The 48,124-nt window shown below is 74.5% G+C and carries 35 protein-coding genes; 17 read left to right on the forward strand and 18 right to left on the reverse strand.

What is annotated here, in order from left to right; translation table 11 throughout:
- Positions 1-773: 773 nt before the first annotated feature.
- Genes ACR807_RS20565 through ACR807_RS20585 form a run of 5 tightly spaced genes read left to right on the forward strand, consistent with a single transcriptional unit; the run spans position 774 to position 8,939 of the window.
- Positions 774-1,796 (forward strand): hypothetical protein, encoded by a 1,023-nt coding sequence (locus ACR807_RS20565; RefSeq protein WP_438922983.1) that lies wholly within the window; start codon positions 774-776, stop codon positions 1,794-1,796.
- Between the two features lie 10 nt (positions 1,797-1,806).
- Positions 1,807-2,631: an ACP S-malonyltransferase gene (locus ACR807_RS20570; RefSeq protein ID WP_438922984.1), complete on the forward strand. Its 825-nt coding sequence runs from the start codon at positions 1,807-1,809 to the stop codon at positions 2,629-2,631.
- Positions 2,632-2,644: 13 nt separating this feature from the next.
- A complete protein-coding gene (locus ACR807_RS20575) occupies positions 2,645-6,226 on the forward strand; it encodes a type I polyketide synthase (protein WP_438922985.1) in 3,582 nt (1,193 codons plus the stop codon).
- Entirely contained in the window at positions 6,226-7,557 is a 1,332-nt protein-coding gene (locus ACR807_RS20580) for an MATE family efflux transporter (protein ID WP_438922986.1), read from the forward strand. Before ACR807_RS20575 ends, ACR807_RS20580 begins: the two co-directional genes overlap by 1 nt.
- Entirely contained in the window at positions 7,554-8,939 is a 1,386-nt protein-coding gene (locus ACR807_RS20585) for an amino acid adenylation domain-containing protein (RefSeq protein ID WP_438922987.1), read from the forward strand. Before ACR807_RS20580 ends, ACR807_RS20585 begins: the two co-directional genes overlap by 4 nt.
- A gap of 45 nt (positions 8,940-8,984) precedes the next feature.
- On the opposite strand, the gene ACR807_RS20590 is transcribed toward ACR807_RS20585, so the two are convergent.
- Positions 8,985-9,755, reverse strand: coding sequence for an SDR family NAD(P)-dependent oxidoreductase (locus tag ACR807_RS20590; RefSeq protein ID WP_438922988.1), 771 nt, complete (start codon positions 9,753-9,755; stop codon positions 8,985-8,987).
- Between the two features lie 131 nt (positions 9,756-9,886).
- Positions 9,887-10,837, reverse strand: coding sequence for a helix-turn-helix transcriptional regulator (locus ACR807_RS20595; RefSeq protein WP_438922989.1), 951 nt, complete (start codon positions 10,835-10,837; stop codon positions 9,887-9,889).
- 126 nt (positions 10,838-10,963) lie between these two features.
- Here ACR807_RS20595 and ACR807_RS20600 point away from each other — a divergent pair, with 126 nt between their 5' ends.
- Positions 10,964-11,992: an alpha/beta fold hydrolase gene (locus ACR807_RS20600; RefSeq protein WP_438922990.1), complete on the forward strand. Its 1,029-nt coding sequence runs from the start codon at positions 10,964-10,966 to the stop codon at positions 11,990-11,992.
- On the opposite strand, the gene ACR807_RS20605 is transcribed toward ACR807_RS20600, so the two are convergent.
- From ACR807_RS20605 to ACR807_RS20635, 7 genes are all read right to left on the reverse strand, one after another.
- Entirely contained in the window at positions 11,943-12,812 is an 870-nt protein-coding gene (locus ACR807_RS20605) for a DUF4231 domain-containing protein (RefSeq protein WP_438922991.1), read from the reverse strand. The genes ACR807_RS20600 and ACR807_RS20605 overlap by 50 nt on opposite strands.
- Before the next feature lie 122 nt (positions 12,813-12,934).
- The gene (locus ACR807_RS20610; RefSeq protein ID WP_438922992.1) at positions 12,935-14,848 is read right to left on the reverse strand and encodes a hypothetical protein; all 1,914 of its coding nucleotides are present in this window, start codon (positions 14,846-14,848) and stop codon (positions 12,935-12,937) included.
- The gene (locus ACR807_RS20615; RefSeq protein ID WP_438922993.1) at positions 14,845-15,270 is read right to left on the reverse strand and encodes a hypothetical protein; all 426 of its coding nucleotides are present in this window, start codon (positions 15,268-15,270) and stop codon (positions 14,845-14,847) included. Before ACR807_RS20615 ends, ACR807_RS20610 begins: the two co-directional genes overlap by 4 nt.
- Positions 15,267-17,846, reverse strand: coding sequence for a hypothetical protein (locus ACR807_RS20620; RefSeq protein WP_438922994.1), 2,580 nt, complete (start codon positions 17,844-17,846; stop codon positions 15,267-15,269). Before ACR807_RS20620 ends, ACR807_RS20615 begins: the two co-directional genes overlap by 4 nt.
- A 37-nt stretch (positions 17,847-17,883) precedes the next feature.
- Positions 17,884-18,576 carry a carbon-nitrogen hydrolase family protein gene (locus tag ACR807_RS20625; RefSeq protein ID WP_438922995.1) on the reverse strand — a complete coding sequence of 231 codons (693 nt, stop codon included), beginning with the start codon at positions 18,574-18,576 and terminating at the stop codon, positions 17,884-17,886.
- 21 nt (positions 18,577-18,597) lie between these two features.
- Positions 18,598-19,620 (reverse strand): hypothetical protein, encoded by a 1,023-nt coding sequence (locus tag ACR807_RS20630; RefSeq protein ID WP_438922996.1) that lies wholly within the window; start codon positions 19,618-19,620, stop codon positions 18,598-18,600.
- 98 nt (positions 19,621-19,718) lie between these two features.
- Positions 19,719-21,971: a rhamnogalacturonan lyase gene (locus tag ACR807_RS20635; protein WP_438922997.1), complete on the reverse strand. Its 2,253-nt coding sequence runs from the start codon at positions 21,969-21,971 to the stop codon at positions 19,719-19,721.
- Positions 21,972-22,150: 179 nt separating this feature from the next.
- Between ACR807_RS20635 and ACR807_RS20640 the strand changes: the two genes are divergently transcribed.
- The 7 genes from ACR807_RS20640 to ACR807_RS20670 all read left to right on the forward strand — a co-directional run bounded on the left by ACR807_RS20640 (position 22,151) and on the right by ACR807_RS20670 (position 30,334).
- The gene (locus ACR807_RS20640) at positions 22,151-23,440 is read left to right on the forward strand and encodes an ABC transporter substrate-binding protein (RefSeq protein ID WP_438922998.1); all 1,290 of its coding nucleotides are present in this window, start codon (positions 22,151-22,153) and stop codon (positions 23,438-23,440) included.
- Between the two features lie 3 nt (positions 23,441-23,443).
- Complete coding sequence (locus ACR807_RS20645; RefSeq protein WP_438922999.1) at positions 23,444-24,430, forward strand: carbohydrate ABC transporter permease; 987 nt, start codon at positions 23,444-23,446, stop codon at positions 24,428-24,430.
- A complete protein-coding gene (locus tag ACR807_RS20650) occupies positions 24,427-25,260 on the forward strand; it encodes a carbohydrate ABC transporter permease (protein ID WP_438923000.1) in 834 nt (277 codons plus the stop codon). The genes ACR807_RS20645 and ACR807_RS20650 overlap by 4 nt, the downstream gene beginning before the upstream one ends.
- The gene (locus ACR807_RS20655; RefSeq protein WP_438923001.1) at positions 25,257-25,793 is read left to right on the forward strand and encodes a hypothetical protein; all 537 of its coding nucleotides are present in this window, start codon (positions 25,257-25,259) and stop codon (positions 25,791-25,793) included. The genes ACR807_RS20650 and ACR807_RS20655 overlap by 4 nt, the downstream gene beginning before the upstream one ends.
- On the forward strand, positions 25,790-27,613 hold the full coding sequence (locus ACR807_RS20660; RefSeq protein WP_438923002.1) for a DUF6807 family protein: 1,824 nt from the start codon (positions 25,790-25,792) through the stop codon (positions 27,611-27,613). Before ACR807_RS20655 ends, ACR807_RS20660 begins: the two co-directional genes overlap by 4 nt.
- A 213-nt stretch (positions 27,614-27,826) precedes the next feature.
- A complete protein-coding gene (locus ACR807_RS20665) occupies positions 27,827-30,067 on the forward strand; it encodes a rhamnogalacturonan lyase family protein (protein WP_438923003.1) in 2,241 nt (746 codons plus the stop codon).
- Between the two features lie 129 nt (positions 30,068-30,196).
- Positions 30,197-30,334, forward strand: coding sequence for a hypothetical protein (locus ACR807_RS20670; RefSeq protein WP_438923004.1), 138 nt, complete (start codon positions 30,197-30,199; stop codon positions 30,332-30,334).
- A gap of 10 nt (positions 30,335-30,344) precedes the next feature.
- On the opposite strand, the gene surE is transcribed toward ACR807_RS20670, so the two are convergent.
- The 6 genes from surE to ACR807_RS20700 form a co-directional block, all read right to left on the reverse strand.
- Entirely contained in the window at positions 30,345-31,094 is a 750-nt protein-coding gene (surE, locus tag ACR807_RS20675) for a 5'/3'-nucleotidase SurE (RefSeq protein ID WP_438923005.1), read from the reverse strand.
- A complete protein-coding gene (locus tag ACR807_RS20680; protein ID WP_438923006.1) occupies positions 31,091-32,011 on the reverse strand; it encodes a PfkB family carbohydrate kinase in 921 nt (306 codons plus the stop codon). The genes surE and ACR807_RS20680 overlap by 4 nt, the downstream gene beginning before the upstream one ends.
- A 29-nt stretch (positions 32,012-32,040) precedes the next feature.
- Positions 32,041-33,309, reverse strand: coding sequence for a M1 family metallopeptidase (locus tag ACR807_RS20685; RefSeq protein WP_438923007.1), 1,269 nt, complete (start codon positions 33,307-33,309; stop codon positions 32,041-32,043).
- Positions 33,306-37,103, reverse strand: coding sequence for a Pls/PosA family non-ribosomal peptide synthetase (locus ACR807_RS20690; RefSeq protein ID WP_438923008.1), 3,798 nt, complete (start codon positions 37,101-37,103; stop codon positions 33,306-33,308). Before ACR807_RS20690 ends, ACR807_RS20685 begins: the two co-directional genes overlap by 4 nt.
- 181 nt (positions 37,104-37,284) lie before the next feature.
- On the reverse strand, positions 37,285-37,911 hold the full coding sequence (locus ACR807_RS20695; protein WP_438923009.1) for a hypothetical protein: 627 nt from the start codon (positions 37,909-37,911) through the stop codon (positions 37,285-37,287).
- A gap of 56 nt (positions 37,912-37,967) precedes the next feature.
- On the reverse strand, positions 37,968-39,020 hold the full coding sequence (locus ACR807_RS20700; RefSeq protein ID WP_438923017.1) for an LLM class flavin-dependent oxidoreductase: 1,053 nt from the start codon (positions 39,018-39,020) through the stop codon (positions 37,968-37,970).
- 70 nt (positions 39,021-39,090) lie between these two features.
- On the opposite strand from ACR807_RS20700, the gene ACR807_RS20705 reads away from it, so the two are divergent.
- The 3 genes from ACR807_RS20705 (at position 39,091) to ACR807_RS20715 (ending at position 41,366) form a co-directional block, all read left to right on the forward strand.
- A complete protein-coding gene (locus ACR807_RS20705; RefSeq protein WP_438923010.1) occupies positions 39,091-39,570 on the forward strand; it encodes a MarR family winged helix-turn-helix transcriptional regulator in 480 nt (159 codons plus the stop codon).
- A gap of 376 nt (positions 39,571-39,946) precedes the next feature.
- A complete protein-coding gene (locus ACR807_RS20710) occupies positions 39,947-41,188 on the forward strand; it encodes a cytochrome P450 family protein (protein ID WP_438923011.1) in 1,242 nt (413 codons plus the stop codon).
- A 4-nt stretch (positions 41,189-41,192) separates the two neighbouring features.
- Positions 41,193-41,366: a hypothetical protein gene (locus tag ACR807_RS20715; protein WP_438923012.1), complete on the forward strand. Its 174-nt coding sequence runs from the start codon at positions 41,193-41,195 to the stop codon at positions 41,364-41,366.
- A 31-nt stretch (positions 41,367-41,397) separates the two neighbouring features.
- Here the strand turns inward: ACR807_RS20715 and ACR807_RS20720 are convergent, their stop codons facing one another.
- Positions 41,398-43,704: a helix-turn-helix transcriptional regulator gene (locus ACR807_RS20720; RefSeq protein WP_438923013.1), complete on the reverse strand. Its 2,307-nt coding sequence runs from the start codon at positions 43,702-43,704 to the stop codon at positions 41,398-41,400.
- A gap of 253 nt (positions 43,705-43,957) precedes the next feature.
- Between ACR807_RS20720 and ACR807_RS20725 the strand changes: the two genes are divergently transcribed.
- Positions 43,958-46,114 (forward strand): ATP-binding protein, encoded by a 2,157-nt coding sequence (locus ACR807_RS20725; protein ID WP_438923014.1) that lies wholly within the window; start codon positions 43,958-43,960, stop codon positions 46,112-46,114.
- Positions 46,115-46,123: 9 nt separating this feature from the next.
- On the opposite strand, the gene ACR807_RS20730 is transcribed toward ACR807_RS20725, so the two are convergent.
- Both ACR807_RS20730 and ACR807_RS20735 read right to left on the reverse strand, forming a co-directional pair.
- Positions 46,124-47,218, reverse strand: coding sequence for a winged helix DNA-binding domain-containing protein (locus ACR807_RS20730; protein WP_438923015.1), 1,095 nt, complete (start codon positions 47,216-47,218; stop codon positions 46,124-46,126).
- Between the two features lie 95 nt (positions 47,219-47,313).
- The coding region (locus ACR807_RS20735) for a carbohydrate kinase family protein (RefSeq protein WP_438923016.1) at positions 47,314-48,124 on the reverse strand (811 nt) is incomplete at its 5' end.

The raw sequence follows: 48,124 nt of genomic DNA on the forward strand, positions 1-48,124 counted from the left end.
CCCACCGCCACTCCACCCTCCGCTGCGGCACCCTCCGCACCGGCCCGGACCAGCGGCGTCCCCACCGCACGACCCACCCGCCACGAGCGCACGACTCACCCGTCCCCAACGCATGACTCGCGCGTCACGAGCGCATGACTCGCCGGCGAGCGGTGGGTCGACCCGGGCGAGTCATGCGTCGGCGACCCGAGAGTCCAACGCTCAGGACCCGAGAGTCCGACGCTCGCGACGCGTGAGTCCTGCGTTCAGGACCCCCGAGTTCTGCGTTCGGGAGCCCGGAGGCGGGCGAGGGGCGCGCTACGTGCTCCCGTACCCGCCCCGCAGGTCTGCGGACAAGCGGTACCGGTACGGGACGGCCCCGATTGCGCAGGTGAGGGACTTCCGCTGTTCCGACCGAGCCGGGTGGTTCGGTTCCGGACATGTCTTCGGTCACTGGGCGGACAATTGTCGTGAACACTCCTCGCGATTAGCGTAACGCCGCGTTCGGAAACACGACGATCGACCGAGGAGAACACCGGAACGGGCTGCGGGCCCGTCATCAAAAAGGCGAATGGAGACCCCGGCCCCATAGGTGTGGCCTATCGGTCCGTCGCATCCGAGCAATTACCCATTGACCTCCTGTTAACACATCTGACCAGGTGTCGGCCCCGCACGCGGGGTCGAACCCGGTCCGTCCCCTGCTGCCCGGAACGGGTCGAGGTGCCATGCGCTCCCTATTGCTGTTCGACGGTCTCGGTGGGAACAACGACACTTTGATAACAACCCTGCGAACGTTGCGCGCACGTCCCGAGAACACCGCGTTCTTCACCGCGGTGCAGTACGCGCTGGACGCCGCCGCCGAATACCTCGGACCGGTCGCGCTGCCCGGCGGGCTGCCGCTGGAGAAATGGCTCGACGGCGTCGACCCGCCCGCCCTGGACTCCACGGCGGCCGGCGCGTGCGTCCACGTGCACCAGCTCTGCCACCTCCAGCCGGCCGCGTGGGGCCCGGCGGACGGCGTCGTCGCCGCGCTCGGCCACAGCATCGGCCTGCAGGCCGCCGTCGTCGCGGGACTGCGGCCCACCCGGCTCGACGAGTTCCTGGACCTGGTCGCCGCCTCGGTCAGGCTCGTCGTGGTCAGCCTCGTCCGCGCCCACCAGGTCGCGCCCGACCCCGAGCCGGACCCGGCCCTCGTCGCCGCCTACCGGGGAAGCAGGGGCGCCGCGCCCGGCCCCATGGCGTCGGTCACCGGCATGTCCCGCGAGGAGCTCGACGACCTGCTGACCGGCACAGCCGACACAGCCGACACAGCCGACACAGCCGGCGCACCCGCCACCACCGTCACGCTCGGCCTGCTCAACGCGCCCACCGCGCACGTCCTCAGCGGACCCACCGCCGCGCTGCTCGCCCTGCGCGCGGCCCGCCCCGAGTTCGAACGCCCCGGCGTGACCTGGGCGTTCCTGCCCAACACGATCCCCTTCCACACCCCGGCCCTGGCGCCCGTGGTGGACCGGGTGCGCGCCGACGCCGACTTCACCGGCCCGTGGCCCACCCCCGACCGGCTCGCGATCCCGGTCTACGCCGCCGACGGGCCGCGCAACCTCCAGCACGCCGACGACCTCGTGGACGAGTACCTCCGGCAGGTCTTCGTCCGCCCCATCGACTGGGCACCCGCCGCCGGCCACGCCGTGGCCGACGCCGAGGTGACCCGGATCCTCGACTGCGGGCCCGGCGCGGGCGCCCGCCGCTTCACCCGCGAGTCCCTGCGCACGCGGGTGCGCTTCGAATCGGTCCGACCACCCCGCCGAGTTGGATAGGAGAACCGCCGTGCAGTGCCTTCTCTTCCCGGGCCAGGGCGTGCAGCGCAAGGGGATGGGCGCGGAGCTGTTCTCCCGCCACCCCGAGGCCACCGCCCTCGCCGACGACATCCTCGGGTACTCCATCGAGGAGCTGTGCCTGCGCGACCCCGAGCGCCGGCTGCGCGACACCCGCTACGCCCAGCCCGCGGTGTTCTTCGTCAACGCCCTGCTGGGCGTCGAGCGCACCGCCGAGCACCCCGGCCACGCCTACTTCGCCGGCCACAGCCTCGGCGAGTACAACGCGCTGGTCGCCGCGGGCGTGCTCGACCTCGCCGACGGGTTGCGGCTGGTCAAGCGGCGCGCCGAGCTGATGTCGGGCATCACCGGCGGCGGCATGTCCGCCGTGCAGGGCGTGCCCGCCGCGTTCGTCCGCCGGGCGCTGGTCGAGACCGGCCTGACCAAGGTGTTCGTCGCGAACCTCAACGCCGACACCCAGACCACCATCGCGGGCGACCGCGCCGAGCTGGCCGTCGCGGGCAAGGCCATCGCCGCGCTGCCGGGCTCCCGCGTCGTGCCGATCAACGTCAGCGGCCCGTTCCACACCCCGCTGATGGCGCCCGCCGAGGCCGAGTTCCGGGCCGTGCTCGCCGAGTTCGACTTCCGGCCCGCCACCACCCCGGTCGTCTCCAGCGTCACCGGCGGCCTGTTCGACGGCCCCGACCTGCTCGCCCGCCAGCTGTCCGCGCCCGTCGAGTGGGTGGCCGCCGTCAAGACCCTGCGCGCGGCCGGCGTCACCGACTTCGACGAGGTCCACGGCCAGACGCTCACCTCGCTCGTCAACAAGATCCACTGAGGGGAAAACACCCATGAACCAGGACATCGCGGTGGTCGGCCTCTCGGTGGACGTCCCCGGCGCCACCGACCTCGACTCCTTCTGGCAGCTGATCAGCACCGGCACCAGCACCAGCCGCCCGTTCCCGCCCGACCGCGCGGAGAAGCTCGCCGAGTACATCCGCTACCAGCGCGCCACCAGCATCGACCCGCTCGACGAGCCGGACATCGACTACCACAACGGCTACTTCCTCGACGTCGTCGACCACTTCGACCACGCCGCGTTCGGCATGAACCCCCGCCAGGCCACGCTCACCGACCCGCACCACCGCATGGTGCTGCGCGCCATGTACCTGGCGTTCGAGGACGCGGGCTACTCGCTGGACCGGCTGCGCGGCAGCCGCACCGGCGTGTTCGTCGGCTTCGCCGTCAACCCCGGCTCCACCTACCTCGACTACATCAGCCGCGTCGACCCGTCGGTCGGGCAGCAGGCCATCACCGGCAACATCCCGGTGATGCTGGCCAACCGGCTGTCGCACCACCTGGACCTGCGCGGCCCCAGCATGGTCGTCGACACCGCCTGCTCGGCCACCCTCGTCGCCGTGCACCAGGCCAAGAACGCCCTGCTGGTCGGCGACTGCGACATGGCCGTCGTCGGCGGCGCGCGCATCGTGTTCGCCCCGGTCAAGCACCGCCACTCCAACATCGGCATCGAGTCCTCCGACGGCGTCACCCGCACCTTCGACGAGGCCGCCGACGGCACCGGCTTCGGCGAGGGCTCCGGCGCGGTCGTGCTCAAGCGCCTGGACCAGGCCCTCGCCGACGGCGACCAGGTGTACGCGGTGATCAAGGGCAGCGCCGTCAACCACGACGGCAACACCGAGGGCATCACCAACCCCGACTCCGACTCGCAGGCCGACCTGCTGCTGGCCGCCTGGGACAACGCGGGCGTCGACCCGCGCACCATCGGCTACTTCGAGGCGCACGGCACCGCCACCCGCGTCGGCGACCCCATCGAGCACGAGGGCATGAAGCGGGCGTTCGCCAAGCACACCGCCGACCGCGGTTTCTGCGCCGTCGGCACGGTCAAGGCCAACGTCGGCCACCTGTTCGAGGGCTCCGGCGTGATCGGCCTGATCAAGGCCATCGCCGTGCTGCGCAACAAGGCAATCCCGCCGCAGGCGAACTTCGGCACCCCCAACCCGAAGCTCGACTTCGCCTCCGGCCCGCTCTACGTGCCGACCGAGCTGGCCCCGTGGGAGCCCGACGGGCCGCGCCGCGCCGGCGTGAGCGCCTTCGGCCTGGGCGGCGCCAACGCGCACGTCGTCGTGGAGGAGTTCACCGCCGTCGACGACCGGCCCGCCTCCGCCGGCGAGCACCTGTTCACCCTCAGCGCCGCCACGATCAAGTCCCTGGTCCGCACGGTCGAGCGCCACGTCCGGTTCATCGACGCCGGCGGCCTGGACGGCGTCGACATCGCCGACGTCTGCCACACCTCGCAGGTCTCGCGCGGCAGCCACCGGCACCGCGTCGCCGTCACCACCACCGACGCCGCCGACCTGCGGCACAAGCTGGTCGAACTGCTCGCCGAACGCCCCGCGCCGCTGCCCGACGGGCCGCTGGGCGACCAGGGCCGGGCGTTCCTGCGCGGCGGCGTCGTCGACTGGCGCTCCCTGCTCGGCGACCGGCGACCGCGGATCGTGCGCCTGCCGTCCTACGCCTTCGACGAGACCCTCGCCTGGGTGCAGTTCCCCGACACCTGGCGCGAGAACATGAACATCGCCACCACCGACGAGCGCCACCCCGTGACGCACGACGTGGAGTTCCAGGAGACCACGCCGGCGCCGCCCGCCGCGCGGCCCGCCACCGTGCTGGCCCTGGTCGACCCGGACACCGACGCCGAGGCGGTGCTGACCGCCGCCGGCCTGGGCGACGTGCGCTTCCTGCGGATCGGCGAGGACGTCGACCCCGGCACGCCGTTCGACCCGACCGACCCCGCAGCCCACGAGCAGGTCGCCCGCGTCGTCGGCGACGGCGTCACGCACCTCGTGCACGCCCTGGCCTTCGAGGACGCCCCGGCGACCGACGTCGCCGAGGTGCAGCGGCGCACCGCCAAGAACCTCGACAGCCTGTTCCTGCTCACCAAGGCGCTCATGGCGGCGGGCGTCAAGGTCGACCTCGCGGTGCTGACCAGGGGCGCGGTGTGCGCCGCCGACGGCGACCCGGCCGTGGTGGAGAACGCCGCGCTGGTCGGCTTCGGCAAGGTCGTCGGCCGCGAGTACCCCTACATCAAGGTCAAGCACGTCGACGTCGACCCGGCCGTGCCGCCCGCCGCGCTGCGCGCCGAGGTCCTCACCGAGCAGTACGGCGTGTTCCTGCTGCGCGGCGACAAGCGGCTGCGCGAGGTGTTCGTCGAGGTCCCCGAGGTGACCGGGACCGAGGCCCGCGACTACCTCAAGCCGGACGGCACCTACCTGATCACCGGCGGCACCGGCGCGCTCGGCCTCGCCGTGGCGAAGGACTTCGCCACCGCCCGACCCGGCGTGACGCTCGCCCTGCTCAGCCGCTCCGGCGTGCCGCCGCGCGAGCGGTGGGACGACCTCACCGCCGTGCCCACCGGCTCCGCCGCCGCCAAGCGCGTCGAGGCCGTGCGCGAGCTCGAAGCCCTCGGCGCCACCGTCGTCGTCCTCGCCGCCGACGCGGGCGACCCCGACTCCCTCGCCGGGGCCGTCACCGCCCTGCGCCGCGACCACGGCCGGGTCGACGGCATCGTGCACGCCGCCGGCCTGCCCGGCGGCAGCACCGTGATGTTCCGCCGGACCGAGGACTTCGACCGCGTCGTGCGCGCCAAGCTGCACGCCGCGTTCGTGCTCGACCAGCTCACCGCCGACGACCGGCCGGACTTCATCGCCCACTTCTCCTCGGTGGCCTCCGTCTTCCCCGCGCCCGGCCAGGCCGACTACGCCGCCGCCAACTACTACCTGGACAACCTCGCCCGGCACCGCGCCGGCGGGCCGACGCACGTCATCGCGCTCGACTGGGTCGCCTGGAAGGAGATCGGCATGGCCGTCGACTTCGGCACCAACGGCGACACCATGTTCAAGGCGCTGCCCACCAAGGTCGGCCTGTCCGTGCTCGACGCGGGCCTGCGCTCGGACCGCTCCCGGCTGTTCGCGGGCGAGCTGAACTACCGCGGCGAGCTGATCCACCTGCTGCGCTCCTACGACGTCGCCCTGTCGCCCGACATCGAGGTCAAGGTGGAGAAGGAGATGCAGGCGCTGGAGCAGCGGCTGCTCAAGGCGTCGGAGAAGACCCGCGCCACCGTCGCCGCCGTGTCCGTCGAGCTGGAGGGCCGCCCCGGCGGCGACTACAGCGACACCGAGCGCACCGTCGCCCAGTGCCTCGCGCTGGCGTTCGGCTACGAGACCCTCGACGTGGAGGCCGACTTCTTCGACCTCGGCGGCGACTCCATCATGGCCGCCACGGTCGCCGGCACCATCGCCGTCTGCCACGGCGTGAGCTACGACGTGGCCGACCTGCTCGCCGACCGCACCATCGCCGAGATCGCCTACCACGTCGAGGACCTCGCCGACTTCGCCGCCACGGAAGTCGCCTGATGACCGACCTGACCACCGGGCCGCCGCTGCGCCGCGTCCTCGGCTTCGCGCTGCCCCTCACCGCCGCCAACCTGCTCCAGCAGGGCTACGTGCTGGTCGACAGCATCGTCGTCGGCCACTACGTCGGCGTGGAGGGCCTGGCCGCCGTCGGCGCGGCCGGGCCGCTGTTCTACCTGCTCAACGCCATGTTCATCGGCCTGGGCACGGCGTTCACCATCCGGCTCGCGCACCTGCGCGGCGCGCAGCAGGACGGCGAGCGGCGCGGCGTCGTGCTCTCGCTGGCCCTGCTCACCGCCGTGTGGTCGGTGGGCTGCGTCGTGCTGGCCACCGTCCTCGCCCGGCCCGTGCTCGGGCTCATGGGCATCCACGGCCCGCTCGCCGACGCCTGCGCGGAGTTCATCGGCGTGCTGTCGCTGGGCTTCCCCGGCCTCTTCGGGTCCGCCGCGGTCAGCGCCTACCTGCGCGGCCTGGGCGACTCGCGGGCCGCGATGTGGGTGGCGGGCTTCGGCAGCATCGCCAACGCCGTGCTGGTGATGCTGTTCGTCGCCGGGCTCGGGATGGGCGTCGGCGGCGCGGCCCTGGCCACGGCGATCGCCGCCACCGCCGCGCTCGTCGTCGGCCTGCTGCACGCCCGCCGCGCCTACCCGGTGCCCCGCACGGGGGACCGGCCCGCCGTGGCGCGGGAGCTGCGCGACGCCGTGCGGCTCGGGTTCCCGCTGGCCAGCCAGCACATCATCCTCGCCCTGGGGATCATGGTGCTGGTCTGGATCATCCAGGCGTTCGGGCCGGTCGTGCTCGCCGCGTTCACCGTCGTGTCCCGGATCGAGCAGTTCACCGCGATGCTGTTCCTGGACCTCTCCGGCGCCGTCACCGCGTTCACCGCGCAGAACCTCGGCGCGCACGACCCGGCGCGGGCCCGGCAGGGGCTGCTCCAGACCCTCGGCCTGACCGTCGCGCTCACCGCCGTCGTGTCCGCGGCCGTGCTGCTCGCCCGCGGCCCCATCGCCGCCGTGTTCACCGACGACCCGGCCACCCGCGACCTGACCGAGCGCTACCTGCTGATCATCTTCCCGTTCTTCGCCCTCTACACGGTCATGGTGGTGCTGCACGGGCACCTCAACGGCTCGCGCCGCACCACCGCGCCGCTGGTCTGCACCGTCATCGCGTTCGTCGTCGTGCAGATCCCGTTCGCCTACCTGCTCAACGGCGTGTTCGGCATCGAGGCGGTGATGTGGGCGGTCGTCGCGGGCTGGACGGCCGGCCTGACCTACTCGGTGCTGTGCCTGCGCCGCGTCCTGTTCGACCGGACCCCCGAGGTGGTGCCGACGTGATCACCGAGAGCGCCGCCCGGGTCGAGTTCCACGGCGGCCGGGCCCGCACCGGCCCCGTGACCTGGGGGCAGCAGGGCACCTGGGACGGCATCCACGGGTGGCTGCCCGAGATCAAGCCGTTCTTCTTCCTCACCAAGTGGCTGCCCGTGCCGCTCCTGCTGGAGGTCGGCGACGTGCTCGACGTGCTCGGCGAACTCGTGCTGCGGCACGAGTCGCTGCGCACCCACTTCCGCACCAGCCCCAACGGCGAGGTCACCCAGGAGGTGCTGGGCTCGGGCACGCTGCCGGTGACCGTGCACGACCGGCCCGCCGACGACCCGGTCGAGTTCAGCGACGTCGTGGCCACCTGCTGGCGGCGCGGCAGCGCCACCCCGTTCGACCACGACCGCGAACTGCCGATCAGGCTGTCCGTCGCGCTGCACGAGGGCATCCCGGTGCTGGTCGTGATCGTCTTCTCGCACCTCGCCGCCGACCACACCGCCACCGACCTGCTGGCCGCCGAGCTGACCGCCCTGCTCCAGGCCCGCGTCGACGGCGTCCCGCCACCCCCGCCGCGCCCGGCGCTGCAACCGGTCGACATCGCGCTCGCCGAGCGCTCGCCCGACGGCCAGCTGCTCGGCGTGGACGCGCTGCGGCACCTGCGGGCCGCGCTGGACCGGATGCCGCCCGCCACCCCGGCCCGCGCCGACCCCGGGTCCCCCCGGTACGTGGGCGCCGACCTGGAGTCCGACGTCCTGCCGGTGGCCGTGCGCGCCGCGGCCCGCCGGTACCGCGTCACCACGTCGGTGCTCCTGCTGGCCGTCACCACCGCGCTGGTCCGCTGCGCCTGCCCCGGACCGCTGCACCGGCTGGACGTCATGCAGGGCAACCGCGCCACCCCCGAGCTGATGGGCAGCGTCACCACGCTGAACCAGGTGGTGCACACCGTGGCCGACCTGCGCGCGGACTCCTTCGCCGACCTGCTGGGACGTGCCGCGCGGACCATGTCCGACGCCCGCGCCCACGCCCGCTACGACAACCGGGCGGCGGCCCAGGTCGTCCGCGCGTGGGGCGGCGTCCTCGAACCGGGCACCCAGTTCAACGACATGTGGTCCACCCTGCCCCGGCCGCGCGGCACGGCCCGCCCCGACCCCGGCGCGACCGAGCTGACCTGGCCCGCCACCTCCGACGCCGAGAACATGCTCCTCTACCTCGACGTGCGGGGCACGCCGGAGCGGATGCGGCTCGGGCTCATGGCGGACACCGCGGTGCTGCCGCGCCCGGAGATCGGCGGGTTCCTGCTGGCCTTCGAACGGGTCGCGGTGGAACTGGCCGAGCACGACGTGCCGCTGGAGCGGATCGGGGAGCTGTTCGCCGAGCAGGCCGGGAGGGTGGACCGCTGACCAGGGCGCGGGGGAGCGGTACCGCCGGCCGCCCCCCGCGCCCCGTCACCGCCTGCGCTCGCCCCACCGGCGCATCAGCTCCAACGCCCGCAGGCCGACCGACGGCAGCACCGCGCCCGCCCGCGCCACCCCCGCCCGCCACGGCGGCACCGCCCGCACCAGCCGCCGGCCGTCGAGCATCGACACCGCCGCGTCCGCCACCCGCGACGCCGACAGCAGCGAGACGTTCGCGAACAGGATCGCCGAGCCGGGGTCCGGCCGGACCTCGCGCACCATCGCCGTGTCCGCCACGTCCGGGCAGCAGGTCAGCACCCTGATCGGCACCCCGGCCCGCCGCAGGTCGCCCTGGAGCCCCAGGCCGAAGTTCAGCACGCCGGCCTTCGTCGCCGCGTACAGCGCCAACCCCGGCACCGGCCCGTAGGCCGACATCGACGCGATGTTGAGCACCGTGCCGCCGGTGGCCCGCATCGCCTCCACCGCGACCAGGCTGCCGTGCACCACCCCGAGCAGGTTCACCTCGACCAGCCGCCGCACGGCGTCGTCACCGTGCTCCCACGCGTCCCCGGTGACCAGCACGCCGGCGTTGTTCACCCACAGCGCCAACCGCCCGATCCCGGCGGCCACCCCGGCGACGGCCCGGTGCGCGGCCGGGTCGCGCACGTCCGACACCACCCCGTGCCCGCCGATCGACGCCGCGACCTCGACCACGGACCCGTCGACGTCGGTCAGCACCACCTCGTACCCGCGTCCCCGCAGCCGCCGCGCGACCTCGAACCCGAACCCGCGCGCCGCCCCGGTCACCACCGCCACGTCCACCCGGACCACCCTATGGCCTGTCCGGCGGCGGGTGCCGGCTGTGGCGGACGCAGGCTGTGGCGGGCGCAGGCGTCGCCCCGCTCCGACCCCACCTGCCGAACGCGCCGCAGGAGATCAGCGACGGGCAGGTCTCAGCCGTACCGTTCGACGAGTGCGGTGCCGATCGAGGCCAAGTGGTCCCGCACACCCCCGGGGCCGGTCACCTCGAGCCATTCGACCAGCCCGGCGAGCTCGCCGGCGAGCGCGTACTCGTTGTAGCCGCGGATCACGACCTCGATGCGGCCGTCGGGCGCGGGACCTCCGACCTCGAGCCGGTCGCCGAGCACCATCCGGAGCCGCGCCATCCCGTCGGGTGCGCAGGTCGCCCGGATCTCCAGGGGCGTCCGCCTGCGTTCGACCTCGTCGGCGATCTCGCGCCAGCTCTCGGCGAGGTCGAAGTCGTCGGGTCGCTGCACGGGATCACCGGTCGGGTCGGCGGACGACACGCGGTCGACCCGGAAGGTCCGCCGGCCGGCGTCGGTGTTGCAGACGAGGTACCACCACGGGCCTTTGGCGACGATGCCCAGCGGGTGGGTGGTCCTCTCGGTCTCGGCGCCGTTGCCGTCGACGTAGCCGAGCCGCACCTGGACGCCGCGGATCACCGCGTCCTGGAGCTCGTCGAGGAAGCGGGGCGGCGGCCGGTGCTCGACCCGGCCCGACCCCCACCGTCGCGGGTCCACGACCAGCGACGACGCCGCCGCCTCGGCCTGCACCCGGAAGGGCTCCGGCAGGGCGCGGACGAGCTTGCGCAGCGCCGCTTTCACGGCCGGCGTCGCAGCCGAGGCCGGGCCGGCGACCAGGAACAGGGCGCGGGCCTCGCTCGCGGTCAGCCCGGACAGGTCGGTGCGGGCGCCGCCCACGAGGCGCCAGCCGCCGCCCCGGCCCCGTGTGGAGTAGACGGGCACGCCGGCCATGGCCAGGGCGTCGAAGTCACGGCGGGCGGTGCGCTCGGAGACCTCCAGCTCCCGGGCGACGGCCGCCGCCGTGAGCTGCTCGCGCTGTTGCAGCAGCAGGAGGAGGGCCATCAGCCGGTCGGCTCGCACAGCGCCAACACTCCCACGGGAAACCGGTCATGGGGTGACCTGTTTCGGTCGGCACGATGGCGACACGACCGCATCGGCCGTCAGCCGCGCCGACGCCGATGCCCCGAACGACAGAGAGGAAGTGCGATGTTCGATCCGACCGTCTTTCCCGAACCCGCCCTCGTGCCCGTCAACGGTGTGGAACTGGAGGTCTTCGAAGCGGGACGGGAGAACGCGGGAAGGCCCATCGTGCTCTGTCACGGCTGGCCGGAGCACGCTTTTTCCTGGCGCCACCAGGTGCCGGCCCTGACCGCGGCGGGCTACCACGTCATCGTCCCCAACCAGCGGGGCTACGGCAACTCGTCCCGTCCTGCCGAAGTGACGGATTACGACATCGAGCACCTGTCGGGCGACCTCGTCGCCCTCCTCGACCACTACGGCTACGAGGACGCCACCTTCGTCGGCCACGACTGGGGCGCGTTCGTCGTCTGGGGCCTGACCCTGCTGCACCCGGACCGGGTGAACGGCGTGGTGGCGCTGAGCCTGCCCTACCAAGAGCGCGGAGAGGTGCCCTGGATCGAGTCCATGGAGGCCGTGCTCGGCGCCGACTTCTACTTCGTCCACTTCAACCGGCGGCCGGGCGTCGCAGACGCCGTGCTCGACGAGCACACGGCCCGGTTCCTGCGCAACATGTTCCGGAAGAACCAGCCCCCGACACCGCCTCAGCCGGGTATGGCGATGATCAACCTCGCCAGGGCGGAGACGCCCCTCGGCGAGCCCGTCATGAGCGACCTCGAACTGGCCGTCTTCGTCTCCGCCTTCGAGTCGACAGGCTTCACGAGCAGCATCAACTGGTACCGCAACCTCGACCGCAACTGGCGCCTGCTGGCCGACGTGGACCCGGTCGTCCGGCAGCCCGCGCTCATGGTCTACGGCGACCGTGACGCGGTCCTGAGGTCCGAACGACTGACGGAGTTCGTGCCCGACGCGGAAGTGGTCGGCCTGGACTGCGGCCACTGGATCCAGCAGGAGAAGCCGGACGAGACGAACCGGGCGATCCTGGAGTGGCTGGACCGGCGGGCTGCCGCCCGCGGCGTGCCCGGTGGGCGGCAGGACCCGATGGGTGTCAGGATTCCGCGGGCCGGGAAGCCAGCCACAGCGCGTGCTCGCGGTTGACCGCCTCCTCGGCGGAGGCCACCGCCGCGGCCCACCCGTCCTCGTCCACGTCGCGCAGCTCGTCGTCCACCATCGCCAGCTCCCGCGCCGCCGCCGCGTACGTCGCCGCCAGCGCCGAGTGCCGCCTGAGCCCCATCCACGCCGCCCCGGCCGCCACCGCCGCCGCCAGCACGCCCGACAGGTCCAGCTCCCACAGCCCCAGCGCGCGGCAGCCGGCCAGGCCCAGCGCGACCAGCTCCCCGACGATCAACCCCACCCGCCAGCGCAGCGCGAGCCGGGCGTTGTCCCGTGCCCTGGCCGTGTACCAGGACTTCTGCTCCCGCACCCGGTGCTGCCGGTAGGCGGCCCGCCGCTGCTCGAACGGCAACCCGCGCAGCTCCACCATGCGCTCGGTGGTGTACGGGTCGTCCGCCGCCAGCGCCACCCGGTCCCGCCCCCGCGCCAGCACCTCCCGGACGCGCGACCGGAGCGCCGTCCGCGCCGCCCGCGCGTCCAGGTCGAGCGGGAACGGGTCACCCGCCACGGCGAACCGCCACGCCAGCGTCTTGACCCCCTCCGCGACCGCCCGCCCCCGGTACCAGTCCTCCTCCGGGTGGGTGAACGCCAGCACGACCTCGACGAGCAGCGCCAGCGCGAACCCCAGCACCGCCACGACCGCCCACACCTGCACCGCCCCGAGCTTCCAGCTCAGCGCGCCCCCGAGCGCCGCGAGGACGGCCCCCACCAGCCGCAGCCGGTTCCACCGCAACGTGCGGTCCCGGCCCACCGTGGCCGCCCCGTCCGCGTCGCGGTAGAAACCGGGCAGGTCCGCATCGGTCATCCGTCCCCCGTCGCCGAGCCGGGCACGACCGCCGCCCCCACGACGGCGCGCACCCCGACCCGACGATCATCCCACCGCACCGCTCCCGCCCGCCACGACGAACCGCAACACGAAAGAGCGCGTCACGGCACCGCGGGCAGGCTCGAACGCACCCAGCCCAGCATCCGCAGCCCGCCCAGGAGGGCGGCCTCACCGCCGCCCCACTCCACCGGCAAGGGCGGTCGGCGTTCTGCGGCCACGTCGAGGGTCGCCCGCGCCTCGCGCACGCCGGGCACGCCGTCCAGTTCGGCGGCGTCGAGGACCGCTCCTGCTTCCGTGGTGGTCCCCCCGCGCACGAGGTGGTGGTAGCGCAGCGCGTTCAGCACGGTGCGCGCCACCAGCCAGGCGACCCACACCGGATCGGCGTGCGGGGACGCCGCGGTGAGCTGCGTCCACAGCACCGCTCTCACTTCCTGGAACCACGGTCCTGCGGCCGCCAGCAGTTCCCGGCGCGCGGGGAACACCACGCCGCAGTCCTCCAGGTCGCCCAGCACGGGGAGGCGCTCGGACAGGAGCCTGGCCCGCAGGAGCGGCGCACCGGACAGCGCCGCGGCAGTGTCGACGTTGACCCTCAGCCCGGCGACGTGCCGGTGCATCGAGCGGGCCAGGTGCACCCAACGGGGGCTGTCGTCGGTCACGAGCACCACCAGATCGATGTCGCTGTGCCTGGTGAACGTCTCCGCGGACAGGAACGACCCGGTCAGCACCGCGGCTCGAACCCCGGCTTCGTCGGCCAGCCTGGTGCGCGCCCAGTCGGCCACCTCCCCGGGTTCGAGCGCGGGTGGACCCAGCGCGACCAGCGGGTCCAGTGCCCCCGGACCGTCCGGGACCGGTGGTCGGGCCCGCACCACCACCCGGGTCGCCGGTCCGAGCATGCCGCGTGCTGCGGCCGCGATCATCGTCGCGGCGGTCGTGGGTACCGGTGACCCGGTGTCGTGGCGCACCTCCACGACACCGTCGTCGTCCTGTGCGACGTCCACGCCCACCAGGTCGAGGTGGGTGAGCAGCTTGGTGAAGTCGAGCGTCGTGGTGCGCCGCCCCGTCCCACCCGTCGCGACCACGCGGGTGACGCGAGCGCCGTCCAGCCGGAAGCGCCGACCCGCCTCACCGCACGAACAGGCGCCGTCAACCCACCGCGCCCGGTCGCCGACCACGTACCGCAGCAGCGGCATCGCCCGGTTCACGGTAGAGGTCAGCACCACCGCGCCCTCCTCTGCGGGGTCGCCCCGGTCGTCCACCAGTTCCACCGCCACGCCCTCGGCGGCGTGGTAGACCGGTGCGGCCTCGCACAGCACCCCGGCGATCCCGACCTCCGCGGTCACGTACATGGCGGTCGCGGGGCAACCGAACGCGGCGCTCACGCGCTCCCGCACCGCCTCGTCCACGGTCTCACCGGACATCACCACGAGCGCCGCGCCCAGCGGTGCGGACGACCCGACGCGATCGGCGATCGCGGACAGCACCCACGGCATACCCGTCACGACCTGCCCCCGCACCTCGCGCACGCACTCCGCGAAGCGGGCCTCGGGCAACCGCCACGCGCGGCTGAGGTTCCACTTCACCAGGCGACCCGGCACCCGACCCGGGTACGCCAGGCTCCGCGTGGTCGCGCTCGCGTGCAGGGTGAGGTGGAAGACGGCGAGGTCCGGGTCGCGCGCGTCCGGCGCGAGGACCGAGACCCGCCTGCCCAGCACGGCCCTCTCGAACTCCTGCGCCCGTTGGTCCACGAGCACCTCGACGGGCAGGCCGCTCGTGCCGCTGGTGCGGCTGCGCCGCCACGTCGTGGTGTCGCCTTCGGCGGACCACAGGCGGGCATGTGCCGCGCGCACCTCGGCCCGGGGCAACAGGGGGAGGCCACGCAGTACGTCCGGTGCGGTGGCGTCGGTGATCCGCGCTCCGCGCAGGGCGCGCTGGTAGTGGGGAACGTGGTCCCGCGCGTGTCGGAGCAGGTCGGCGAGCCGGGCGTCCCCGTTCACGAACTGGGCGTCCTCGTTCATCCGGAGAGGTCCGTTATCACTTCCTTGTCCGTCTGCGGCAGGAAGTCGCCCAGTTCGGAGAGGTCGTGCCCGCCGGTGGACCAGAAGGCCGTCAGCTCCGCGATCCCGGGGCCGGGGCCCCGGTAGACGGCCCGCACGGTGTACTCGACCACCGCGATGAACTTCATCAGATCCGCGGTGGTGCCGCCGTCGGCCTCCCAGCCGGAGAGCAGCTCCCGACCCGGGTCCGATTCCGCGGGATCGGACACGGTCTCGTCCTTCGCGCTGCGCCGCGAGGTGTGCTTGACGTACCGCCCGAGCGCGTCCAGCGTGGGCGCGGTCAACCCCTCCGGGGCGCACCGCTCGAAGAAGTCCAGGTACCGCTGGGGGACCTGGGCCTTCCGGAACGTGTAGAGCACCTGCTCGCGATCGACCGTGCTCACGTGATCTCCGAACCCGGCACCGGACCCGGTGCCGTCCACTTCGAGTGTCCCGCGCCGAAGCGCTCCATCCGCCACAGCGTGCGCGCGACCGCCTCCCGCACCGCCGGGTCGCGGGCCCACTCCGCCGCGGCGCGGCGGACCAGGTGCAGGGCCTGCGCGGGGAACCCGGCCTCTTCGGCGAGCAGTGCCCGCAGGTGCAGTGCGCGCGGGAGTTCGGTGTCGGTGCCCGCCCACATCCGGTTGATCAGGGCGTCCAGTCGAGCGGCCGCCTGTTCCGGACGCCCTGATTCCATGTCGCACAGCGCGAGGTTGATCTCGGCCTCCAGCCGCTGCGGCGCGTCGGCCGGCGTCGCGCGGTCGAGCGCGGACCGGAAGTGCTCGGCGGCGACCTCGTGCTCACCGAGCCGCAGGTGGATGTTGCCGAGCAGCTTCAGCCCCACGAACTGCCCGTGCTCGTCCTGCTGTTCGGCGTACAGCTCGACGCTTCGCCGCGCCTCGCGCTCGGCGTACGCGGAGTCGCCCTGGCGGAGGGCCAGGAACGCGCGGTGCGAGTGCAGTTCGGCCCGGGTCTTCGCCGAGCCGTGCTCGCCGACCCGCTGCTCCGCCTCGTGCAGCAGCGCGCCCGCGAGTTCCAGGTCGCCCTGCTGCGCGACCTTGCGGACGAGCCGGCACCGCAGGGCGACACCGCCCGCGTGGTCGCCCTGCGCGTCCAGCGCGTCGATCAGCACTCGGGTCACGGCGAGGTAGTCCGGCCAGTGCCCCTGGCGGTTGACCCGGTCGGCCAGACCGTCACGCAGGATCGCCTCCAGTTCGGCGAACTCGCCGTGCTCCAGGGCGTTGCGGGCGAGCACCGGCAACGCGGCCGCCAGATCGCGCCCGAGCACGCCGTCCGCCGGTCCCGCGGCGGCGCGGACGGCCGCGGCAAGGTCGGCGAAGGCGGCGCGGAGGTCCTCGGCGGGCAGTACCGAGACCACCACCGCAGGCACCTCCACCACGACCTGGCCCTGGGCCACCAGTGCGAGGTCGTTCAGCCTGCGCAGGGCCGGTGCCGCGACGGAAGGGACGACCAGGCCGGCGTCGAGCAACCCGGACAGAGGCACCCCCGCGGTGGCGACGAAGCTCGCGAGCACCCGCCGGTCGCCGGGGTCCGTGCCCGCGACGAGGGCGGCCACCGGTCGGATCTCCCGGAGCACCGCCTCCGGCAGTGGCTGGGCGACCAGCAGCCGCACGGGAGTGCGCAGGCTTTCGGCGACGAACGCGCGCAGAGACCCGGGCAGCGCCGCCACCGGACCGGGGATGAACCCGACCAGCCGGTCGCCGTCCACGGGCTCGTGCCCGCCCCCGGACTCGTGAGCGATGATCGCGCGCACCTCGTCCGCGTCCAGCGGGCGCACGGCGATCGTCCGGGCGGGCGAAGCCGGACCGGGGTGGGCCGACGAGGTCGCCACCACGGCGGTGTCGGGTTCGAGGGAGAGCGCCTCGGCGAGGTCGTCGGCGGATGTCCCCGGCGCGATGCCGTCCAGCACGACCAGGCGCGGTGCGGGGGCCGCGCGGACCTCGTCCACGATCCGGGCGGCCTGCTCCGCGTCGAGCCCGTCCGCGCGGTGCGCGGACACCGACGCCCAGCCGGTCAGGCCGGTCACCGCGTCGCACAGCACCGTCGTCTTGCCCGAGCGCGGCAGGCCGAACAGCACCACCAGCCGGTCGCCGGCGTCGAGGGAGCGTCGCACCGCGTCGATCAGCACCGTCCGGGGCGTGCCCGTCCGGCGGACCCCGAGGGTGCGCCACGGGTCCGGGGGCGGGATCGCCGGGACCTCGTCGAGCAGCGGCAGCACGTGCCGCCTCAGCGCGACGTACGCATCGCTGTCGGAGGTCTCCGGGCGCACTACGGACGAGTGGTCACCGGAGATGACGTGACCTTCCGGGAAGTAGCTCAACGCGGACTGCGGCAGGACCACGTTGTCCTTCTCGCCCGCGTAGACGTCCACCGGCACGGGGTACTCCGCCGGCCCCTTCGACCTGGCGTTGACGATCCGGTTCAGCACGATCGACTGCGTCTTGGTGACCTGCTTGTCCAGGACCCGCAGACTGCGTTCCTGCGGGTTGTCCAGTGCCGCGCCCAGCACCCGGCGAAGCGACTTGACGAACTCCGAGCCGTTGTTCGGGCAGGCGAACATCACCACGTGCCCGATGCGCGCCAGGTCCTCGCCGCGGCCGCGCTCGAGCACCGAGACCAGGTAGCGCTGCACGATGAGGCCTCCCTGGCTGTGCGACACCAGCGCGATCGAGGAGTGGCGCCCGGTCCGCAGCTCCAGGAAGGTGCCGAGCTTCTTGGCGCAGTCGTCGATGTCGGGGATGCGCTGAGCGGGAAGCGGTGCGGCCTTCGGGCTGAAGTACTCGAAGTGCAGCACGTCCACCCCGGTCAGCGCCGGGTCGGCGGCGACCAGGCGATCGAAGTCGGACCACACCCCGCGGTCGGAGAGGATCCCGTGGACGAACACCAGTGCCACCGACATGCGCGCGGGGTGCCCTCCTCCGTGGTCGTCGCCGCGGAAGTCGCCCTCGCGCGGAGCCACCCACTTGATAGCACCGCTCACGCGAGGGCAGGGCGCATTAATGCGCCTTGACGGGGGTGATCTCCGCGCGCGCGAACTCCCCGGTCCCGGCGCCCGCCACCGCGACCAGCGCGCCCGAGGGCGACCACACGCCGGAACGGCCCGCCGCGCGGTCGAAGCCCTCGCCGGTCGAGCCGGCGAAGCTCGCCAGCGCCACCCACACGCCGTGCGACTCGGCGATCCGCCGCGCGCGCTCGCGCACCGACGGCCCGTCCGCCTCGTGCTCCAGCACGCCCGCCGCGTACACGTCCACGCCCAGGGCGGCGGTGGCGGCGGCGTGCTCGGGCACGCGGACGTCCTTGCACACGGCCAGTCCCAGCCGCACGCCGCCCACCTCCACCACCGCGGGACCGTCACCGGGCACGTAGTGCGCCGGCTCGTCCCCGCCCAGCCACACCTTCCGGTACACCACCCGCACGCCCGCGCCGGTCACCTCCAGCACGCCGATGGACGGCCCGGGGACCGGCGCGCCCGCGAACGCCACCGCGCCGGTCTCCGCGCACGCGTCCACCAGCGGCCCGAGGGCGTCGAACGGCGTCACCGGCGCGTCGAAGTGGTAGCCGGTCAGCGACAGCTCCGGGAACACCACCACCCCCGCCCCGGCCGCGCGCACCGCCTCGGCGTGGGCCACCGCGTTGGCGGCCACGTCACGGGGGGTGCAGCGCGGCTGGGCGACGGCGACGGTGATCACGGCCCGACCCTACGCGGCAGGTCAGGAGCAGCGGTAGTGCGCGGGCCGGTCCGCCTCGACGCCGACGATCGTGCGCTCGTCGTCGCTCAGCCCGGTCAGCGCGAAGCGGGCCGCGATGGGCTGGGCCACGAGCACCCCGTCGCGCCAGAGCATCACGCGCTGCGACGAGCCCACGAAGCCGTAGCCGGCGATCGTGCCGTTGCCACCGAGGGAGATCCCCTCGACGGCGGGCCTGCCGAAGGTGCGGACGACCGAGCCCCGCACGTCCCACTCGGCCACGGCGCCGCCGTAGTTCGGGGCGATGTCGAGCCTGCCGACGACGCGGCCGTCGCGGATGTCGCGCGGGACTGCGACGCCGTCGACGCCGGGCGCGGCGAGCTTCGTCCACCGGCCGTCGGGGCTGATCACGTAGCTGCCGCCCGGGGAGACGCCGACGACGACGCGCCCCTGCTCGTCGATGTCGACGAGGGAGATGCCGTGGGCGTCCGGCATGGTCACCTCGCGGTAGGTGCCCGGCGCGTCCCCCGGCCACACCACCAGCGTGCTCTTCGCCGCGCCGACGGTGCCCCACCCGATGACGTCGCCCCTGTTGTTGACGTGCGAGGCCCACGAACCCGTCCACGCCGGGTTGGCCGGCAGGTCGGTCATGGTGCCGTCGTGGGCGACGGTGACGGCGTGGAACCGCTGGCCGACGTACATGTTGCCGACCACCAGCCCGGACGCGTTCACGTCGCTGAAGTAGGGCACCTGGCCGGCACCCCGCATCACCACCTCGCCGTTGTCCCACAGCGTCGCCCGGGGGTCGACGAGGCCGTCGCCCCAGAAGAAGTCGAGCCCGGTGTTGCCCACCGCGTACCGGCCGCCGTCGTAGCCCGTGATCTCGCCGGCCTCGGCGCCCTCGGGCAGCTCCCACAGCGTCTTCTGCCACGTGCAGGCCACCGCGCCCGCCGCACCTGTCGCGCCCGCCTGGCCGGTCGGCAGCGACACCAGCGCCGCGCCGAGCGCGACCGCCGCCAGCAGCCGCCCCGTTCGTCGTTTCACCACGAAGAAGTCCTTTCCCCGGTGAAGAACCAACATCGAGAGGCGAGTCTGGCAGCGGTCGCGCGCCGGACCGGGTGCGCCGCCGCCGGGCACTTCGGGTCTCACCGCGGCACGCGCGACCAGTCCACGCCCGAACCCAGGTGGAACGACGGGTACGAGGGCTGGTTGTAGGTCGTCTGCTGCCGCGCCACCTCCACCCGGTACTGCGGGTCGTGCATCAGCGTGTAGAGCTTGTGCGCCGTCACCTCCGCGCTGAGGTGGAACCGCAGCGCGCCGCTGTCGGCGGTGCGCACCACCAGCTCCTCCCGCCAGTCGCCGAACACGTCGGCGACCAGCGACGGGTTGCCCTTGGTGCCGTTGTTGGCCCGGGTCCCCGCGGCGGTCAGCAGCGTGCCGCGCCGCCAGTCCTCCACCGTCGGCGTCACCTCGCCCGCCCCCGCGACGACCTGCGTGGTCAGGTCGGCCGCCCACCGGATGCTCTGGTTCGTGCCGGGGATCGAGGCCGACAGCCGCCGCCCGTCCGCCGACCACAGGCCGACCGCGTTCGCCCCGCCCGGCGCCGACGCCCACGTCTCCAGGCCCGGCTCGTCCGGCAGCACGTCGCCGACCATGCCGCGCCCGGTGTCGACCCCGGTGTACGCGCCGTGGAGCACCCGGCCGGTCGCCGCGTCGCGCAGCGAGTAGCCGTACGGCGCGGACGTGCCGCCCTCGTGCACCATGTAGATCTCCAGGCCCGGTCGCGCCGGGTCCACGTCGGTGACGTGCAGCGCGTCGCCGTGGCCCAGCCGCGCCGTCGCGCCCGGGTTCGCGCTGCCCGGCGGCAGCACGCCCGACGAGCTGTAGAGCAGCGACCCGTCGTGGTCGATCGTCGAGGCGCCGTAGACGACCTCCTGCTTCCCGTCGCCGTCCACGTCCGCCACGCTCAGCGAGTGCGCGCCCTGCGTGGCCAGCGAGCCGTGCGTCGGCGAGGTCCCGTCCCGGCCGTGCGGCGAGTCGTCGAACGGGTTCGCCATCGGCACCCACCCGCTGTCGACGAGCCAGTCCCGCCGCAGCTCGCGACCGGTCCACCGGTAGGCGACCAGCGTGGAGCGCGTGTAGTAGCCGCGGGCGAAGACCGCCGACGGGTGCTTGCCGTCGAGGTGAGCGACCCCGGCCAGGAACCGGTCGACGCGGTTGCCCGGCTCGATGCGCGGCATCGCGTAGTCGCCCCACATGAGCCCGTCGTCGTGCCGCCCCGGCTCGTAGCGCACGGTCTGCAGCTCGCGGCCGGTCGCGCCGTCCAGGACGGTCAGGTACTCGGGTCCGTCGAGCACGAACCCGGCGAACGCCCGCAGGTTGTTGCGCGCGCTGCGACCCGGCGCGTAGACGTCCACGAAGTGGTCGACCAGCGCGCGGGCGTCGGCGTCCGACAGCGGGTAGGCGTAGCGGGGCTCGACGCCGAACGCCCGCTCCAGCGTCGCGGGCCACCGCCCGGCCACCACCTCCGGGTGCGCGTGCCAGCCGCGGAACAGCCGCACCAGGTGCTCGTAGTAGCCCGCCGCGCTGAGCCGGTGGTCGTCGGTGTGCGCGTAGCCCGCCCGGACGTCCTCGCGGGGCATCGTCACGTACCGCCGCGACACCGCGTTCCCGTGCCGGTCGTAGCGGGTGACGTTCGTGCCCGGCGCGGTCTTGACCATCATCTCCGCGCGGCCGTCGCCGTCGAAGTCGTACACGGGGAACTGCGTGTAGTGCGCCCCCGAGCGGATGTTCACGCCCAGGTCGACGCGGTGCAGCAGGGTGCCGTCGAACCGGTAGGTGTCGAGGTAGGTGGGGCCCGTGTAGCCGACCTGCGAGACGTCCTTCGAGTTCGACGGGTCCCACTTGACCACGTACTCGTACGAGCCGTCGCCGTCCACGTCGCCCACGCTCACGTCGTTGGCCGAGTAGGTGTACGCCTCGCCGGTCGGGGTGACGCCGTCCGCCGGTCTGCGCAGCGGCAGGTCGTACGAGCCGCCCGCCCACGGCGCGACCGGTCGGCTGCGCGTGCCTTCGCGACCCCGCACCACCGGCGCCACGCGGTACTCCGCGCCCGGCGCCGGGTCGAGGTAGTTCGTGCTGTCGGTGACGGTGGCCACCCGGCGGCCGTCGCGGTACACGGCGAACGCCGGGCCGGCCAGGCCGGTGGCGGTGTGCCCGGTGACCTCGTGGCGCAGCAGCCGCCAGCTGAGGAACACCCCGTCGTCGGTGCGCGCGGCCACCAGGCCGCGGTCGAGCCGCTCCAGGCGGGGACCGCCGCCGGACGCCAGGGCCGGGGGAGCGGGCAGGACGAGCGCGAGGGCCGCGAGGGCGGCGAGCAGGGGTCGGACGCGGGTCATCGGCGGCCTCCAGGGGCGCGACGGTGCGCGAGGTGCGTGACGGTGCCACACGATGAACCGTTTCAACAGGAATAGCAAGGGAAACTGTCCGTCCACTTGGGCTGGAAAGCGCTATCCTTGACGCCGTGACGTGGCTCACCTAGGTTGTTTGAACCGATTCAAACCGAAAGGTGAGGGCGATGGGACGAGTGTCTCGCCGCGGCGCGGCCGGCCTGCTGGTGTCGCTGGTGTCGCTGACCGCCGTGCTGTCCGGGTGCGGCGGCGGTGGCTCCGGCGACGGCCCGGTCACCCTGCGGTTCGTCTGGTGGGGCAACGAGGACCGCGCCAAGGTCACCAAGGCGGCGGTCGACGCGTTCCAGGCGGAGAACCCCGGCATCAAGGTCGAGACCGAGTACAGCGGCTACGACGCGTACTTCCAGAAGCTCTCCACCCAGGTCGCCGGCGGCGCCGGACCCGACCTGCTCCAGCTCGACCGGGCCACCATCGGCGAGTACGCGGGCCGCAACGTGCTGGCCGACCTCGGCCCGCACGTCGGCGGCGCGCTCAAGGTCGACAAGATCCCGGCCAACCTGCTGGAGGGCGGCAAGGTCGACGGCAAGCAGTACGCCGTCGCCGCGGGCGCCACCACGCAGATGCTGATCTACGTCCCGTCGCTGTTCACGGCCGCGGGCGTGACCGCCCCGAGCGCGCCCGGCGAGAAGTGGACCTGGGCGGGGTTCACCGAGGCCATGAACAAGATCGGCGCGGCCGGGGCCGTGTCGGGCACCACCGACTTCGGCTGGGCCATCGACTGGTTCGAGGTGTGGCTGCACCAGCACGACAAGTCGCTCTACACCCCCGACGGCAAGCTCGGCTTCACCGCCGGCGACCTGGCCGAGTACTGGGAGCTGATCGGCGCGATGCGGCCCGGCAAGGGCGTCTCCGCCGCCGAGGTGACCACCAAGATGGACGGCTCGGTGCAGAACTCCGGCATCGTCACCAAGCAGACCGCCTCCGAGATCGGCTACGACTCCAGCGTCACCGGCTACTTCGGCGCGTTCGGCGACGACCTCGCGCTCGCCCCGCTGCCCAGCGACGCCGAGGAGAGCGGCATGGCCGCGCTGCCGCCGGTGTCCTTCGCGGTCTCACAGCGCTCGAAGAACAAGGACGCCGCGGTGAAGCTGCTCGACTTCCTGCTCAACGACCCCGAGGCGGGCGCTCTGCTCGGCGCCTCGCGCGGCGTGCCGCCGAACGAGGAGGTCCGCGCGCGGGTCTGCGCCGACGCGACCGGCGGCAGCAAGGCCGTCTGCGACTACGAGGCCGCCCAGCAGGACAAGATCGGCCCGGCGTTCGGCGCCTGGCCCACCGGCTCCTCCGCCGTCAAGCGCGACTTCCAGCGCACCTACGACGACGTCATCTTCAACCGGGTGGGCGTCGCCGACGCCGCGGAGCGGGTCGTCCAGGACGCCGAGCAGTCCCTGGGGTCCTGACCGATGAGCCAGTCCGTCTCCACCGGCACCCCGGCCGTCACCGGCGCGCCGGGCGTGATCGGCCCGCCGCTCCCGGGTGGACCGCCGACGCCCGCGCCCGGTCGTCGACGGCGGGGCCAGGGCGTGGCCTACCTGTTCCTGTCGCCGTGGATCGTCGGCGCCGCGCTGCTGACCATCGGCCCGATGATCGCCTCGCTGTACCTGTCGTTCACCGACTACGACCTGTTCTCGCCGCCGAACTGGATCGGCGCGGAGAACTACGTGACGATGTTCAGCGGCGACGAGCGGTTCTGGCACGCCGCGGGGGTGACCGCGAAGTACGTGCTGATCTCCGTGCCGCTCAAGCTCGCCCTCGCACTCGCGGTGGCCCTGCTGCTCAACCGGCCGCGCCGCGGCGTCGGGCTGTACCGGTCGGCGTTCTACGCGCCGTCGCTGCTGGGCGCGAGCGTCAGCGTGGCCCTGGCCTGGCGGGCGCTGTTCGCCACCGACGGCACCGTGGACAAGGGCCTCGCGGCCCTCGGCATCGACACCGGCGGCTGGGTCGACCAGCCCCGGTACGCGCTGCTCACGCTCGTCGCGCTGGCCGCGTGGCAGTTCGGCGCGCCGATGGTGATCTTCCTGGCGGGCCTCAAGCAGGTGCCGAGGGAGCTGTACGAGGCGGCGGCCATCGACGGCGCGGGCCCGGGGCGGCGGTTCCTGTCCGTCACGCTGCCCATGCTGTCGCCGGTGATCCTGTTCAACCTCGTCCTGGAGACCATCCACGCGTTCCAGGCGTTCACCGGCGCGTTCGTGGTCAGCAGCGGGCGCGGCGGGCCGAGCGACTCGACCCTGCTCTACCCGCTGTACCTCTACCAGCGCGGCTTCACCGACTTCCGGATGGGCTACGCCTCGGCCATGGCCTGGGTGCTGCTCGCGGTCGTCGCGGTGCTCACCGCGCTGGTGTTCCGCAGCGCCCGGCGCTGGGTGTTCTACGCGGGGGAGAACAGGTGACGCTCTCGAAACGCCTCGTGTGGCACGGGCTCGTGGTGGCCGTGCTGCTGGTGCTGCTCTACCCGGTGGTGTGGCTGGTCTCCACCTCGTTCAAACCGGCCACGGAGGTGCTGTCGACGCTCGCGCTGCTGCCCACCGAGCCGACCGGCGACAACTACGCGCAGGTCTTCGACGGGGTCGGCGAGTTCGGCGTGCTGCACTACTTCGGCAACTCGCTGCTCATCTCCACCGGCGCGGTGATCGGCAACGTGCTCTCCTGCTCGCTGGCCGCCTACGCGTTCGGGCGGCTGCACTTCCGGGGCCGCGGGCCGATGTTCGGCTTCATGATGATCACCATCATGCTGCCGCAGCACGTCGTGCTGATCCCGCAGTACGTCATCTTCCAGCAGATGGGCATGGTCAACACGTTCTGGCCCCTCGTCCTGCCGAAGTTCCTGGCCACGGACGCGTTCTTCGTCTTCCTCATGGTGCAGTTCATCCGCACCCTGCCGCGCGAGCTGGACGAGGCCGCCACGCTCGACGGCTGCGGCCCGGTCGGCGTGTTCCGGCACGTCGTGCTGCCGCTGCTGCGGCCCGCGCTGATCACCACGGCGATCTTCACGTTCATCTGGACGTGGAACGACTTCTTCTCGCAGCTGATCTACCTCAACGACGCGGAGAAGTTCACCCTGCCGCTGGCGCTCCAGCTGTTCGTCGACCAGGCCACGCAGTCCGCGTTCGGGCCGATGTTCGCGATGTCGGTGCTCGCGCTGCTGCCCATCGGGCTGTTCTTCCTGGCCTTCCAGCGCTTCCTGGTGGACGGCGTGGCGACCTCGGGGCTGAAGGGGTGAGCGCCGGGGTGCGCCGGGTGGCGCTGCTCGCCGAGGTGCTGCTGATCGGGGTGCTGGTGTGCGTCGCGGCGCTGCCGGTGCTCACCGCCGTGCCCGCCCTCGCGGCCGGCGCGGTGCTGCTGCGCGAACTGGTCGACGAGGGCCGCACGCCGACCGCGCGCCGGTTCGCCGCGCTGCTGGGCCGCGTGCTGCGCGACCCGGTGGCCGTCCTCGTGCCGCTCGCCGTGCTGGTGGTGGGCGCGCTGGACGTGCTGGCGCTGGCGGGCGGCCTGCCCGGCGCGCCCGTGCTGGGACCGGTGATCGGGCTGCTGCTCGCCGCGGTGGTCCTGGTGCTGCTGCGCACGGCCGCGCGGTGGCGTCCCGGCGACCGGTGGGCGGTGCTGCTCGCGTCGCCGTCGCGGGACCCGGGCGGCTACGCCTACCTGGTGGTCGCGGTGGCGGTGGCGGCGCTGGTGGTCGGCCAGGCGCCCGCGTTCGCGGTCGTCGCGCCCGGCCTGCTCGTGTTCGCCGCCGTCGCGGTGGAGCGCCGGTGACGCCCCGCGTGGTGCTCGCCGGGGCCGCCGGCTACGGGCGGCTGTACCTGCGCGAGATCGCCGCCCTGGAGGCCGCCGGGCGGGTCGAGCTGGCCGGCGTGTGCGAGATCGGGGCGCTCGACGCCGAGGCGCGGCGGCTGATCCGCGACCGACCGGTGGGCCCCGACCTCGCGCCGCTGCTGGCGGGCGCGGACATCGGCATCGTGTCCACCCCCATGCACACGCACGTGCCGCTCGCGCACGCCGTGCTCGACGCCGGGCTGCACCTGGTGCTGGAGAAGCCGCCCACGCCCACCCTCGCCGACTGGCACGAGCTGGTGGAGCGGTCGCGCGGCCGGGTCGTGCAGGTCGGCTTCCAGAGCCTGGGGTCGCACGCCCTGCGGCGGCTGCGCGGGCTCGTGCGCTCCGGCGCGCTGGGCGTGGTCCGCGGCATCGGCGTGCACGGCACGTGGTCCCGCGACGACGCCTACTACACCCGCGCGCCGTGGGCGGGCCGCCGCACGCTCGACGGGGTGCCCGTGGTGGACGGCGCGCTGACCAACCCGTTCGCGCACGCCGTCGCCACCGCCCTCGCGCTGGACGGCAGCACCGGCGTGGACGACGTCCACGACATCGAGCTGGAACTGCTGCGCGCCCGCGACATCGAGGCCGACGACACCTCCTGCCTGCGGCTGCGCACCCGCCGCGGCACGGTCGTCGTGGTCGCGGTGACGCTGTGCGCGGAGGTGCCGCGCGAACCGGTCCTCGTCGTGCACGGCGACGGCCCGCGCGCCGAGCTGCACTACACCGAGCACCGGCTGGTCCTCGACGGCGTCGAGGAGCGGCACGGGCACGACACGCCGCTGCGCAACCTGCTCGACCACCTCGCCGACCCGGGCGTGCCGCTGAACGCGCCGCTGTCCGGCACCGGCGCGTTCACCCGGGTCCTGGAGGCCGTGCGCACCGCGCCCGACCCCGCGCCCGTCGACCCCCGCTGGCTGCGGCGCGCCGGCAAGCGGGTGGACGTCGACGGCGTCGACCACGTGGTGACCAGGGCGGCCGAGCGGCTGAGCACGTTCGCCGAGCTGGAGGTGCCGTGGTCGCCGCTGGGTGCCGCCGCCCGGTACGGCTGGGACGCCGAGCCGCTGCCCCTGGTCGTGCCCCGGCCGGCGCTGCACCCGGTGCGCACGCTCGGCGGGGTCGTGGTCACCGGCGAGCACCCCGACGACCACCCGTGGCACCGCGGCATCGGCCTCGCCCTGCCCGACGTGAACGGGGTCAACCTGTGGGGCGGGCGCAACTACGTGCCCGGCGAGGGGTACGTGCCCGGCGAGCTGGGCGTGGTCCGCGAGGTCGGGCCGGGCGAGCTGGCGTGGTGCGACTCGGCGGGGGAGGAGCTGGTGCGCGAACGCCGCCGCCTGCGCCGCCGGGTCGTCGAGGGCGGCTGGGAGCTGGAGTGGACCAGCGTGCTGTCCGCGCGGTCCGGGGCGGTCCTGCACAGCCCCGGCAGCAAGGGCCGCGCGGGCGCGGGCTACGGCGGCTGGTTCTGGCGGCTGCCCGACCTCGACCCCCTGACCGTGCGGGTGTTCAGCCCGAACGGCGCGGGGGAGGAGGAGGTCAACGGCCGCAGCGCGCCGTGGCTCGCGGTCGTGGTCGCCGACCCGCACCGGCCCTGGACGGCCGTGCTCTCCGGGCCGACCGACCCGTGGTTCGTCCGGGTCACCCAGTACCAGGGCGTCGGTTCGGCGCTGGCCTGGGACCGCCCGCTCGTGCTGCGACCGGGGGAGGAGCGGGAGGTGGCCGTGCGGGTCGCGTTCCGCGACGGCGTGCACGTGCCCTGAGCCCCACACCCTGGGTGTGCGTCGAGTTATTGAAGCGTTACACCCAATTGAGACGCTGGCCGGAGTTCGAATCGAATGCGTTCGACTACCGAGACGATGAATCGTTTCATCCTTGACGGTGGGTGGGGGCGGTGTTCTCATGTGTGACGGCAGGAGACTCTCCCGGTGCGTTTCTGGGAGCGCTCCCAGAAAATCGAGGATGAAGGAGCAACGGTGCTCACGAACTCGTTCCGAGTGCGGGCGATCGCCGCCGCCACGGCGATCAGCGCACTGGTGGGCGGCCTGGCGGCGGTGGGGGTGGCCTCGGCGGCCCCCGGCTGCGGCGTCGACTACGTGGTGCAGAACAGGTGGCAGGGCGGCTTCTCCGCCGCCGTGACCATCAAGAACCTGGGCGACCCGGTGAACGGGTGGACGCTGACCTGGGCGTTCCCCGGCGCCGAGCGCTTCTCGGAGGGCTGGAACGCGGCGTTCACCGCGTCCGGCGCGAGCGTCAGCGCCGCCAACGTGGACTGGAACCGCTCGATCCCGACCGGCGGCACGGCGTCGTTCGGCTTCAACGGCACGACGAGCGGCACCGACGTCGGCGTGCCCGCGTCGTTCGCGCTCAACGGCACCACGTGCACCGGCGGCGTGGACCCGACGACCACCACCACGACCACCACCACGACGACGACCACCACGACCACCACGACCACGACGGACCCCGGCCCGGTGCCGGGCGACCCGACCGGCCGCAAGCAGGTCGAGCGGCTGGACCGGGGCCTGGTGAGCGTGCGGTCGGGCAGCGCCAACCTGGTGAGCTGGCGGCTGCTCGCCGGCGACCCGCCGAACGTCGGCTTCAACGTCTACCGGGGCACCACCAAGGTCAACGCCTCGCCGATCACCGCCTCCACCAACCACCTCGACGGCGGCGCGCCGGCGGACGCCTCCTACACCGTGCGCGCGGTCGTCAACGGCACCGAGCAGGCCGCGTCCCCGGCGTCGCTGGCGTTCGGCTCCGGCTACCGCGACGTGCCGATCCAGTCCCCGGGCAGCACCTACAGCGCCAACGACGCGAGCGTGGGCGACCTGGACGGCGACGGCGACTACGAGTTCGTGCTCAAGTGGGACCCGGCCAACGCCAAGGACAACTCCCAGGCCGGCGTGACGGGCAACGTCTTCGTCGACGCCTACCGCCTGGACGGCACCCGCCTGTGGCGCATCGACCTGGGCCGCAACATCCGCGCGGGCGCGCACTACACCCAGTTCCAGGTCTACGACTACGACGGCGACGGCCGGGCCGAGGTCGCCATGAAGACCGCCGACGGCACCAAGGACGGCCGCGGCGCGGTCATCGGCAACGCCTCCGCCGACCACCGCAACGGCGACGGCTACGTCCTCGCCGGCCCCGAGTTCCTCACCGTGTTCAACGGCCAGACCGGTGCGGCGCTGTCCACGGTGAACTACGACCCGCCGCGCGGCACCGTCTCGTCGTGGGGCGACAGCTACGGCAACCGCGTCGACCGGTTCCTCGCGGGCACCGCGTACCTGGACGGCGCGCGGCCGTCGCTGATCATGGCCCGCGGCTACTACACCCGCGCCGTCGTCGCGGCCTGGGACTTCCGCAACGGCACGCTCACCAAGCGGTGGACGTTCGACTCCAACAGCTCGGGCAACGGCGGCTACGCGGGCCAGGGCAACCACTCGCTGAGCATCGCCGACGTCGACCAGGACGGCCGCGACGAGGTCGTCTACGGCGCGGCGACCATCGACGACAACGGCCGCGGCCTGTGGACCACGGGCCTCGGGCACGGCGACGCGGGCCACGTGGGCGACCTCGACCCGTCCCGGCCGGGCCTGGAGTACTTCAAGGTCTCCGAGGACTCCTCCAAGCCCGGTTCCTGGTTCGCCGACGCCCGCACCGGCCAGCGGCTGTGGACGACGGCGTCGGGCAGCGACAACGGGCGCGGCGTGTCCGCCGACATCCACCCGGGCAGCCCCGGCGCCGAGTCGTGGTCGTCGGCGGACGGCAGCCTGCGCAGCCCGAGCGGCGCGAACGTCGGCCGCAAGCCGTCCTCGTCGAACTTCCTGGCCTGGTGGGACGGCGACCCCTCCCGCGAGCTGCTCGACCAGACGCGGATCGACAAGTACGGCACGAGCGGCGACACCCGCCTGCTGACGGCGAGCGGCGTGCACTCCAACAACGGCACGAAGGCCACGCCGTCGCTGTCCGGCGACATCCTCGGCGACTGGCGCGAGGAGGTCGTCTGGCCCACCACCGACAACACCGCGCTGCGGATCTACGCCACGCCGAACCAGACCGACCGGCGCGTCCCGACCCTCGTGCACGACACGATGTACCGGGTCGCCCTCGCCTGGCAGAACACCGCCTACAACCAGCCGCCGCACCCGAGCTTCCACATCGGGAACGGCATGGCCACGCCGCCGTGGCCGGACGTGCACTACGCCGGCTGACCGGGCACCACGCCCGCTGACCGGGTCGGACGCCGATGGCCTGCTCCACGTGGAGCAGGCCATCGGCCATTCGTGGTGTGAACCCGTCCGAACGGGGTACTCCCTCCCGGATCGAGGGGAGTGCACACGATGGCGAAGCACCGTTTGGGCCAGTCCGAGGGCCGGCAGTGGGGCGGACCGGACCTGGTGGCCGGCGCCGAGGACGCGCTGGTCCGCACCGACGCCGAACGCACCGACAGCACACCGGAGCGGCTCGACGACGACTAGGGCACCGCGACTAGAACTCCAGGTCGGCGTCCTCGCTCACCGAGCGCAGCGCGGTCACCGTCGGGCGACTCCCGGCCAGCAGGGCGGCGTCGCTGCCCGGCGGCAGGTCGCCCTCCACCACGACCGAGGTCAGGTCGATCGACCCGTCGTCGGTGTCCTTGACCCGGCTCTGCACCGCGCCGAACTCGGCGAGCCCGGCCCGTTCCGGCTCGCCGACCCGCTCCGCGTCGGCCACGTTCGGCACGTTGACGTTGAGCACCGCGCCGGGCGGCAGCGCCGCGAGCCGGTCGAACAGCCCCGCCGCCACCGCGACGGCGGTGTCCCAGTGGTGCGTCGCGCCCGACTCCAGCCCCACGTCCAGGGACACCGCCATCGCGCGCGCCCCGTTGATGGAGGCGGTGAGCGCCGCGCCCACCGTGCCGGAGTGCAGCACGGCCCGGCCGACGTTCGCACCCCGGTTCACGCCCGACAGCACGACGTCCGGCGGGTCGCCGAACGCGCCCTGCGCGGCCACCAGCGCGATCAGGCCGGGGTGCGCGGAGACCGCGAAGCCGGGCACGTCGGGCAGGCCGGGCAGCTCGCGCCGCTCGACCTTGACCCGCCGGTCGTCCTCGGCGGCGGTCAGGCCGGCGCTCGTGCCGCTGGACTCGCGGGCGGGCGCGGCGACCACGGTGTCCCACCCGTGCTCCACCGCGCCGCGCGCGAGGGCCAGCAGGCCCGGCGAGTCGATGCCGTCGTCGTTGGTGATCAGGACCCTCACTCGTGCTCCCACGGGGTGAGGGTTACCCGCTCCGCCAGTTCTCGCACCACCTCTCCGCTGCCGGTGCCCAGGCCGTGCCGGGTGATGTTGACCGCGCCGGCCGCCGCGCCCAGCTTCAGCGCCTCCTCCAGCGACTTGCCGAGCGCGAGGCCCGCGGCCAGCCCGGCGGTCATCGAGTCGCCGCCGCCCCGCGTGTCCACGGGGGACAGGTCGGGCGACTCGACCAGGTAGAACGAGTCCTCGACCAGCGCCAGGGTCTCCTCGGCGGCCCGCGACACGACGACCGCGCGCGCACCGCACTTCGCCAGCTCGCGGACGCCGTCGACCAGGTCGGGCAGCGAGTCGGACTTCGCCAGCCCGTCGGACACCAGCTCCTCGTGGCTGACCTTCACCACCTCGGGGCCGCCCTTGAGCGCCGCGGCGAGCCGCCCGCCCGACAGGTCCACCACGACCCGGCAGCCGTTGCCGCCGAGGTCCTTGGTGAGCCGCTCGTAGACCGAGTCGGGCACCGGCTCGTCGTCCGCGGCCGGTCCGCTGAGCACCGCGACGCCCGCGGCCAGGCACTCCACCAGCGTCAGCTCGTACAGGTCGTCCAGCTCGTGGCGGGTCAGCGCGTCGGCGGGCATCCGCACCGCCTCGTCGCGGCTGCCGTCGCGCCGGTCGTGCACGTACCCGCCGTTGCGCGCCGCGACGTCGCGCGACCTGAGCTCCACGCCGATCAGGTGCTTGAGCACGTGACCGGTCTCCCCGCCGAGCGCGGCGCACAGCACGACCTCCGCGCCGAGCGACGCGATCATCCGCGACTGCCACACACCCTGACCGCCCGCGTGGACGTGGATGTCCGGCGAGCCGTCCAACTCCTCCACCGTCACCGTCAACTCCGGTGACGGTGCGAACACCGCTACTCGACCCGTCATAACCGGACATCTACCCCAATTCGAACTGATCAAATCCCGGGTAGCCGCACGTCTCCCAGCCAGGAGCGGAACAGCGCGTCCAGCGGCAGCGCGGTGTGCCGGGCGGCCACCGCCTCGAAGTCCGCGGTCGTCGCCGTGCGGTGCCGGAACGTCGTGGTCCAGTCCCGCAGCAGCGCGAAGAAGTCCGGGTCGCCCACCCGCTCGCGCAGCACCTGGAGCAGCAGCGCGCCGCGCTGGTAGACGCGGTCGTCGAACAGGGCGGCCACGCCGGGGTCGCCGATCAGCAGGTCCTGCGGCAGCCGGGCGAGCCGGGCGTGCGCCCGCCGCGCCTGCACCGCCGCCGTCAGGCCGCCCGAGCGCTCCGACCACAGCCACTCCGCGTAGCAGGCGAAGCCCTCGTTGAGCCAGATGTCGCGCCAGTCGGCCAGGCCCACCGCGTTGCCGAACCACTGGTGCGCCAGCTCGTGCGCGACCAGCCGCTCGTACCCGCGCCGCCCGTCGACGTGGTTCGCGCCGAAGACCGACATGCCCTGCGCCTCCACCGGCACGTCCAGCTCGTCGTCGGTCACCACGACCTGGTAGGTCCGGAACGGGTAGGGCCCGAACAGCTCCTCGAAGACCTCCACCATCCGCGGCTGGCGGGCGAAGTCGTGCCGGGCGGCGCGCAGCAGCCGGGCGGGCGCGGCCACCTCCTGACCGTCGGCCAGGGCGAACCGCTCGTACACGCCGATCTGCACCGACGCCAGGTAGGCCGCCATCGGCTCGGCCTGCTCGTAGACCCACCGCGTGGTGCTGCCGCCGACCCGCCCGTCGACGAGGACCCCGTTGGCCAGCACCGCGTACGGCGAGGCGGTGGTCACCGCGATCCGGTAGGTCGCCTTGTCCCGCACCAGGTCGTTGCACGGGAACCAGGACGGCGCGCCGACCGGCTGGCTCGCCACCAGCGCGCCGTCGGTCAGCTGGTCCCAGCCCAGCTCGCCCCAGTGCCGGGTGCGCACCGGCCGCACCGCGCCCGCGTAGCGCACCTCGACGGTGAACGGGCCCTCGACCGGGCGCGCCGGGCGCACCCGCAGCTTGCCGCCGCCGTGCGCGTAGCGGGCCGCCCGCCCGTCCACCAGCACGCGCTGCACGGGCGGACCGGCGAAGTCCAGCACCACCGTGCCCAACGGCCCGTCGGCGGTGGCGGACAGCACCGCCCGCCCCGACAGCCGGCCGCTGAGCCGGTACTCCAGGTCAAGGTCGTAGTGCGCGACCCGGTAGCGCGCGTCGCCGTGGTCGGCCAGGTAGGGCGCCGTCATCGCCAGGCGGAGATCGGGTTGCCCAGCCAGCGCGTGCCCGCCGGCACGTGCTCGCCGCGCATCACCAGCGACGCCGGGCCCACCGTCGTGTGCGCGCCGACCGACGCCCCGGGCAGCACGATGCCGTGCGGTCCGAGCGTCGCGCCCGCCGCGAGCCCCACCTCGTCCATGCGGAGGATGCGGTCGTGGAACAGGTGCGTCTGCACCACGCACCCCCGGTTGACCGCCGCGCCGTCGCCCAGCCGCACCAGGTCGGCCTCGGGGAACCAGTACGACTCGACCCACGTGCCGCGGCCGACCCGCGCGCCCAGCGCGCGCAGCCACACCGCCGTCACCGGCGACCCGCCCGTCGAGCCGACGAGCCACGGCACCGCCAGCACCTCGACGAACGTGTCGGCCAGCTCGTTGCGCCACACGAACCCGCTCCACAGCGGGTACTCGCGGGACCGGAACCGGCCCACCAGCAGCCACTTCGCCGCCACCGCCACCGCGCACGCCAGCACACCGGCCGCCAGCAGCACCGGGCCGGCGAACACCGGGCCCACCTCGCGCAGCGCGAACAGCACGCCGACGACCAGCGCGACGTGGCACATCACCGGCACCACCCGGCACAGCTCGACCAGCGCGCGGGCCACCACCAGCCGGCGCGGCGGGTCGAACGTGCGGCTCAGGTCGCCCTCCTCGGCCGCGCGCGGCAGCTTCATCGGCGGCATCCCCAGGTAGGAGCTGCCCGCCTTGGCGTGCTTGGGCGCGGCCGACAGCACGCCGACCAGGCCGCGGTTGGGCACCGCGCGACCGGGCGCGGTCATGCCCGAGTTGCCCAGGAACGCCCGCTTGCCCACCCGCGCCTGGGCGATGCGCAGCCGCCCGCCGCCCAGCTCGTAGGTGGCGACCATGGTGTCGTCGGCGAGGAACGCGCCGTCGCCGATCGTGGTCATCCTCGGCAGCGCCACCACCGTCGACGCCTCGACCCGGCGGCCCACGCGCATGCCGAGCAGCCGCAGCCACACCGGCGTGAACAGGCTCGCGTACAGCGGGAACAGCGCCACCCGGGCGGTGCTCATCAGCCGCTCGGTGGTCCACGCCTGCCAGGCGACCCGGCTGTGCACCGGGTGGCTGCCCGCGCGCAGCCCGAGGCCGAGCAGCCGCACGGACACCAGCACCAGCAGCGCGTACGAGCCGAGCCACACCGCGGTGGCGAGCGGCACGGCGAGCAGCGCCGAGGACAACGTCAGGGGCTCGCGCACCACCAGCAGCGCGGCGGGCAGCGCCGCCGCGACCGGGATCAGGCCCAGCGCGGACGCCGTGAGGCCGTAGGCGAGCTTCCACCACGACGAGCGCGGCGGGCGCTGACCGGGCTTGGCCGCCTTGCCGGTCCGCGCCGCGGGCACGCCCCCCCAGCGCTGGCCGGTCGGGACGGACCCGGTGACGCCGGAACCGGGTGCGATCTCGGCCCGCTTGCCGATCCGCGCGCCGGGGAACAGGGTGCTGCGCGCGCCGACGACCGCGCCCGCGCCGACCCGCACGCGGCCGATGTGCACCCGGTCGCCGTCGACCCAGTGGCCGGACAGGTCCACCTCGGGTTCCACGGCGCTGCCGCGGCCGAGCTTGAGCATCCCGGTGACCGGCGGCAGCGAGTGCAGGTCGACCTCCGGGCCGACCTTCGCGCCCAGGGCGCGGGCGTAGTGGGTGACCCACGAACCGGTCAGGTTGGTGGCGCCGCTGGACTCGGCGAGCCGCTCGGCGGTCCACAGCCGCAGGTGCACGCCCCCGCCGCGCGGGTACGTGCCGGGCCTGACGCCGCGCAGCAGCAGCCGCGCGCCGCCCGCCGCGATCGCGACCCGGCCGGGCGGGCTGACCAGCAGCAGCCAGCCGGCGGCGAGCCACCACCACGACACGTGCGGGGTGATGCCGAGGACGTTGCCGAGGGCGGCGAGCGCCAGCGACCAGCGCAGCCCGACCAGGCCGGTGAGCGGCACGAGCAGCAGCAGCTGCACCAGGCCGGCCCGGCGGGGCGTGGGCGCGACCTCGCGGGTGGCGGTGAGGTGGCCGGCCAGGTCGTCCAGCCGGGCGGCCATCGCGCGCAGCGTGGGGTGCTGGTAGACGTCGCTGACCGAGCCGCCGGCGTGGCGGGTGCGGATCAGCGTCACCAGCCGGGCCGCGGCGAGGCTGCCGCCGCCGCGGGCGAAGAAGTCGGCGTCGGGGTCGGCGACCCGGGCGCCGAGCACCTCGGCCCACTGCTCGGTCAGCCACGCCTCGGTGGGGGTGAGGTCGGCGTGCGCGGCGTCGTCGGCGACGGTGGTCAGCGGCCACGGCAGCGCGTCCCGGTCGACCTTGCCGGAGGTGCGGGTGGGCAGCGTGCCGACCACGGCCAGCAGCGGCACGAGCGCCGCGGGCAGCGCGGACCGCAGCCGCTCCAGCGCGGCGGCCCGGTCGAACGCGTCGCCCTCGGGCACCACGTACCCGACCAGCACCTGGTTGCCGCTCCCGGTGCTCCGCACGGCCGCTGCCGCGCCGACGACACCCGGCAGGGCCTGGAGCGCGGCGTCCACCTCGCCCAGCTCGACGCGCCGCCCGCCCAGCTTGACCTGCTCGTCGGCGCGGCCCAGGAACACCAGCCCCTCGGGCTCGGCGCGCACGAGGTCGCCGCTGCGGTAGGCGCGGTCCCAGCCCAGCGCGGGCAGCGGCGCGAACTTCTCGGCGTCCTTGGCCGCGTCGAGGTAGCGGGCCAGGCCCACCCCGCCGATCACCAGCTCGCCCGAGCCGCCCATCGGCACCGGCTCGCCCGCCGCGTCGACCACGACCAGGTCCCAGCCGTCCAGCGGCAGCCCGATGCGCACCGGCGGCTCACCGGTCAGCCGGGCGGCGCACGCCACCACGGTGGCCTCGGTCGGGCCGTAGGTGTTCCACACCTCGCGGCCGTCGACCGCCAGCCGCTCGGCCAGCTCCGGCGGGCACGCCTCGCCGCCGAAGATCAGCAGCCGCACGTCGTCCAGCGCGTCCACCGGCCACAGCGCGGCCAGCGTCGGCACCGTGGACACGACGGTGATCTCGCGCTCCACCAGCCACGGCCCCAGGTCGAACCCGGTGCGCACCAGCGCGCGCGGCGCGGGGACCAGGCACGCGCCGTTGCGCCAGGCCAGCCACATCTCCTCGCACGAGGCGTCGAACGCCACCGACAGCCCGGCCAGCACCCGGTCGTCGGGGCCGATCGGGTCGTCGGGCAGGAACAGCCGCGCCTCGGCGTCCACGAACGCGGCGGCGGAGCGGTGGGTGACCGCGACGCCCTTGGGCTTGCCGGTGGAACCGGACGTGAAGATGATCCACGCGTCGTCGTCGGGACCGGGCGCGCCGGGGCGGCCCAGCGGCGCGCGCAGCGGCGTCAGCGCGCGGTGCTCGCCGAGCACGGCGCACGCGCCCGCCTCGCCGAACACCAGCTCGGCCCGCTCGTCGGGGTCGTCGGCGTCCACCGGCACGTACGCGGCGCCCGCGGCGAGGACGCCGAGCACGGCCACGTACAGGTCCACCGTGCCCGAGGGGACGCGGACGCCGACGCGGTCGCCGACGCCGATGCCCGCCTCGACCAGGGCGCGCCGCTGCGCGTCGACCTCGTCGAGCAGGTCGCGGTAGGTCAACGCGGTGGTGCCGTCGTCGAGCGCGGGGGCGTGGGGGTGGCGCAGCGCGGTGTCGGCGAGGACGTCGACGAGGGTGCGCGCGGGCGCGGCGACGCCGGCGCGGTACCGCGCCGGCGTGTCGATCAGCGTGGGGAGGGCGGTGTCGGGGGCGATGGTCACCGGCCGGCACCGGGGGGACGCGAACGCACTGGGTGATCCTCCGAGTGGTGGGTGAGCTGCTCCACACCCGGCGGGCACCGGTCAAGCAGCCTGGGTGGTCGCTCCGGCGAAACCACCGACGTGCGACTTTACCCAGGTTTAACCGGCACGTCCCGATCGACGCCCGGCCGAGTGGGTGGGGTCACAGCCCGTGATCGCGGGCGGTGATCTCCAGGCCACCCGGGGTGAAGGCGAACCCGTCGGGGAAGTCGGCGTCGCCCAGCCGGGCCGCGAGGACGACGGGCTCGGGCCGCCCGGGTTCGCCGCGCAGGTGGAACAGCACCAGCGGCCGGGCGCGGTCGGCGGCCCCGTACAGCAGCGTCTTCGGGTGGCGGGGGTTCGGGCCGCCCAGCAGCGCGGTCGGCGGCCCGAACCGGTCCAGCACCTCGTGCCGCCCCCGGTCGCGGTCGCACCACCCGTGCGCCGAGGCGAGCAGCCGCCCGTGCTCGTCCGGGTCGAGGAGCCGGTCGGGGCGCAGGAGGCCGTGCCGGTGCGCGAACTCCGCGTACACCGAGGCGACCACGTCGTCGTCCGCCCGGCCCAGCACGACGTGCACGCCGCCCCGGACGCCCGCGCCGTTGGCCGCGCGCCGCTCGACCAGGCCCTCGCGGAACGCGGTCCACTCCCGCGTCAACCCGTGGGCGAACACCGCGGCGTCCAGGCACAGCAGCAGCCCGATCTCGCCGCCGTGCGTGCCGGGCCGCCGCAGCGCGTCGTTCGCCCGGTCGAGCAGGTGGGTCCGCACCTCGTCGGCGCCCGGGAGGCTCACGGCTCCCGCGTCACCCGACCCCGGGTCGCCGGCCCCCGCGTCACCTGCCCTCCACGTCACCGGCCCGCGCTCGCGGGCGTGCCGAGCGCGGCGTCCACCAGGGGCTTGACCTCGGTGCCGAGCAGCTCGATCGCCTCCATGACCAGCTTGTGCGGCACGCCGGCCCAGTCCATCTGCATCGCGTAGCGGTCGGCGTCGACCAGGCCGCCCACCGAGATGAGCCGTTCGGCGACCTCCTGCGGGCTGCCCGCGAAGATCGACGTCGCGCCCTCGGTCCACGCGTCGTAGTCCGACCGGGAGGGCACCGACCAGCCGCGCGCCTTCGCGCCGTACTTCATGGTCTCCAGCCAGTACGGGTAGAAGGCGTTCTTGGCGTCCTGGGAGTTGCGGGCGATCAGGCCGATGGCGCTCATCGTCACGTCCAGCTCACCGGGGCCGTGGCCGCCCGCCTCGCCCGCCCGCCGGTACAGGTCGACCAGCGGCGCGAAGCGCTCCGGCTCGCCGCCGATGATCGCGTAGACCACGGGCAGACCGAGCAGGCCCGCGCGCATCGAGGACTCGGGGTTGCCGCCGGTGCCCACCGAGATCCGCAGCCTCTCCCCGTACGGGCGCGGGTAGACGTGCGCGTTCTCCAGCGGCGCGCGGAACTTGCCCGACCAGGTGATCGGGTCCTCCCGGTCCAGGCGCAGCAGCAGCGCCAGCTTCTCCTCGTACAGCTCGTCGTAGTCCTCCAGGCTCGCGCCGAACAGCGGGAACGACTCGGTGAACGAGCCGCGGCCCGCGAGCAGCTCCGCGCGACCGCGGCTGAGCTGGTCGAGCGTGGTGAACTGCTGGTAGACGCGCACCGGGTCCTCGGTGCTGAGCACGGTGACCGCGCTGCTGAGCGTGATGTCGCGGGTCACGCTCGCGGCGGCGGCCAGCACCGTGCCGGGGCTGGAGATCGAGTACTGGGGGAGGTGGTGCTCGCCCAGGCCGTAGAAGCCGAGCCCCAGTTCGTCGGCGAGCCTGATCCGCTCCAGGCTCTGGGCCAGCGCGTCGGCGACGGGGACCTGGTCGCCCGTGACGGGGTCGGGGTGACGGTCACCGAAGCTGTAGACCCCGAGCTGCATACCTTTTGTGGACACATCAACAAGCTAGCGCGTCATTGATGACACGTCAACATCTTGCTAGCGTGGTCGCATGGGCGGACCACGGTGGCTCGACGGGCGGGAGGCCGCGGTGTGGCAGGCGTACCTCGCGGTGCAGCGCGAACTGCACAGCGCGCTGGAGCGGCAGCTGGTGCGCGACTCGGGGTTGTCCAACGCCGACTACTCCCTGCTCGTGCCCCTCTCCGAGGCGGCGGACGGCGTGGTGCGGTCCCGTGACCTGGGCATCCTGGTCGGCTGGGAGCGCAGCAGGCTGTCGCACCAGATCGGCCGGATGGAGAAGCGCGGGCTGGTCGTGCGCGAGGAGTGCGCGGAGGACGCCCGCGGCTCGATGGTGCGGCTGACCCCCGAGGGGCGGGCCGCGATCGAGGCCGCCGCGCCGGGGCACGTCGAGGCGGTGCGCCGCTACCTGTTCGACGGCCTGTCCGCCGAGGAGGTCGACGTCCTCGACCGGGTGCTCCACCGCGTCCTGGACCGGGTCACCGGCGACGACCGACCCCAAGGGGACGACTGACCCGGTGCCCTGAAGAGGGCCCTGAAGAGAACCCGGAAGAAGGTACGGAAGAGGACCCGGAAAAAGGGGCCGCGTGACGCGGCCCCCTCTCCGCCCCCCCGGGATACCGGACGGCGGCCAACCCGCCTGTCCCGCCCGGTCGCGTTCGGCCGTCGGGGTGCCGAACACCCTTCAGCCTCCCGCGTACGTGTGCGCGCCCGCATCAGCAACCTTCCGTATCCACTTCCGTATCCCGCCGGCGGGCGGGACGTCCACCGACCTCCGTACCCCGTCACCGCGAATACGGAGACCGGTGGATGCGCGGGCGGTGGCGCACTCGCGACAGTGGACACCCGACGGTGGACGCCGACGAGGAACCCGTTCGCGAGGAGATGACGTGCAGCTGACCGCTGAGTTCGCACCGGACCGGCAGGCCCTCCTGGGCGGCCCGCTGCGCGGTTGGCAGCACCACGCGCACGAGGACGCGCTGGCCGCGCTGGGCCCCGCGCACGCCGCGGAGATGCCCAACGGCCTGGAGGTGCTGGTCACCACCGCCGGCCTGGAGGTCACCCGCTCGCTGCTCAACGACCCGCGCCTGTCCAAGGACGCCGCCGGCCTGCGCAACGCGATGCAGGACCAGCTGGCCGCCAAGGGCCGCCCGACGGACCTGACCCGGATCATCGGCCCCTCGATGCTCAACACCGACCCGCCCCAGCACCGCAGGCTGCGCGCCCTGGTGTCCCAGGCGTTCACGCCCCGCCGCGTCGAGGCGCTGCGCCCGGCCGTGGAGAAGGCGGCGAACGACCTGGTGAGCGCGCTGCCGCAGGACGCCGACCTGATCGGCGGGCTGGCGTTCCCGCTGCCGCTGGCGGTGATCTGCGACCTGCTCGGCGTGCCCGAGGAGGACCGCGAGCAGCTCAACCGCTGGACCGCCGCGATGATGACCGAGCGCCCCGACCTGGTCGTGCCCGCCTCCGACGCCATGTTCGGCTACCTCGCGGGCCTCGTCGAGTACAAGCGCGAACGGCCCGACGACGCCCTGCTCAGCGCCCTCGCGCAGGCCGAGCTCGACGGCGAGCGGCTGTCCCCGGAGGAGCTGCTGACCACCGCGATCCTGCTGGTCATCGCGGGCCACGAGACCACCGGCGGCCTGATCGGCAACACCGCCGCGGCCCTGCTCTCCGTGCCCGGCGGCTGGGACGCCCTGACCCCGGACGGGGTCGCCGCCGCGGTCGAGGAGGCCGTCCGCTGGGACCCGCCGACCCGCGTCACCCCGCACTACCTGGTGACCGCCGACGTCGAGCTGCCGGGCGGCGTGCTCCCCGAGGGCGCGCTCGTGATGATCGGCCTGGGCACCGCGGGCCGCGACCCGTCGGTGCACGGCCCCACCGCCGGCCGCTTCGACCCCACCCGCCGGCCGACCACCGGCAACGCCGCCCTGGGGCACGCCTCGTTCGGCCACGGCGTCCACTACTGCCTCGGGAACCACCTGGCCAGGATCGAGGCGCGGGCCGCCCTCACCGCCCTGCGCACCCGCTACCCGGAGGTCCGCCTCACGGCCGACGCCGGCGGGCTGGAGCGCGACGACAAGGTCGTGCCGAACACCTTCTCCTCGCTCCCCGTCCGCTTGGAGCCGTGACCCCATGTCGGTGCGACTGCGCGAACCCCACACCCGGGTCCCCACCAGGCCGGCGGTCAAGGTGATCGGCTGGTGCCGCTCGGCGGTGTCCTGCCTGCTGTCCCCGGACACCGCCCCGCCGGCCGCCGCCCTGACCCGCGTGGTGGTGCTCCCCGCCGCGTCCCCGCCGCCGGGCTGACCGAAGGCCGACCCGATCGCCGGGCCGGCCCTCAGTCCGCCATGCCCGCCAGCAGCGTGATCAGCTGGTGCCGGTTGGCGATGTCGAGCTTGCGGTAGATGCGGGTCAGGTGGGTGTGGACGGTGGCGGGGGAGATGACCAGCCGGCTCGCCACCTCCGGGTTCGACAGGCCGTCACCGACCAGCCGGGCCACGTTCCACTCCGCCGGGGTCAGGCCGCCCGGGCGCGGTGCGGCCGCGGGCTCGTCCTCGACGTCCACGTCCAGGACCGCGGCCAGGGCGTTCTCCACCGAGTCGGCCCGCGCCGAGCACGCGCGCTCGTAGGCGTCGTCGCCGAGCGCCGCGCGGGCGCGCCGGGCGGCGCGGGCGCTGTGCGAGGCGAACGGCAGGAGGCCGTCGACGCGCACGCCGGTCACCCGGTGCAGGCCGTGCGCCAGGCCCAGCATGCGGGCCGCCGCGTGCGCCTGACCGGCCTCGGCGTACGCCCAGCCCAGGCCCTCGATCGTCCACAGCGGACCCCACTTGTCGCGGATCGCCCGCTGCACCCGCAGGCCCTCCCGCAGCACGTCGAGGGCCCGCTCCGGGTCGCCCCACCGGGTCTCGACCACGCCGCGGCACCAGTGCCCCCAGCTCAGCCCCCACGGCGCGCCGAGGCGCTCGCAGGAGGCGAAGAACTCGTCGGCGGCCGGCTCGGCCTGGTCCCGCGAACCCAGCAGCACGAGGGACACGGTGAGCAGGATGTGCGCGAGGTGCTCGTCCACCGCGAAGTCGGGCCCCAGCGCGCCGAACTCGGCGTGCGCCTGCCGGAGCAGCTCCACGCCGGCCACCGACCCCAGGGCCAGCACCGCGAACGCGCCCCGCACGAACGTCACGGCCGGCAGCGGCACGCCCACCGACCGGGCCAGGTCCGCCGCCTCGTCCACCCGGCGCGCGACCTGCGACCGCTCCACCCCCAGGCAGAGCGCGATCCAGGCGTCGAGCGCGATCGCGCTGGCCCTCAGGGGGTCCGCGGCGGGCGGCACGGCGGCGAGGGCGCGGCCCAGCCACAGCCGTTCCTCCGGTAATCGGCCCGCGTAGGTGTACCAGCGGGTCCGGGCCAGGTCCACGCTCATCTGCAGGCCCGCGTGCGCGGTGCCCGGGTCGCCGATCAGGTCGGCCAGCACGACCCGGTGGTTGGCCATGTCGCGGTCCACCGCGTCGAGCAGCACCGCCTCGTTGCGCCCGGTGAACGCGGCGGCCAGCCGGGCCGCCTCGTCGCGGAAGAACCGCTGGTGGCGCGCCCGCACGTCGAGCACCTCGCCGGAGGCGCGCAGCCGTGCCGCGCCGTGCTGCCGCAGCGGTTCCAGCAGGTGGTAGCGGCTGCGGTCGGCCGACGGCAGGGCGATCGACTTGTCCAGCAGCCCGGCCAGCGCGTCGGCGACCTCCACGGCGTCGAGCCCGTCCCCGGCGCACACCGCCTCGGCCGCGGGCAGGCTGAACCCGCCCTCGAACACCGACAGCCGCGCCCACAGCAGCCGCTCGGCGGGCGTGCACTGGTCGTGGCTCCAGCCGATGAGCGCGCGCATCGTCCGGTGGTGCGGCACGGTCGTCGTGTCGTTCACGGTCAGCACGCGCATCACGTCGTCGAGCCGGTCGGCCAGCAGCTCCACCGGCATCGACCGCATCCGCACCACGGCCTGCTCCACGGCCAGTGGGATGCCCGCGACCCGCCGCAGCACCCGTTTGACGTCCGGCCAGTTGTCCTCGGTGACCCGCCAGCCGGGCACGCTCGCCTCGGCCCGGTCCACCAGCAGCGCGGCGGACTCGTTGCGCAGGTCCAGCGGCGCGTCCTCGGCGGGCACCTCCAGCGGCGGCACCATCACCAGCACCTCGCCGGGCACCCGCAGCCGGGCGCGGCTGGTGGCCAGCACGCGCACGCCCGGAGCCGCACCCAGGACCGCCCGCACCAGGTGCCCGACCGGTTCGACCAGGTGCTCGCAGTTGTCCAGCACCAGCAGCGCCCGCCGCGGCCTGAGGTACTCGACCAGGGTCTCCAGCGGCGTGGTCGTCGCCTGGTCCGGCACGCCCACCGCGCTGAGCACGACCTGCGCCAGCAGCTCCGGGTCGCCGCCGCGGGCCGGCGCCAGCTCGACCACCCGCACGCCGTCGTCGTAGGCCCGCTGCACCTGCGCGGCCAGCTCCAGCGCCAGCCGGGTCTTGCCCCCGCCGCCGACGCCGGTGAGCGTGATCAGGGGGGCCGTCCCGATCCGCCGGCGCAGTTCGGCCAGCAGCTCCTTGCGCCCCACGAACGAGCTGAGCGCGCGCGGCACGCCCCCGACTCCGGCTCCCCGCTCGGTCATCGGGACACCGTACGACACGCGCGCGTGACAGTCCCGTGAGATCGACAAAACAGGCCGTCCCGCACATCGTTGCACCCTTTTCCGCCGGCAACCCCTGGTCGGTCCGCCGCACGGCCGTGACCCGCGCCGGCGGCCGCAAGGAGTTGCGGACCGCGCGGACGGGGTCCGGGGCGGTGGGGCGGTAGTCCGGGAGGGTGGTGTTCGCGGTGCCGCACTTGGGCGCGCTCGCCGGGGGACGACAGACTCACGTCCCGTGGACGATCAACCGGCCGTGCGCGACCCGGGTGTGCGCAACGCGGTCGACGGGGGGAGCGGTGGCCCCGTCGTGCAGGCCGGGTCCATCGGCCACGTCTCGCTGGCCGCGTGGCGGCCCGACCACCCGCGGGTGCCGCGTCAGCTCCCGCCGGTGGTGCGCGGCTTCACCGGCCGGGTCGAGCACCTGGCCGCGCTCGACGCGCTGCTCGACCGCGACGGGGGCGGTGACCGCGGCGCGGTGGTGATCTCGGCGCTGGACGGCACGGCCGGCGTGGGCAAGACCGCGTTGGCCGTGCGCTGGGCCCACGACGTCCAGCACCGGTTCCCCGACGGCACGCTGTACGTGGACCTGCGCGGCTACGCCCCCGGCGCGCCCGCCGACCCGGGCGAGGTGCTGGGGTGGTTCCTCGGTGCGCTCGGCGTGCCGCCGGAGCGGGTCCCGTCGGGCCCGGAGGAGCGGGCCGGGTGCTACCGGTCGGTGCTGGCGGGCCGCCGGGTGCTGGTCGTGCTGGACAACGCCCACTCCGCCGGGCAGGTGCGACCGCTGCTGCCCGGCGACCCCGACTGCCTGGTGGTGGTGACCAGCCGGGCGAGGCTGACCGGGCTGGTGGTCGGCGAGGGCGCGACGCGGGTGACGCTGGACCTGCTCACCCCGGGCGAGGCGCTGGAGCTGGTGCGGACCGTCCTCGGGCCCTCGTGGGCCGACGCCGAGCCCGATGCGGTGGTCGAGCTGATCGGGGCGTGCGCCCGGCTGCCGCTGGCGCTGCGGATCGCCGCCGGGCGCGTCGCCGCGCACCCGCACCTCACGCTCGCCGACCTGGTCGCCGAGCTGCGCGGCGACCAGGGGCGCTGGGAGGCGCTGAGCGTCCCGCACGACGAGCGCACCGCCGTGCGCCCGGTGTTCGACTGGTCCTACCGCCTGCTCGGGGCGGAGGAGGCGCGGGTGTTCCGCCTGCTCGGGCTGCACCCCGGCCCCGAGATCGACCTGCACGCCGCCGCGGCCCTCGCCGGGGTCGGTCTCGCCTCGGCCCGGCGCTCGCTCGCCGCCCTGGGCGAGGCGCACGTGGTCGAGCCGATCGCCCGCGACCGCTACCGCCTCCACGACCTCCTGCGCGCCTACGCCGCCGACCGGGCCGCCCGCGAGGAGTCCGCCGGGGCGCGCGACCGGGCCCGCCGGAACCTGGTCGAGTGGTACGCCCACCACGCCGTCACCGCCGCGGCGGCGGTCGCGCCGATGCTCACCGAGTGGTTCGGGGTCCCCGAACCGGACGCGAACGCCGCGCCCGAGGTGACCTTCGCCGACCCCGCCGAGACGTGGGCCTGGGCGCGGCGCGAGGTCGTCAACCTGCTCCCGGTGACCCGCGAGGCCGCGCGTCACGGCCTGGACCGGTCGACCGTCGCCCTGGCGCGCGTCGCCGCGGCGGTCCTCGGCCTGTGGACGTCCCGGGACGAGGCGGTCGAGGTCTGCCGGACCGGCCTGGCCGCCGCCCGCCGGCTCGGCGACCGCGCCGCCGAGTGCCGCCTCACGCAGCACCTGGCCCTCCAGCTCTGGCTCGACGGCGAGGTCCGGGAGGCCGACGAGGTCATGCGGGCCGCCCTGGCCCTGGCGCGCGGCACCGGCGAACCGGGGCTGGTCGCGGAGGTGCTGCACCACCTGGGCTGGCTGTGCGTCGACCGGGGGCTGTTCACCGAGGCCGTGCAGCACCTGCTGGCGGTGTTGCCGCTCGCCCCCGGCGCGCAGGACGGGCGGCTGGAGTACCTCGCCGAGTGCCACCTCGGCGCGGCGTACAGCGGACTGGGCGAGCACGACCGGGCCGGCCGGCACGTCGAGCGGAGCCTCGCCCTGCTGCGCCGGACCGACCACGTCGGCCACGAGTCCTACGTGCTGACCCGGTCGGCGCGGGTCCGGCAGGGCGCCGGCGACCACGGCGCGGCGATCGCCCTGTGCGAGCTGGCCCTCGACCGGGAGCACCACTCCTGCCGGCCGCAGGACCACGCCGCCACCCTCGACGCCCTGGGCGTCTCGCTGCGGCACGTCGGCGACGCGGCGCGCGCGGCGGCGGTGTGGCGCGAGGCGCTGGCGATCTTCACCGCCTTCGGCGACGGGCGGGCGGCGAACCTGCGGGAACGGCTCGCCGCCCTGGGGACCGCCTGAGCCGGCGGATCACGCCCAGGCGAGCACCGACTCGACCTCGGCGTCCAGCTCGGACACCGGGATGTGGCCGAACTGCTCGACCACGACCCGGCCGTCGCGCCGCCGCCACGAGCCGCGCACCCGGCCGTCCACCACGACGTGCGGGACGGGGCCGCCGCCACCGGGCAGCACGAACGGCGCGTCGGCCGGGTCGAGCAGCAGGCCGCGGTCGCGGTAGCCGAGCAGGAACGTGTCGAACGGGCCGAGCAGGCGCACCACACCGTCCAGCTCGCCGGCGTCGGCGTCGGTGGTGGGCAGCCGCCAGCCGTGCTCGCCCTCGACCAGCTCGTCGACGGGGAACGCGGCGGCCACGTCGCCGGCGGGCAGCCCGCTCCACGCGGTGAAGTCCTCGACCGTGGCCGGCCCGTGGGCGCGCAGGTAGCGGCGGACCAGCTCGTCCACGCCGCGCGGCTCGACCTCGTCGTCCCCGGCGACCAGCCGGTAGGTGCCCTCGCCCGCGCACACCACGCCCCGGTTCGCGGCGTAGGCCAGCAGGTAGGCGGGCGCCTCGCCGCCCGGGTCGACCACCACGCCCGCCCCGGCGAGCCGCCGCACCACCTCCTGCCTGGTCAGGGGTTCGGTCAGCACCTCGCGCAGCGCGTCCAGGGCCCGGCCGCACAGCGCGTCGTCCAGTCCCAGGTCGAGCCGCCGGCGGCGGGTGCGGGCCACGTTCACCGGGCCGAGCAGCGCGACGAGCCACCCGGCGTCCTCGCGGCGCAGCAGGTGCACCGCGCCGCGCATCGCGCAGGTGCGCACCACGTCGCCGGCGGCGAGCGCCTCGCGTAGGTCGGCCGGGGCGACACCGGTGGTGCGGGCGCGCACGGCGAGCCCGGCGGCGGTCGGGTCCTGCGCCTGCACGGCGAGCACGTCGCGCAGCAATTCGTCCAGCGAGCGGGCGGGGGTCGTCAGGCGCTGGGCGCCCATCCGCAGCGCCCTCGCCCGGTCGTCGGCCGACGTGGACGGGGCCGGGACACCTGCCCCGCCGTCGAGGGCCCCGCCGACCGGGGCCCCGTCGTCCCCGGCCTGCGCGGCGGTGTCGCCCTGCCGCGCGGTCACGCCGTCCATGTCGTCCCTCTCCGTCTCGGCGGCACGGTAGGGAGAGGAAAGACCTTGCAAGGGTTTTCAGCAAGTCCTTGACAGTTCACGTGCCGGACGGCAGTTCACGTGCCGGGCGCGAGCCCGGGGGAGCCCAGCGCCCTCGCGGCCTGCTCGGCGCCCGCGGCCAGGGCGGTGGGCACGTCCGCGCCGCCCAGGTGGGCCACCAGGTAGCCGGCGAAGAACGCGTCGCCCGCCCCGTTGGTGTCGACGACCTCGGCGACCGGGACCGCGGGCACGCGGTGCACCTCGCCGTCGACCAGGGCGACCGCGCCGTCCGGGCCGAGCGTGGCCACGGCGGGCTTGCCGGTGGAGCGCAGGAACGCCAGCAGCGCGTCGCGGTCGGCGAACCCGTCGTCGTTGAGGGTGAAGAAGTCGGCGGCGTCGAGGAAGTCGCGGTGGAACCCCTGCGCGCCGTCGTAGCCGTGCAGGTCCGTCCACAGCGGCACGCCGGCCCCGCGCGGCGCGGTCAGCAGCGGCCGGGAGTGCTCGGCGAGGTCGACCACGACCACGTCGGCCGCCGCGAGCGCGGCCAGCGCCCGTTCGTCGTGCCGGGGCGCGTCCAGGCCGGGCAGCTCCAGGTAGATCGACAGCCGCCCGCCGCGCGGGTCCATCACGTTCAGGTGCTGCTCGGTGGGCTGGTCGACCACCTCGGCGATCACCTCGACCCCGGCGTCGGCCAGCACGGCGAGCACCGCGCGACCGGGTTCGTCGTCGCCCACGACGGTGCGCAGCACCACGTCCGCGCCGAGCGAGGCGAGGTTGAGCGCCTTGCCCGCCGACGTGCCGCCGACCGCCGTCCAGTGGCGCGAGGCGAACACGGTCTGCGGGCGGGCGTCGGGCAGGCGGTCCAGCTCGACCAGCCGGTTCCACGAC

Origin of the sequence: Saccharothrix sabaoui (genome assembly GCF_051756985.1) — a bacterium.
Classification (GTDB): Bacteria; Actinomycetota; Actinomycetes; order Mycobacteriales; family Pseudonocardiaceae; genus Actinosynnema.

What these genes read in the sequence shown, in the direction of transcription:
- ACR807_RS20600 (WP_438922990.1), top strand. Translation starts at nt 10,964, where the DNA reads ATGTTCGATCCGACCGTCTTTCCCGAACCCGCCCTCGTGCCCGTCAAC.
- ACR807_RS20645 (WP_438922999.1), top strand. Translation starts at nt 23,444, where the DNA reads ATGAGCCAGTCCGTCTCCACCGGCACCCCGGCCGTCACCGGCGCGCCG.
- ACR807_RS20575 (WP_438922985.1), top strand. Translation starts at nt 2,645, where the DNA reads ATGAACCAGGACATCGCGGTGGTCGGCCTCTCGGTGGACGTCCCCGGC.
- ACR807_RS20685 (WP_438923007.1), bottom strand. Translation starts at nt 33,309, where the DNA reads ATGACGGCGCCCTACCTGGCCGACCACGGCGACGCGCGCTACCGGGTC.
- ACR807_RS20715 (WP_438923012.1), top strand. Translation starts at nt 41,193, where the DNA reads ATGTCGGTGCGACTGCGCGAACCCCACACCCGGGTCCCCACCAGGCCG.
- ACR807_RS20670 (WP_438923004.1), top strand. Translation starts at nt 30,197, where the DNA reads ATGGCGAAGCACCGTTTGGGCCAGTCCGAGGGCCGGCAGTGGGGCGGA.
- ACR807_RS20640 (WP_438922998.1), top strand. Translation starts at nt 22,151, where the DNA reads ATGGGACGAGTGTCTCGCCGCGGCGCGGCCGGCCTGCTGGTGTCGCTG.
- ACR807_RS20720 (WP_438923013.1), bottom strand. Translation starts at nt 43,704, where the DNA reads ATGACCGAGCGGGGAGCCGGAGTCGGGGGCGTGCCGCGCGCGCTCAGC.
- ACR807_RS20635 (WP_438922997.1), bottom strand. Translation starts at nt 21,971, where the DNA reads ATGACCCGCGTCCGACCCCTGCTCGCCGCCCTCGCGGCCCTCGCGCTC.
- ACR807_RS20680 (WP_438923006.1), bottom strand. Translation starts at nt 32,011, where the DNA reads ATGACGGGTCGAGTAGCGGTGTTCGCACCGTCACCGGAGTTGACGGTG.
- ACR807_RS20580 (WP_438922986.1), top strand. Translation starts at nt 6,226, where the DNA reads ATGACCGACCTGACCACCGGGCCGCCGCTGCGCCGCGTCCTCGGCTTC.
- ACR807_RS20605 (WP_438922991.1), bottom strand. Translation starts at nt 12,812, where the DNA reads ATGACCGATGCGGACCTGCCCGGTTTCTACCGCGACGCGGACGGGGCG.
- ACR807_RS20610 (WP_438922992.1), bottom strand. Translation starts at nt 14,848, where the DNA reads ATGAACGAGGACGCCCAGTTCGTGAACGGGGACGCCCGGCTCGCCGAC.
- ACR807_RS20700 (WP_438923017.1), bottom strand. Translation starts at nt 39,020, where the DNA reads ATGCAGCTCGGGGTCTACAGCTTCGGTGACCGTCACCCCGACCCCGTC.
- ACR807_RS20705 (WP_438923010.1), top strand. Translation starts at nt 39,091, where the DNA reads ATGGGCGGACCACGGTGGCTCGACGGGCGGGAGGCCGCGGTGTGGCAG.
- ACR807_RS20730 (WP_438923015.1), bottom strand. Translation starts at nt 47,218, where the DNA reads ATGGACGGCGTGACCGCGCGGCAGGGCGACACCGCCGCGCAGGCCGGG.